Source organism: Pseudomonas sp. G3-39, assembly GCF_054790485.1.
In genome coordinates this window covers 62,672-119,289 of the sequence record NZ_CP186497.1, presented here as the reverse complement: position 1 = coordinate 119,289, position 56,618 = coordinate 62,672, and the positions used below count along the sequence as shown (strand labels likewise).

The 56,618-nt window shown below is 61.1% G+C and carries 49 protein-coding genes and 1 tRNA gene (2 of these 50 running past the window's edge); 14 read left to right on the top strand and 36 right to left on the bottom strand.

All coding sequences use genetic code 11. The annotated features are described in order from the left end of the window. The 7 genes from ACOYXG_RS00450 to ACOYXG_RS00420 all read right to left on the bottom strand — a co-directional run. Positions 1-724 carry the 5' portion of a MotA/TolQ/ExbB proton channel family protein gene (locus tag ACOYXG_RS00450; RefSeq protein ID WP_096797442.1) on the bottom strand. Its footprint begins 2 nt before the window's first position, so the window shows 724 of its 726 coding nt (coding positions 1-724); it begins with the start codon at positions 722-724; its stop codon straddles the left edge of the window (only 1 of its three bases is visible, at position 1). A 44-nt stretch (positions 725-768) separates the two neighbouring features. Then, entirely contained in the window at positions 769-1,584 is an 816-nt protein-coding gene (locus tag ACOYXG_RS00445) for an energy transducer TonB (protein ID WP_096797441.1), read from the bottom strand. A gap of 274 nt (positions 1,585-1,858) precedes the next feature. Then, positions 1,859-2,194, bottom strand: a complete 336-nt coding sequence (locus ACOYXG_RS00440) for a hypothetical protein (RefSeq protein WP_097086847.1) — start codon at positions 2,192-2,194, stop codon at positions 1,859-1,861. Between the two features lie 55 nt (positions 2,195-2,249). Beyond that, on the bottom strand, positions 2,250-2,573 hold the full coding sequence (locus ACOYXG_RS00435) for a hypothetical protein (protein WP_460355261.1): 324 nt from the start codon (positions 2,571-2,573) through the stop codon (positions 2,250-2,252). 162 nt (positions 2,574-2,735) lie between these two features. Then, positions 2,736-3,062, bottom strand: coding sequence for a hypothetical protein (locus tag ACOYXG_RS00430; RefSeq protein ID WP_096797777.1), 327 nt, complete (start codon positions 3,060-3,062; stop codon positions 2,736-2,738). A 189-nt stretch (positions 3,063-3,251) separates the two neighbouring features. Next, positions 3,252-4,595 (bottom strand): aryl-sulfate sulfotransferase, encoded by a 1,344-nt coding sequence (locus ACOYXG_RS00425; protein WP_097086845.1) that lies wholly within the window; start codon positions 4,593-4,595, stop codon positions 3,252-3,254. 23 nt (positions 4,596-4,618) lie between these two features. Continuing rightward, positions 4,619-6,979, bottom strand: a complete 2,361-nt coding sequence (locus ACOYXG_RS00420; protein ID WP_460355257.1) for a TonB-dependent receptor — start codon at positions 6,977-6,979, stop codon at positions 4,619-4,621. Positions 6,980-7,144: 165 nt separating this feature from the next. Between ACOYXG_RS00420 and ACOYXG_RS00415 the strand changes: the two genes are divergently transcribed. Further along, positions 7,145-8,089 carry a LysR family transcriptional regulator gene (locus ACOYXG_RS00415; RefSeq protein ID WP_027611164.1) on the top strand — a complete coding sequence of 315 codons (945 nt, stop codon included), beginning with the start codon at positions 7,145-7,147 and terminating at the stop codon, positions 8,087-8,089. A gap of 215 nt (positions 8,090-8,304) precedes the next feature. Continuing rightward, positions 8,305-9,921: an alkaline phosphatase family protein gene (locus ACOYXG_RS00410; protein WP_414888203.1), complete on the top strand. Its 1,617-nt coding sequence runs from the start codon at positions 8,305-8,307 to the stop codon at positions 9,919-9,921. 110 nt (positions 9,922-10,031) lie between these two features. Here ACOYXG_RS00410 and ACOYXG_RS00405 read toward each other — a convergent pair whose 3' ends face one another. Next, complete coding sequence (locus ACOYXG_RS00405; protein WP_027611162.1) at positions 10,032-10,952, bottom strand: TauD/TfdA dioxygenase family protein; 921 nt, start codon at positions 10,950-10,952, stop codon at positions 10,032-10,034. A gap of 181 nt (positions 10,953-11,133) precedes the next feature. Between ACOYXG_RS00405 and ACOYXG_RS00400 the strand changes: the two genes are divergently transcribed. Continuing rightward, entirely contained in the window at positions 11,134-12,054 is a 921-nt protein-coding gene (locus ACOYXG_RS00400) for a LysR family transcriptional regulator (protein ID WP_096797773.1), read from the top strand. Positions 12,055-12,176: 122 nt separating this feature from the next. On the opposite strand, the gene ACOYXG_RS00395 is transcribed toward ACOYXG_RS00400, so the two are convergent. Beyond that, positions 12,177-13,190: an ABC transporter substrate-binding protein gene (locus ACOYXG_RS00395; protein WP_096796899.1), complete on the bottom strand. Its 1,014-nt coding sequence runs from the start codon at positions 13,188-13,190 to the stop codon at positions 12,177-12,179. Positions 13,191-13,598: 408 nt separating this feature from the next. Between ACOYXG_RS00395 and ACOYXG_RS00390 the strand changes: the two genes are divergently transcribed. The 3 genes from ACOYXG_RS00390 to ACOYXG_RS00380 are packed head-to-tail and all read left to right on the top strand — an operon-like array spanning position 13,599 to position 17,633. Further along, entirely contained in the window at positions 13,599-15,197 is a 1,599-nt protein-coding gene (locus ACOYXG_RS00390) for an ABC transporter permease (protein ID WP_460355250.1), read from the top strand. Next, positions 15,194-16,009 carry an ABC transporter ATP-binding protein gene (locus ACOYXG_RS00385; protein ID WP_027611158.1) on the top strand — a complete coding sequence of 272 codons (816 nt, stop codon included), beginning with the start codon at positions 15,194-15,196 and terminating at the stop codon, positions 16,007-16,009. The genes ACOYXG_RS00390 and ACOYXG_RS00385 overlap by 4 nt, the downstream gene beginning before the upstream one ends. A gap of 13 nt (positions 16,010-16,022) precedes the next feature. Next, positions 16,023-17,633 carry an arylsulfatase gene (locus tag ACOYXG_RS00380; protein ID WP_460355247.1) on the top strand — a complete coding sequence of 537 codons (1,611 nt, stop codon included), beginning with the start codon at positions 16,023-16,025 and terminating at the stop codon, positions 17,631-17,633. Between the two features lie 103 nt (positions 17,634-17,736). Here the strand turns inward: ACOYXG_RS00380 and ACOYXG_RS00375 are convergent, their stop codons facing one another. Continuing rightward, positions 17,737-18,810 (bottom strand): fatty acid desaturase, encoded by a 1,074-nt coding sequence (locus ACOYXG_RS00375; RefSeq protein ID WP_460355244.1) that lies wholly within the window; start codon positions 18,808-18,810, stop codon positions 17,737-17,739. A 100-nt stretch (positions 18,811-18,910) separates the two neighbouring features. Here ACOYXG_RS00375 and ACOYXG_RS00370 point away from each other — a divergent pair, with 100 nt between their 5' ends. Continuing rightward, complete coding sequence (locus ACOYXG_RS00370; protein WP_027611155.1) at positions 18,911-19,915, top strand: AraC family transcriptional regulator; 1,005 nt, start codon at positions 18,911-18,913, stop codon at positions 19,913-19,915. A 108-nt stretch (positions 19,916-20,023) separates the two neighbouring features. Here ACOYXG_RS00370 and ACOYXG_RS00365 read toward each other — a convergent pair whose 3' ends face one another. Next, the gene (locus ACOYXG_RS00365; RefSeq protein ID WP_460355240.1) at positions 20,024-21,409 is read right to left on the bottom strand and encodes a heavy metal sensor histidine kinase; all 1,386 of its coding nucleotides are present in this window, start codon (positions 21,407-21,409) and stop codon (positions 20,024-20,026) included. Then, a complete protein-coding gene (locus tag ACOYXG_RS00360; protein ID WP_027611153.1) occupies positions 21,399-22,079 on the bottom strand; it encodes a heavy metal response regulator transcription factor in 681 nt (226 codons plus the stop codon). The genes ACOYXG_RS00365 and ACOYXG_RS00360 overlap by 11 nt, the downstream gene beginning before the upstream one ends. A 136-nt stretch (positions 22,080-22,215) precedes the next feature. Between ACOYXG_RS00360 and ACOYXG_RS00355 the strand changes: the two genes are divergently transcribed. Beyond that, positions 22,216-22,701 (top strand): GlcG/HbpS family heme-binding protein, encoded by a 486-nt coding sequence (locus tag ACOYXG_RS00355; protein ID WP_150369373.1) that lies wholly within the window; start codon positions 22,216-22,218, stop codon positions 22,699-22,701. Positions 22,702-22,712: 11 nt separating this feature from the next. Continuing rightward, positions 22,713-23,123, top strand: coding sequence for a hydroxyisourate hydrolase (gene uraH / locus ACOYXG_RS00350; RefSeq protein WP_097086822.1), 411 nt, complete (start codon positions 22,713-22,715; stop codon positions 23,121-23,123). Between the two features lie 56 nt (positions 23,124-23,179). Here the strand turns inward: uraH and ACOYXG_RS00345 are convergent, their stop codons facing one another. Next, positions 23,180-24,115, bottom strand: a complete 936-nt coding sequence (locus tag ACOYXG_RS00345; protein WP_103369841.1) for an IS110 family transposase — start codon at positions 24,113-24,115, stop codon at positions 23,180-23,182. A gap of 302 nt (positions 24,116-24,417) precedes the next feature. Beyond that, positions 24,418-25,095, bottom strand: coding sequence for a Crp/Fnr family transcriptional regulator (locus ACOYXG_RS00340; protein ID WP_150369371.1), 678 nt, complete (start codon positions 25,093-25,095; stop codon positions 24,418-24,420). A gap of 82 nt (positions 25,096-25,177) precedes the next feature. Here ACOYXG_RS00340 and ACOYXG_RS00335 point away from each other — a divergent pair, with 82 nt between their 5' ends. Then, a complete protein-coding gene (locus ACOYXG_RS00335) occupies positions 25,178-25,702 on the top strand; it encodes an Mpo1 family 2-hydroxy fatty acid dioxygenase (RefSeq protein ID WP_115988478.1) in 525 nt (174 codons plus the stop codon). Positions 25,703-25,783: 81 nt separating this feature from the next. Here ACOYXG_RS00335 and ACOYXG_RS00330 read toward each other — a convergent pair whose 3' ends face one another. The 6 genes from ACOYXG_RS00330 to dibA all read right to left on the bottom strand — a co-directional run bounded on the left by ACOYXG_RS00330 (position 25,784) and on the right by dibA (position 32,199). Further along, positions 25,784-26,773: a sulfate/molybdate ABC transporter ATP-binding protein gene (locus ACOYXG_RS00330; protein ID WP_115988479.1), complete on the bottom strand. Its 990-nt coding sequence runs from the start codon at positions 26,771-26,773 to the stop codon at positions 25,784-25,786. 3 nt (positions 26,774-26,776) lie between these two features. Continuing rightward, positions 26,777-27,649 (bottom strand): sulfate ABC transporter permease subunit CysW, encoded by an 873-nt coding sequence (gene cysW / locus ACOYXG_RS00325; protein ID WP_003220512.1) that lies wholly within the window; start codon positions 27,647-27,649, stop codon positions 26,777-26,779. A gap of 13 nt (positions 27,650-27,662) precedes the next feature. Then, positions 27,663-28,481, bottom strand: a complete 819-nt coding sequence (gene cysT, locus ACOYXG_RS00320; protein ID WP_027611147.1) for a sulfate ABC transporter permease subunit CysT — start codon at positions 28,479-28,481, stop codon at positions 27,663-27,665. Between the two features lie 156 nt (positions 28,482-28,637). Beyond that, entirely contained in the window at positions 28,638-29,651 is a 1,014-nt protein-coding gene (locus ACOYXG_RS00315) for a sulfate ABC transporter substrate-binding protein (RefSeq protein ID WP_027611146.1), read from the bottom strand. 137 nt (positions 29,652-29,788) lie between these two features. Then, a complete protein-coding gene (oscA, locus tag ACOYXG_RS00310) occupies positions 29,789-29,971 on the bottom strand; it encodes a sulfur starvation response protein OscA (protein ID WP_003220508.1) in 183 nt (60 codons plus the stop codon). A 308-nt stretch (positions 29,972-30,279) separates the two neighbouring features. Then, positions 30,280-32,199 carry a phosphodiesterase DibA gene (dibA, locus tag ACOYXG_RS00305; protein ID WP_097086819.1) on the bottom strand — a complete coding sequence of 640 codons (1,920 nt, stop codon included), beginning with the start codon at positions 32,197-32,199 and terminating at the stop codon, positions 30,280-30,282. A 147-nt stretch (positions 32,200-32,346) separates the two neighbouring features. On the opposite strand from dibA, the gene desA reads away from it, so the two are divergent. Continuing rightward, positions 32,347-33,531 (top strand): delta-9 fatty acid desaturase DesA, encoded by a 1,185-nt coding sequence (desA, locus tag ACOYXG_RS00300; RefSeq protein WP_027611144.1) that lies wholly within the window; start codon positions 32,347-32,349, stop codon positions 33,529-33,531. Between the two features lie 247 nt (positions 33,532-33,778). Continuing rightward, positions 33,779-34,768: a GGDEF domain-containing protein gene (locus tag ACOYXG_RS00295; RefSeq protein ID WP_115988480.1), complete on the top strand. Its 990-nt coding sequence runs from the start codon at positions 33,779-33,781 to the stop codon at positions 34,766-34,768. Between the two features lie 139 nt (positions 34,769-34,907). On the opposite strand, the gene ACOYXG_RS00290 is transcribed toward ACOYXG_RS00295, so the two are convergent. The 3 genes from ACOYXG_RS00290 to gabD all read right to left on the bottom strand — a co-directional run bounded on the left by ACOYXG_RS00290 (position 34,908) and on the right by gabD (position 39,165). Then, complete coding sequence (locus ACOYXG_RS00290; RefSeq protein ID WP_247268435.1) at positions 34,908-36,119, bottom strand: response regulator; 1,212 nt, start codon at positions 36,117-36,119, stop codon at positions 34,908-34,910. 140 nt (positions 36,120-36,259) lie between these two features. Then, a complete protein-coding gene (gene gabT, locus ACOYXG_RS00285; protein ID WP_003220503.1) occupies positions 36,260-37,537 on the bottom strand; it encodes a 4-aminobutyrate--2-oxoglutarate transaminase in 1,278 nt (425 codons plus the stop codon). A gap of 185 nt (positions 37,538-37,722) precedes the next feature. Next, complete coding sequence (gene gabD, locus ACOYXG_RS00280) at positions 37,723-39,165, bottom strand: NADP-dependent succinate-semialdehyde dehydrogenase (protein WP_096796912.1); 1,443 nt, start codon at positions 39,163-39,165, stop codon at positions 37,723-37,725. A 443-nt stretch (positions 39,166-39,608) separates the two neighbouring features. Between gabD and ACOYXG_RS00275 the strand changes: the two genes are divergently transcribed. Then, positions 39,609-39,685 (top strand) — tRNA-Arg (locus ACOYXG_RS00275). Positions 39,686-39,761: 76 nt separating this feature from the next. On the opposite strand, the gene ACOYXG_RS00270 is transcribed toward ACOYXG_RS00275, so the two are convergent. The 5 genes from ACOYXG_RS00270 to ACOYXG_RS00250 form a co-directional block, all read right to left on the bottom strand. Beyond that, a complete protein-coding gene (locus tag ACOYXG_RS00270; protein ID WP_007963505.1) occupies positions 39,762-39,992 on the bottom strand; it encodes a hypothetical protein in 231 nt (76 codons plus the stop codon). A gap of 56 nt (positions 39,993-40,048) precedes the next feature. Further along, entirely contained in the window at positions 40,049-40,648 is a 600-nt protein-coding gene (locus ACOYXG_RS00265; RefSeq protein WP_097086813.1) for a hypothetical protein, read from the bottom strand. Next, entirely contained in the window at positions 40,645-41,226 is a 582-nt protein-coding gene (locus ACOYXG_RS00260; RefSeq protein WP_257012801.1) for an RNA polymerase sigma factor, read from the bottom strand. The genes ACOYXG_RS00265 and ACOYXG_RS00260 overlap by 4 nt, the downstream gene beginning before the upstream one ends. Positions 41,227-41,255: 29 nt before the next feature. Next, the gene (locus ACOYXG_RS00255; protein ID WP_460355227.1) at positions 41,256-42,941 is read right to left on the bottom strand and encodes a vWA domain-containing protein; all 1,686 of its coding nucleotides are present in this window, start codon (positions 42,939-42,941) and stop codon (positions 41,256-41,258) included. 88 nt (positions 42,942-43,029) lie between these two features. Then, a complete protein-coding gene (locus ACOYXG_RS00250; protein ID WP_097086808.1) occupies positions 43,030-43,590 on the bottom strand; it encodes a YbhB/YbcL family Raf kinase inhibitor-like protein in 561 nt (186 codons plus the stop codon). 139 nt (positions 43,591-43,729) lie between these two features. Here ACOYXG_RS00250 and ACOYXG_RS00245 point away from each other — a divergent pair, with 139 nt between their 5' ends. Next, positions 43,730-45,253, top strand: coding sequence for an FAD-dependent oxidoreductase (locus tag ACOYXG_RS00245; RefSeq protein ID WP_460355223.1), 1,524 nt, complete (start codon positions 43,730-43,732; stop codon positions 45,251-45,253). A gap of 20 nt (positions 45,254-45,273) precedes the next feature. Here the strand turns inward: ACOYXG_RS00245 and pgaD are convergent, their stop codons facing one another. The 8 genes from pgaD to ACOYXG_RS00205 form a co-directional block, all read right to left on the bottom strand. Further along, positions 45,274-45,807, bottom strand: a complete 534-nt coding sequence (gene pgaD / locus ACOYXG_RS00240) for a poly-beta-1,6-N-acetyl-D-glucosamine biosynthesis protein PgaD (RefSeq protein ID WP_027611135.1) — start codon at positions 45,805-45,807, stop codon at positions 45,274-45,276. Then, positions 45,804-47,159: a poly-beta-1,6-N-acetyl-D-glucosamine synthase gene (pgaC, locus tag ACOYXG_RS00235; RefSeq protein ID WP_007961454.1), complete on the bottom strand. Its 1,356-nt coding sequence runs from the start codon at positions 47,157-47,159 to the stop codon at positions 45,804-45,806. Before pgaC ends, pgaD begins: the two co-directional genes overlap by 4 nt. Position 47,160: 1 nt before the next feature. Beyond that, positions 47,161-49,158: a poly-beta-1,6-N-acetyl-D-glucosamine N-deacetylase PgaB gene (pgaB, locus tag ACOYXG_RS00230; RefSeq protein ID WP_460355219.1), complete on the bottom strand. Its 1,998-nt coding sequence runs from the start codon at positions 49,156-49,158 to the stop codon at positions 47,161-47,163. Between the two features lie 12 nt (positions 49,159-49,170). After that, a complete protein-coding gene (pgaA, locus tag ACOYXG_RS00225; RefSeq protein ID WP_460355216.1) occupies positions 49,171-51,654 on the bottom strand; it encodes a poly-beta-1,6 N-acetyl-D-glucosamine export porin PgaA in 2,484 nt (827 codons plus the stop codon). A 247-nt stretch (positions 51,655-51,901) separates the two neighbouring features. Continuing rightward, positions 51,902-53,407, bottom strand: a complete 1,506-nt coding sequence (locus ACOYXG_RS00220; RefSeq protein ID WP_027611132.1) for a YdgA family protein — start codon at positions 53,405-53,407, stop codon at positions 51,902-51,904. Positions 53,408-53,698: 291 nt separating this feature from the next. Then, positions 53,699-54,334, bottom strand: a complete 636-nt coding sequence (locus tag ACOYXG_RS00215; RefSeq protein WP_460355213.1) for an NADH:ubiquinone oxidoreductase subunit N — start codon at positions 54,332-54,334, stop codon at positions 53,699-53,701. A 93-nt stretch (positions 54,335-54,427) separates the two neighbouring features. Continuing rightward, complete coding sequence (locus tag ACOYXG_RS00210) at positions 54,428-55,870, bottom strand: efflux transporter outer membrane subunit (protein ID WP_096796922.1); 1,443 nt, start codon at positions 55,868-55,870, stop codon at positions 54,428-54,430. After that, a protein-coding gene (locus ACOYXG_RS00205; protein WP_460355209.1) for an efflux RND transporter periplasmic adaptor subunit crosses the window boundary here: on the bottom strand, positions 55,867-56,618 show its 3' portion. It continues 136 nt past the right edge of the window; only the last 752 of its 888 coding nucleotides appear in the window; its start codon lies off the right edge, out of view; the stop codon is at positions 55,867-55,869. The genes ACOYXG_RS00210 and ACOYXG_RS00205 overlap by 4 nt, the downstream gene beginning before the upstream one ends.

Sequence of the window (56,618 nt, the reverse complement as noted above, 5' to 3'; positions counted from 1 at the left end):
AGGACGCCTCCTTCACTTTTGTCGCGTTGCCCGGTGCCGCGACCTTGTTCGCCGTCGGATGGATCAGCACGCGGAACGAGCTCTTTTGCGCCAGGCTGTAAAAGTCGTGGGCGAAGTCATCCAGATCCGCCGCCGTCAGTTTCAGACGACGCAAAAAGTAGTTGTAAACCAGCACCGCCGGCACCGCGACGGCGATCCCCACACCAGTGGCGACCAGTGCCGCGCCAATCGGACCTGCGACGGTTTCCAGGCTCGCCGAGCCTGCCGCGCTGATGCCTTTCAACGCCTCCATGATTCCCCACACCGTGCCGAACAAACCAATGAACGGCGACGTACTACCAATACTCGCGACTACCGCCAGACCGGTTTCCAGCGAACGCCGTTCGCGGACGATCTGCTGGCGCAAGGCCCGTTCGAGACGATCCTGATGGTTGATCGCCTGGCTCAGGTCATTGGCCTGCGGCGCCTCACCCACCTGAATCGCCGCGTAACCGGCTTGTGCCACCCGGGCCGCAGCGCCGGGTTGGGTTTCGCTCAACTCGGCGGCGGAATCCAGACTCGAGGCCGCCCAGAAGCGTTTATGAAACTTGCGATCCTGCGCCTTCAGACGACCGAACTGCACAGCCTTGAGCAGCGCCAGTCCCCAGGTGGCAACGGAAAAAACCACCAGCAGCCAGATCACCGCGCTTTCGATGGATTCCAGTGGAGAGGCCAGTAACGTCATGATGTATTCCCTCGTGTAAACATTTAGCGCGAATAGGTTTCGGTTTAATGAATCTTGAAATCGATGGGCACGCTGACCCAGCCGTCCTGGGCGACATCACCCTGCTTGGCCGGCACGAAGCTCCACTGCTTGACGGCATTAAGTGCCGCATCGTCGAGCTGTTGCCGACCACTGCTTTTCTGAATCTGGATCTCGCCCGGTTTGCCATTGGCCAACACGTGCACCCTTAACATCACCGTGCCTTCCCAACCGCGACGCTGGGCCAGCGACGGATATTCCGGCGCCGGATTCTTCAAATACGCGGCGTTGGCCGAAGCCGGCGTCACGGGCGCCGGGGCCGGTGGTGCAGGTGGCGCCGGGGCGGCAACCGGAGCTGCCGGTTGTGGCGGCGCGGGTGGTTGTTCAACAGCTTTCGGTGCTGGTTTCGGAACCGGTTTGGCCACCGGTTTCGGCTTGGGCTTGGGAATCGGTTTGGGCGGCGGCGGCTTTACGGCCAACTCGTCTTCAACCGGTGGTGGTGGCTCCACGACCGGTGCCGGTGGCGGCGGTTCGACCACCGGCGGCGCGGGTGGCGCCGGCCGCGAAAACTCGATGGTCATCGGCGGAATTTCCGGCGGCACGATTGGCAACGCCGGCGTCGGATGCTGGTTGATCCAATAGATCACCGCGCCGTGCACCAGCAGCGCCAGCACGCCGAGCAGAATGGTTTCACGGCGGCTCAGAATGCCCTTGGGCGCACGCTGCAAACGCAGCTGCCCCAGCGGCACACGATGCGGCCGGCCGAGATCGACCAGTTCGCCACTCGGCGTCTGACGCCACAGCAATTCCTGTGCGCTGGCGGCGGTCTGGACATTGCCCATTGATTCACTCCCTGCGGTCTTTTTGCGAAGTACCCGACCGGTCGCCGCAAACATCCCCCGGGCGACCGGTCGTTGGGTGAATCATTGGAGCAATCGCTTATCTCCGAAAGTAACTTTTATCGATGTGTTTAGATTTTTTACGAATATAGGTTTTCGTAGATTGTCGCAAAGCCACGGCCTGCAAGGGCTGGCGCCGAGGGCTGAATTTACAATGCTTTTCAAGCATGAAAATTATTCGGCGAAGGCATGCGAAACCCGCTCATTTCGCGCTTCTTCAGCGGTTTTGCCGGATGAATTCCAGGCCATTCAACCCGATGTTGCCCATCATGTCCGCCGCGCTGCCCAGTGCCCGCAAGCGTGTGTAGGCCTGATCGGGCGAGAACATCACCCAGGCTTGCGCCGTGCCATCGGCCGTCAGCGTATTGAAAGAGATAGCAACCGGGCCTGTTGAAAAACCATGTCTGAAATGGAAATTGCCAAATGCGATCGGGTACTCGATGCCGGACAGCGACAGGGTTCCGGTGAAACTGCCGGTGCGGTCATCGCCTTCGGTCAGGGTCAAGGTTGTATCTGAAGGTTCATGACGATAAACGCCGTTGATCTTGGACATGTGCAGCATCCTTGCTGGGTGTTTTGAGAGAGAGAAACCTGGCGCGGGCTGCGCCTCATGCATGGCGAACGAAGTCGCCCGGCAGGCTGCTGACCACGCCGTCATAGGTAACGCGCACGCAGTGCCCCTGCAGTTCATGAGTGCCGCGACTTGGCGAGAACAGGGTCAGGGCGAAATAACCGTGATCCTGGTTATTGGCAATCAGCGTGACCACGGTTGGCGGCTGGTAGCCGTTGAGGCTGGCATAACTGCCACTGACAATGCCGTAGTTGATGCCTTGGTGATGCAACGTGCCGCCGAAGACCCCGGTGCGGTCATCGGAATCGACAATGGTCAGAGAGGGCCCATCGAAGGTGTTGGAATAAAGCGCATTTTGCATGTAAGCGTCCTGCTCGAATGATTGAGTTCACCTCGAGCTTAGAATCAGACGCCAGCAAACGCTGTCATCCATAGGAAGCGCAACCAACATGAAAATGACTTATTTCATGTAAGAAAAAAGCCGCCATGCTCAATAGCATGACGGCTTTTTTGTGACACAAAATTACTGTTTAACAAACTCTCCAGCCAGACTAACAACATCACCATCAAAGTTGGTGCGCGAACCCGCCGCACGAACTTTCGAATAGGTGTGATCCGGCGAGAACAGCGCCCAGGATTGATAACCCGTGCCGTCATTCAGAGCCGCGAAGGTGATGATCGTAGGCTGCCCGGTGCTGTTCTGGAAATGGTAATGCCCGTAAGCGATGTCGTAGTTCACGCCGTTCTGGTTCAACTTGCCGCTGAAGGTGCCGTTGGAGTCGTTGCCATCGGTAATCGTCAGTTTGGCGCCAGCGTTAGCGTTTACATAAGTTCCATTAATGCTCGACATAACGTGATTTCCTTTATCGTTGGATAAGTGTCTTCCGATGAGAGCAAGTTCCCTCCTGGAAACTCACGACACTCAGGATGGTTGGCCATTCACTTATTGTCCACGCGACTTTTCAACGAAATTGCAATAAGCAGTATTCAAACCGCACATAACTTATCGCCATTCATTCGAGCATTAATTCCTTTTCAACTAACGACTGGCACTGGTCTGCTGCACTGCCGATGTCGGGGCAATCACGGCGGTCTCGGAGCGCGGCGTACCCTTCGGCACCCAGTCGTAACTCACGGGCAACGCCCGATAGACCCAGTTGCTGATCGCGTCGCTGCCCGGTGCTTTACCCAGATAAGGACTGACGTATTCCCAGACGTTTTCGCCGCCGGCCGTGACCTGGAAAAAGCGCCCGTTCATGCCTTCGTCGATCAGCGTATTGCCGTTGGGCAAACGTCGCGCGCTGCTGATGAACGAGCTATAGAACGCCCACCCCGGCTGCTTCGAATTCGCCGCGCTGTACTGCCAGACGATTTCATTTTTCTGCGGGTCGATTTCCAGTACTCGCGAGCCGGAAATCAGCCCGAGGGTGACGTTCGGATACCCCGCCGAACCCTGGTTGTCGAACACCAGCAGGTTGCCCGCACCGGGCAGCCCGACAGGGATGATGTGCGCGTCGTGCTGGCCGACAAATTGATCCACCGGACGCGGCAGTTTCTGTGCGGTTTTCGGGTTGATCAGCGGCAGGTTCGGGCCGAGGCGCCAGACCACTTTGCCGCTGTGTTTGTCGATGATTGCGATGAAGTTGGCGTTGCGTGAATCGAGCAACAGGTTGTCTGGATTGAAGCGCTTGTCCCCGGCATCGAACCACTTGTTCGGCCCGACCACGCTGAGGTTGTTGATGTGCAGGTAATCCGGGTTGTCGCTGGCGCGCACCAGCTTCAGTTGCTCCTGGGTGAAGCCGAATTCGTTGAGGTGTTCCGAGGCCAGCCACTGCCATTTCACCTGCCCGTCGGGGCTGACTTCGTAGATCGCATCGTCGATCACCTCGGGCACTTTGAAGCCTTTGACCTTGTGCACCTTGTTCGCCAGCACCACGGTATTGCCGTTGCTCAGGCGTCGCTGATCATGGTGTTGCTGCGCGGAGCCACCGGGCGCCTTGTCGCCCCACTGCCAGACAACTTTGCCGTTCCAGTCCAGCTCGCCGACGCTCTGATTGCCCAGGCCGTTACCGGCGGAGCCGAGCTTGCCCGGATCCTTGTCGCTCAGTTGCAACAGCACATGCCCGCGCTCGCCGCCGACCAGTTGCGGGTCGATGATCGCCGACGGAAACCCCGCCTGCGGCCAGGTTTTCACCTCGTTGCCGTTCATGTCGATCAGGTGCGTCTGCTTGTCGGCACCACTGAAAATCACGTATTGGTTGAACGCCTTGTTCGGGTCGTAGCGGGTGACGCCGGTCGGGTACACGCTGGGTGCGGCGAACACCGAGGTACTCAACGCTGCGCCGGATAACAACAGCGCTAAAGCGGTTTTGCCTGGCAACATGATGCAGCTCCTTGAATGACAGATCAGAAGTCGTAGCGACCGGTAACGCCGAGGGTGCGCGGCGTACCGAGCAGGCCTTCATAACCGCCGTTGCCGCCGGTCCACAGGGTCGTGTAGTAGGTCTTGTCGAAGGCGTTTTTCAGCCACAGCGAAACGTCCCACTGGCCCTGATTGAAATCGCCGCGCAGACCGGTGGACAGGTTGACCACCGCGTAGCTCGGGATCTGCCCGTAGTCGGAATCTTCGACCGTGCCCACCGCTTTGGAGCGGAACGCGTAGCTGCCGGTGACGTAGGGTTGCAGACCGTTGGCCAGATTCCATTCGTATTTGCCGTTGGCGTTGCCGATCCATTTCGACGCGCCGACCACCTGGTGCCCGCTGAGGTCGCAGGACGCCGGTGCGCCCGGTGCCTGGCTGACTTCCGGTGGGCACGGCGCATCTTTGTACGAGAGGTAGCTGACGTCGTTGTACGAGCCGTTGAAGTTCAGGGTCAGGCCGCGCAACGGGATCACCGTGCTTTCGAATTCGACGCCGCGCGAGCGCACCGAGCCGGCGTTGGTCAGGTATTGCACGCGGTTGACGTCGTCGTAGGCGTTGGTCTGATAGGCGTTGACCTGAGTCCAGAAAACGTTGGCGTTGAGTTGCAGACGCCGGTCCCACAAGGTGCTTTTGAAACCGAGTTCGGCGTTGTTGGCGCGCTCGGTGCCGATCAGCAGCGAGTCGGCGCCGGCGGTTGGCGCCGAACCCACTGCGAGGTTCACCCCACCGGATTTTTCGCCGTGGGACAGCGTGGCGTAGCCGAGTAGATCATCGGTGATGCGATAGCTGAGGTTGAGCAATCCGGAGGGGCTTGAGCTGTACTGATTCAGATCGCCGGAATCGTATGCACCAGTGCGTCCGCGGCGTGCCGTGGCCGCTGCGCCGGTGACAGTGGCACCACCGACCGGCGCATCGCGGGTGACCCAGGCGTTCTTCTCTTCATAGGTGCCGCGCACCCCGGCGGTGAAGTCCAGGCGCTCAGTGAGGTGCCAGGTGCCTTGGGCGAACAGGGCGAAGCTGTCGGTCTTGATGTGGCCGTTGCCGACGCTGCCGACGTTGGCCAGCGCACCGCGTGGCGTGCCGTTCCAGATGTCGGCCTGCGGGCCGTAATAGGCGAAGGATTTGTTGTCCAGATCCGAGCCGAAGTAGTAAGCGCCCACCACGTAATCGAAGAACTCGCCCTTGGGCGAGGCCAGACGAAATTCCTGCGAGTACTGTTTGTCTTCGACCGAAACCCCGGCATTGTAGGTCGCCGCAACGTTGAGACCGTCGTCGTTGGCCGGGGTGAAATTCCAGAAGCGATAGGAGCTGATCGAGGTCAGGGTGAAATCGCTCGGCAGCGTCCAGTTGGCCTCCACCGACGTGCCGCCCTGATGCACGGTGACGTGCTGGTCGTTGTCCAGATTGACCTTGCGGTGCGAGCCGTTGACCAGCGTCGCGCCGGCGGCATTGGCCCGCGATTGGTAGAGGTTGACGCCGTTGATGGTCGGTCCGGTGTTGTACAGCACGCGCGTGCCGGCGCTGGAGTCCTCTTCGTTGTAATCGCCGATCCAGCGCAGATTGAAATCTTCGTTGGGCTTGAACAGCAATTGCGCACGGAAGCCATCGCGCGAGCCTCCGTTCAGCTCATGGCCGTTGTATTCGTTCTTTATATCGCCGTCGCTGCGGGTGCGATAGGCCGAAAAGCGCCCGGCCAGTTCATCGTTGATCGGCCCGGAAATGGTGCCCTTGGTCTGGAAGTAGCCGTCCTCGCCGAACGAGGTTTCGATGCTGCGCTCAGGGGTGAACGTCGGTGCGCGTGTGCTGATGTTGATCACCCCTGCGGTGGTGTTCTTGCCGAACAGCGTGCCCTGCGGCCCGCGCAGGACTTCGAGCTGTTCGATGTCCATCAGGTCGAACACCGCCATCCCCGGACGACCCAGATACACGTTATCGATGTACAGACCGACGCTGCCTTCCAGGCCGTCGCTCGCCGGGTTGTTGCCCAGGCCACGAATCGACACGCTGGACTGGCGCGCGTGCATGTAGGCGACGTTGACGCTCGGCACCAGTTGCTGCAAATCCTGAATCCGGTAGACCCGCTGCGTCTCCAGATTCTGCCCGCTGACCACGCTCATCGGCGTCGGCACGTCTTGCGAACTTTCTTCGCGCCGGCGCGTGGTGACGGTCACGGTTTCCAGCTGCGAGCTGTTGGCCGCCGGTTTGCCGGCCGGCGCCGGTGGCGGTGCTTCGGCCTCGGCGGCGTAGCTGTGAGTCCAGCTGGCGCTCCCCGCCAGCAACAGGGCCAGAGGCAGGCGTTTGAGCCGTCGTGGCGTTAAGGGTGACGCATGGTTCAACGGACTCATGGCGCGGCTCCTGGTCAAAAAACACACAGACATCTTCAGCGCTGCATATTCTTTTCGGTTATTTATTTATGGATTTACAAATATTTACTGCATAAGAGATTGCCTTTATAAGGAGTCGACCTAATGCATATCCAATGCATTTCCCGGATATTTTTTATGTGAAAAATGCATATCGACTTGCGCCAACTTCGTCACTTCATCGCCCTCGCCGAACAACGCAGCTTCGTCGCCGGCGCGCAGGCGGTGAACCTGTCGCAGTCGGCGTTCAGCCGCAGCATTCAGGCGCTGGAACACAGCGTCGGCTGTCAGTTGGTCGATCGCGGGCGCAAGGATCTGCCGCCGACCAAGCAGGGTCAGGTGCTGCTCGAACATGCACGGCGACTGGTCAGCGGCGCGCAGCAGATGGCCAACGAGATCAGTCAGTTCAATGGTCTGGAGGCGGGCGAGTTGCGCTTCGGTTGCGGCCCGGCGCCGGCGGCCGGATTGATCCCGCGCGCGATCGGCGCGTTCATCGGGCGCTACCCGAAAGCGCGGGTGCAATTTCAGGTCGATGACTGGCAGAGCCTGAGCAAACGCCTGCTCAGCGAGGAGTTTGAGTTCTTCGTCGCCGACACTCGACACTTCGAGGCCGATCCGGATTACCTGACGTACCGCTTGCGGCCGCGCAAATGGCATTTCTGTTGCCGTGCCGGGCATCCGTTAGCGGCATTTGAACGGGTTTCGGCCGAGCAATTGATGAGCTATCCACTGGCAGTGAGCATTCGTCCGCCGAACTTGCGCAAGGTCATCGTCGACCTCAGCGGCCGCCCGGATTTCACGCCGAATGTGGAATGCGAAAACAGCTCAAGCCTGCTCAGCGTGGTGCTGCGTTCGGATGCGATCGGCATTGTCGGGGCGTATTCAGATGCGCTGCATCAGGCCAAGGGTGAGCTGGTGTGTTTGCGGATCGACGGCCTGGCGGATGATCTGGAAGAGCTGTACACCCGCTATGGGATTGTCAGTCGGGCGGGGTATCGCTTGTCGCCGCTGGCCGAGGCGATGATTGAGCAGATCAAGGCGATTGATGCGGTGGATGAGGAGGTGTGTTCGCTGGAGAATTTTGCAGTCTGATCCACCGCCTTCGCGAGCAGGCTCGCTCCCACAGAGTTAGCGTCGATCACAAATTCTGCGCTCACCACAATCCACTGTGGGAGCGAGCCTGCTCGCGAAGAGGCCGTTACAGGCGCCAATGCAATCCCCGCATAAAACCCATTCCCCAAATGCACTTGCCGAACACCCCCGCCGAAAGCGACAACCCTCGCCTGTCTTTCTGACCGGTGAATCTCATGTCCAATCCGCAAAACCCTGTGCGCAATGTGCTGTACATCATGTGCGATCAGCTGCGCCGCGATTACCTGTCCTGTTACGGTCATCCGCATCTGCACACGCCGAACATCGATCGCCTGGCCGCCGCTGGCGTGCGCTTCAGCCGCGCTTACACCCAGGGCACGATCTGCGGCCCGTCGCGGATGTCGGCCTACACCGGGCGCTACGTCAGCAGCCATCAGGTCACGTGGAACGCCGTGCCGTTGCCGCTGGAAGAACTGACGATCGGTGATTACCTGCGCCCCCACGGCATCCGCACCGCGCTGGTCGGCAAGACCCACGCCACGGCCAATGTCGACGCCCTGCAGCGTCTGGCGATCAACCCGGACAGCGCGCAGGCCGAAGCGCTCAACGAGGTCGGTTTCGAGCCGTACTTCCGCCACGACGGAATCTTCCCCGACGACCCGCTGTTCGACGACAAACGCGAGTCCGCGCCCTACACCCATTACCTGCGCGAGCAGGGCTTCGCCGGGCGCAACCCCTGGCACGACTGGGCCAACGCCGCCGAAGGCGAGAACGGCGAAATCCTCAGCGGCTGGCACATGCGTCATGCGCATTTGCCAGCGCGAATTCCCGAGCAGTTCTCAGAGACTGTCTACACTACAAATCGAGCCATCGACTTCATCACCGAGCAAGGTGAGAAATCCTGGTGTTTACACCTCTCCTACATCAAACCGCACTGGCCCTACATCGTACCGGCGCCATACCACGCCCTGTACAGTACGAAATCGATTCTCGAACCGGTCCGCGCGACGCCCTCCGAAGCCAGCAAACACCCCGTATACACGGCGTTTCGCCAGCATGAGGAAAGCCTCAACTTCTCCCGTAACTCAGTACGATTGAATGTAATCCCCACCTACATGGGCCTGATCAAGCAAGTGGATGATCAGCTCGGGCGGCTGTTCGATTTTCTGCAGAGCAACGGACGTTGGCATGACACCTTGATCGTGTTCACCAGCGATCACGGCGACTTCCTCGGCGACCACTGGCTGGGCGAGAAGGAGTTTTTGCTGGAACAGGCAGTGGGCGTGCCCCTGATCGTGCGCGACCCGCGCGCCGCGGCGGACATCACTCGGGGCACGGTGGATGAGCGGCTGGCGGAAACCATTGATGCCTTGCCAACGTTTCTCCAGGCGCTGGGCCTTGCGGGCGCCGAGCATCGGCTGGAAGGACACTCGCTGATCCCGCTGTTGCACGGCGAAAATCCCGACTGGCGCCGCTACGCCATCAGCGAATACGACTACGCCTTTCAGGCCCCGGCACGCGAGCGACTTGGCCAGCCGATCGACCGTTGCCGCATGACCATGGTGCGCAGCGAGCGCTGGAAATACCTGGCGTACGACGGCTTCCGGCCGCAACTGTTTGATCTGCTGAATGATCCGCAGGAGTTGCGCGATCTGGGTGATGATCCGGCCTACGCGGCGGTGCGCGAAGAGCATGCGGGGTATCTGTTCGAGTGGGTGCGCGGGTTGAAGCGGCGGACCACGATCAGTCATCAGGAGATTGATTTGCGTGGACAGCGGTTTCGCTATGGCGAGCCGGAGACCGAGAAGGTCGTGAAGATTGGCGTTTGGTGAATTAAAAGCTTCACGAGCAGGCTCGCTCCCACAGGGCCATATGTTGTTCACATCCACTGTGTTCAACACATTTCCACTGTGGGAGCGAGCCTGCTCGCGAAAGGGCCCGATCAAACGCCGCCGATATCAAGCCCTTTGATGGTTTGACTACGCTGTCCCGAAGCCCCAACCGGCACTTCACCCTTGAGCGTCACCCGCCGCACGATACGATCCTGAGTGCCGTAATCATCAATCGCATAATGCTGAGTCGAACGGTTATCCCAGATCGCCACATCACCGGCCTTCCAGCGCCAGCGCACGGTGTTTTCCTGACGGATCACATGGCTCTGCAACAGGCCAAACAAATGTGCCGAATCGGCTTGCGAATAGCCCTTGATGCGTTTGACGAAGTGCCCCAGCAACAAACTTTTCTCGCCGCTGATCGGATGCACACGCACCACCGGATGCTCGGTCTCGTAGACAGTCGAGGTGAAGACCTTGCGATAGCGCTCCAACTTCTCCGCCGACACGTCCGGCTTGGCCCCGGCGTAGTCGTATTCATTGCTGTGCACGGCGACCAGTTTGTCCGCCAGCTCACGCAGCTCGCTCGGAAGTTCGTTGTAGGCGGTCGCGGTGTTGGCCCACAGCGTGTCGCCACCGAAGGCCGGCGCCACCACCGAGCGCAGGATCGAGGCTTTCGGGTAGGCGTCGACGAAGGTCACGTCAGTGTGCCAGGAGTTGGCGCGCTGGCCTTCGGCCCCGTCCAGCTCCAGCAGATAACGCGTGCCTTCACGCACCGGTACGGTCGGATGCGCCACCGGCTCGCCGAGCAGATGGGCGAAGGCTTCCTGGCGCTGATCGTCGAGCTGGGTCTGCTCGCGGAAGAACACCACCTTGTACTGGATCAGCGCTTGCTGAATGGCTTCGACCGTGGCGGCGTCCAGTTCACCGGACAGGTGCACGCCACGAATCTCGGCGCCGATACGGCCGGCCACCGGATGGATTTCCAACGCGTGGACAGCAGGTTTTACAGCGAGTGCGGCATTGCTCATGGGTAGACCCTCATCGACTGCTTGCGGTTAGGCGGCAGCGAAACATCGCTCTATCTATATTCCATTTACATCTAATAGATATTCACATGCTTCGTTGACGGAATAAGAGCTTGCATTTAAAACCTCAAGCAACCCTCGTCGCAAATGCCTTCGAGCTATTTTTAGGATGCCGGAAAAGCATATGGATCTTCGCCAGTTGCGCTACTTCATCGCCCTCAACGAACACCGCAGTTTTGTCCGTGCGGCGGACGCGATGGGCATCACTCAACCGGCGTTCAGCCGCAGCATTCAAGGGCTGGAGCAGGAGTTTGGCTGCGTGCTGGTGGATCGCGGCAACAAGGATCTGCGCCCGACACCCGAAGGCCAGGTGGTGCTGCAACACGCCCTGACCCTGGTGCAAGGCGCGGCGCTGCTCAGCGCGGAAGTGACGCAGATGACCAAGCTCGATGCCGGAGAACTGCACTTCGGCTGCGGCCCGGCCCCGGCGGTGAAACTGGTGCCGGACGCGGTGGCGCAATTCATCAACGCGCACCCGAAAGTGCGCACCTGTTTTCAGGTGGATAACTGGGAAAAACTCAGCCGTGCGCTGAGCCGTGAAGAGATCGAATTCTTCATCGCCGACATCCGCCACTTCGAAGCCGACCCGAACTTCCAGACCCAGGCCCTGACGCCCAAGCGCGGGGTGTTTTTCTGCCGACCCGGGCATCCGCTGCTGGCCAAGGAAAGCCTGTCGACCAACGACATGTTCGACTACCCGCTGGCGACCACGCTGATCCCGCCAGGGATTCGCAAACTGCTGGCGAACCTCAGCGGCCGGATCGATTTTTCCCCGACCATCGAGACCGAGCATTTCCCGGCGCTGGTGAAAGTGGTGCTGCAATCGAATGCCATCGGCATCGGTACGGAAGAAGCGTTTTACGAGGACATTGCCCAGGGTTCACTGGCGCTGCTGCACTGGCGCAATCTGCCGCAGAATCTGGAGAGCATGAACGCGCGCTGCGGGATTGTCAGTCGCACAGGATTTCGCTTGTCGCCGGCAGCAAGAGCGATGATCGAGACGTTGGTGGCGGTGGATAAACAGGCAATCAGTGTCGCGGTTTGAGGACGCCTTCGCGAGCAAGCCCGCTCCCACAGGGGATCGTTGTGAATGCAAAATCTGTGTTCACTGAAGATCCCTGTGGGAGCGGGCTTGCTCGCGAAGAGGCCCGTCCAGACACTGGAGATTCAGAGCTTGGCCGCCGCCAGTTCAGGCGCCACCCAATCACTGACCTTGAACGGCTTGCGAATCAGCTTCTGCTGCGCCGCCAGATCCACCGAGTCCTGTAACTTGCCGAGGAACACCGGGTCCAGCGTCGACGGGAACACCTCGCTGAGTTTCTGATCCGCCAGATCCTGGGTCAGGATCACCGGTGGATAACTCGCCAGCCCCGACACCAGTTGCACATAAGCGTCCTTGTTGCTGTCCTGGGTCAGCCACTCCACCGCCTGCTGCTGCGCCTTCAGCAGTTTGGCCACGACCTCCGGGTGCCCGTCGACAAACTTGCCGGTGCCGACCAGCACTGACTGCACACTGCCGGCGCCACCCAGATCCTTGGTATTGAGCGGCAATTCCGCCAGCCCCTTGGCTTGCAGCGCCGTCAGCCCTGAACTGCCCCACGACGCGTCAATCTGTTTCGCCGCCAATGCCGCGACCGCCCCGCTGAAGTCGAGATTGATCACTTTCAGATCCTTCTCGCTCAAGCCCTGACTGGCCAGCGCCGCATCGAACGACAGCTGCGTGGCGGTGCCACGGAAGATCGCCACGCGCTTGCCTTTCAGATCCTGCAGGGTCTTGATCCCCGAGCCCGGCACCACGCCCAGATATTGCTTCACCCCACGCGCACTGGCGCTGAGTAGCCGCGTGTCGAGGCCATTGGATTTGCCGATGATCGCCGCGAGGTCGCCCAGATACGCCAGATCGACCTGACCATTGGCAAACGCTTCGTTGATCACCGGCCCGGCGCCCTTGAAGAAGCTCCACTGAATCTTGATGCCCTGATCGGCGAAGGCTTTTTCGAAGATCTGCTGATCACGCAGCACGTCTACCACACCGCCGCCGCTGTGCTGGGTGCCGGCGCTCAGGTCAGGCACGGCGATCCTGATTTCCTTGAGCTCGTCAGCCTGCGCGTTAAACGCCAGCAGGCCCGCCAGTGCCGGAATGGCAAACAGACTGAAGACTCGTTTGAAGGGAAGGTTCATGGGTACGGCTCCTTGATCACGACAGGCGTTGAGGAGCCGAAAGTAGGCCGAAGCAAGACCTTCGCTTAAATACTATAAATGCACATTTTTATAGCTTTTTGCGCTAAGCAAGCAATGACGAGGGCTGCAGCGGCGTATGCATTAACAGCATCGAAAATATTCTTCGAATGCATTGGATGCGCGTCGCGCTGCAAGCCTTAAATGGTCTGACTTATCTCTCAATAGAATTGATTTGAATTTTTATAGATCGATTTTGCATACACCGCTAGCCAATTGTGGGAGCGGGCTTGCTCGCGAAGAGGCCGTGTCATTCACCATCATCGGTGCCTGACACTCCGTCTTCGTGAGCAAGCCCACTCCCACACAGGCACAGCGGTTCGCCATGCAACCCGACAACGGAGGTCACCCATGGCCCGTGATTCCCTGCTCAGCCTGCCGCTTCCCGCGCCACCTCTGAAAAGCCGGCGCGCGTGGCCGAGCCTCAACCAACGTCTGTTGCCATGGCTGTTGCCGATCAGCCTGTTCGCTCTGTGGTGGCTGGCCGCACGCAATCAATGGATGAGCGAGCAGATCCTGCCGGCGCCATCGCTGGTGTGGAACAGCGCCATCGAGCTGTCCCAGGGCGAGTTGTGGAGTCATTTGTGGATCAGCCTGCAACGTCTGCTCTGGGGCTTGCTGGCAGGGATCTCAGCTGGTGCGCTGCTGGGTGCCGCGCTGGGCTTCAGCCGTCGCCTCGAACGCCTGGTCTTCCCGACGTTCGCCGGTCTGGCACAGGTACCGACGCTGGCGTGGATTCCGCTGTTCATGGTGTTTTTCGGCATCGGCGAAGTGCTGAAACTGGTGGTGCTCATCAAGGCCATCGTGGTGCCGGTGACCCTGCACACCCTGGTCGGCGTTCGTGATGCGCAACCGAAACTGCGCGAAGCCGCCGCCGTATTGCGCCTGCCGTCGTATTTGCTGATCCGGCGCCTGGTGCTGCCCGCTGCACTGCCGGCGTTCATGGCCGGCGTGCGTCTGGCCCTGGCCGCTGGCTGGACTTCATTGCTGGCGGTGGAGCTGTTGGCGTCCAGCGAAGGCATCGGCTACCTGATGGTCTGGGCACGGCAACTGTTCATGCTCGACATCGTGTTCGTGTGCATCGTGGTCATCGGTGTGCTCGGTGTCGCGATGGATCGCGGCATCGGTTTTCTCGACCGCAAACTGGTGCACTGGCCGCACCCGGCGACTGCGGAAATCCGCCGAGGCCCACGTTATCAAGGCTGGCAACGGCTGCAACCGTGGCTGTTGCCCCTGAGCCTGATCGGCGTCTGGCAAGTGGCGAGCGATCAGCAGTGGGTCGATGTGAATATTCTGGTCAGCCCGCTGGCGGTACTGGAAACGACCAGGAACGGTCTGCTCGACGGCACGCTGATCAGCGGCATGGCCTTGAGCCTCGGTCGTACCCTTGGCGGGTTGCTGCTCGGCGGCGGACTCGGTTTCGCCCTCGGCCTGTTGCTGGGTCTGTCGCGCACCAGCGAACGGCTGCTCGGCCCGACCCTCGCCGCCATTCGCCAGATCGCGATTTTTGCCTGGGTGCCGCTGCTCACCGCGTGGTTCGGTTTGGGTGAATTGGCGAAGTGGGTATTCGTCGCCCTCGCCGCGTTTTTCCCGCTGTTCATCGCCACCCAACGCAGCGTCGCCAACCTCTCGCCACAACTCAACGAAGCCGCGCAGGTGCTGCGCCTGAGCCTCGGTCAGCGCCTGCGCCGTCTAGTGCTGCCGGGGGCGGCGCCAGGGATTTTCGCCGGGCTGCGCCTGAGCCTGATCTACGCCTGGCTCGGCACCATCGGCGCCGAATATTTCATGCCGTCCAACGGCGGCATCGGCAGCCAGATGATCGGCGCCCAACAACTGCTGCGCATGGACCTGATCATGGCCGCGATGCTGCTGGTCGGCCTCACCGGCGCCCTGCTCAACCTCGTCGGCCAACGCCTGGAAATTCGCGCTACTCGCTGGAGACACGCATGAACGCACCGATTGTCAGCTTCACCCACGTAGGCAAATCCTTCGACGTCGACGGTTTCGAACTGGAGGCGATTCGCGAATTCAACCTCGACATCGCCGAGGGCGAATTCGTCGCCATCGTCGGCTCCAGCGGTTGCGGCAAATCCACCTTGCTGCGTTTACTGGTGGGTCTGGATACGCAGTTTCGCGGGCAGATCAGTGTCGATGGCAAAGCCGTCAGCGGCATCGGCGGCGAGCGCGGCATCGTGTTTCAGGAGCATCGGCTGTTCCCGTGGCTGACCGTGGCCGACAACATCGGTCTGGGCCTGGTCAACGAGCCGCTGAGCACCGCCGAAAAGCAGCAGCGCATCAACGATTTCATCGATCTGGTCGGCCTGCGCGATTTCACCCGCGCCTATCCGCACCAGCTCTCCGGCGGCATGGCCCAGCGCGTGGCGATTGCCCGTGGACTGGTCGCCAGCCCACGGATTCTACTGCTCGACGAACCCTTCGGCGCACTCGATGCGCTGACCCGCCAGCAGATGCAGGACGAGCTACTGGCGATCCGCGACCGGGCGAAAATCACCACGATCCTCGTCACCCACGACGTCGAAGAAGCGATCTTTCTCGCCGATCGCGTGGTGGTGATGGAGCCGCGTCCGGGACGGATCAAGCAAGTGGTCGACATCGCCTTGCCGCACCCGCGTCAGCGCAGCAGTTTCGACTTCCATCAGTTGCGCGAAGAGCTGCTGCACGAACTGACCAGTGACGACCATTACCAACCGAGCCTGCCGGTCCAGATCCGCGATCTGCCGCTGTCGTTCATTGCCTGCTGAGAGGAGCTTTTCGATGCCGCAACGCCCCAACTTTCTGGTGATTCTGGCCGACGATCTCGGCTTCTCCGACATCGGCGCCTTCGGTGGCGAAATCGCCACGCCGAACCTCGACGCTCTGGCCAACAATGGCCTGCGCCTGACCGATTTCCACACCGCTCCGACCTGCTCGCCAACGCGTTCGATGCTGCTGACCGGCACCGACCACCACATCGCCGGCATCGGCACCATGGCCGAAGCGCTGACCCCGGAGCTGATCGGCAAACCGGGTTACGAAGGCTACCTCAACGACCGCGTTGTGGCCCTGCCCGAGCTGCTGCGCGAGGCCGGTTATCAAACCTTGATGAGCGGCAAATGGCACCTCGGCCTGACCGCTGAACTGGCGCCGCAGGCCCGCGGTTTCGAGCGTTCGTTCTCGCTGCTGCCGGGTGCGGCCAACCACTATGGTTTCGAGCCGACCTACGATGAACACACCCCTGGCCTGCTGAAATCGACTCCGGCGCTGTACATCGAAGACGACACCTTTGTCGACAAATTACCCAAGGATTTCTACTCGTCGGACGCCTTCGGCGACAAGCTGCTGCAGTACCTCAAGGAGCGCGATCAGAGCCGGCCATTCTTCGCCTACCTGCCCTTCTCCGCACCACACTGGCCATTGCAGGCACCGGCCGAGGTAGTCGAAAAATACCGTGGCCGTTACGACGCCGGGCCCGAAGTCTTGCGTCTGGAACGCCTGGAAAAACTCAAGGCGCTGGGGCTGATCGAGCCGGATGTCGAGCCGCATCCGCTGATTCAACTGAACACGCAATGGGCTGCGCTGAGCGCTGAGCAGCGACAGATTTCTGCGCGGGCCATGGAGGTCTACGCGGCCATGGTCGAGCGCATGGACTGGAACATCGGCCGGGTGGTCGATTACCTGCGCCAGCAGGGCCAACTCGATAACACCTTCATCCTGTTCATGTCCGATAACGGTGCCGAAGGCGCGCTGCTGGAAGCGTTCCCCAAGTTCGGCCCGGAACTGCTGACTTACCTCAATCAGCATTACGACAACAGCCTCGACAACATCGGCCGCGCCAATTCCTACGTCTGGTACGGGCCGAGCTGGGCACAGGTGGCGACGGCGCCGTCACGGCTGTTCAAGGCGTTCACCACCGAAGGCGGGATTCGCGTACCGGCGCTGCTGCACTATCCGCAACTGCCGATCAAAGGGCAGATCAGCCACGGCTTTGGCACGGTGATGGACATCACTCCGACGATTCTCGATCTGGCCGGCGTGCGCCATCCGGGCAAGCAATGGCACGGCAAACCGGTGGCGCCGCTGCGCGGTAAATCATGGCTGGGCTTTTTGTCCGGCGAGACGGCGCAGGTGCATGACGAGCACACCGTAACTGGCTGGGAATTGTTTGGTCGCCGGGCAATTCGTCAGGGCTCGTGGAAAGCGGTGTGGATCCCCGGGCCGGTGGGGCCGGCGACCTGGCAGCTTTACGACCTGAGCAGCGATCCGGGGGAGATTCATGATCTGGCGTCGAGTCAGCCGGACAAGCTCAACAGCTTGATCGGGCATTGGCAGCAGTATGTGGAGGAGACTGGTGTGATTCTCAGTGCTTCGCCGTTTCAGCCGGATTGAGGTTGTCTGACAAACCGCTATCGCGAGCAGGCTCACTCCTACAGTTGGAATGCGTTCCCCTGTGGGAGCGGGCTTGCTCGCGAAGAGGCCCGCAAATTCACCATCAAGCCTGAGCCGTACGCGCCTCCTCCGCTACCACTTCATCCCGACGAACAAACCGGTTCGCCCGCCCAAACGTGCCGAAATCATTGAACCGCACGCCCATCTCACGCATCACCTTATGCGCCACCGGCACGGTCAGCTGCCGGATGTAAAACGGTTCCTTCACCACAAAATGGTGAATCCCGTGGCTGCTGCCAAAGTTGAAGCAGAACGCCTGCAACGGCCACAGCCACCATGGGTTCAACACCTGGCATTGCTGCAGCACGTTGCCCGCCTCGATGTCGCCGTAGTAATGCATGTTCGAGCTGATGAAGTGCAGGCAAAAGGTGCGAAGCACGTTCGGGCCGATGATCACCACCGCCGCGATATCGATCACCTGCATTACCGACAGCGTGGTCGCCGACCATTCAATCGGCGAACCCATGAGGTAGGCAATGCCATTCGCCGCATGGAAGCCGAGAAACACATACCACGCGCCCCAATGCACCAGCGCCAGCGGCGCGTAGACCTTCAGGCTGCGTTTGATGATGCTGAATTTGTGCGCCCAGGTCTTGGCCCGCAGCATGCGGATGAACGCCGACATCACGTTGTCGCCGACCATCAGCAAGCGCGCAAGACCCCAAGGCTCGCCATTGGTGATCGCCCGCTCCTCCATGTCGGTTTCAGTGCCGGAGACCTTGTGGTGGTTGAGGTGCAGATGGCGGCGGATCCACGGATTGATCGTGCTCGGCCGCGCCAGCCACACCAAGCCCATCATCAGGTTGTGCGGCACGCGCTGCTTGCGGAAATACATGCTGTGGATCAGGTCGTGCTCCAGCTCGTGGGTCAGGGAGGCGAAAAACGCGTTGAACAACAGGCATACCCACCACGCCATGTGGCCAGTGATGTACAGCGTCGCCGAACCGATCATCCCGGCCAGAGCAAAGGCCAGAATCCCCGCACCGAGGGCGTCCTGGTGCTGCAGGATCGGGTAACGCTCGCGCAACTCGACGCCCTTGGCCAGCACCACTTCGCGAATATGCGCTGATCGCTGAGCAGCATTGTGTCGCTGGGGACTTGCAGAAGTACGGTCCATGCTTCCATTCTCTGGTTATTGATGTTCGCATCCTGCCCTGCGAACGCTTTATTGATGGTAGCCCTGAACGCCAACCTGTTGACCGGAAGCGCCAATCAGCATGAAGGAACCGACCTCGCTCGCCAGCTGGACCCGTGCCTTGCGCAAGCAACTCGATGCGCTGGGGCTGGACAGTCTCGGCCTGTGCCAACAGGCCGGACTCGATCCGCAGTTGATGGACGACCCGAACGCGCGCTATCCGTTGTCCGGCACCACGCGCCTGTGGCAACTGGCAGTGCAGTTCAGCGGGGATCCGGCGATCGGCCTGCGAGTGTCGCGCTTCGTTAGCCCGACCACGTTCCATGCGCTGGGTTATGCGCTGGTGGCCAGCGGCAGTCTGCGCGAAGTGTTCGAACGCATCGTGCGTTATCACCCGGTGGTCAGCGATGCGCTGGAACTGGAGTTGAGCCGCAGCGATGACCGCTATCTGTTTCGTCTGAAAATTCCGTCAGGCAATCCGGCGCCGGCCTTCGAAGCCATCGACGCGTTTGCCGCGATCTACGTACGCACCTGTCGTAATCGCCTCGGTCGCGATTACGCGCCGCTGGCGGTGTACCTGCGCCGACCGGAACCGTCCGATGCGCATCAATGGCACAAGGTGTTCCGCGCTCCGGTGCATTTCTCCTGCGCCGAAGATCGCCTGGAGTTTGCCCTCGCCGACTTCGACAGCCACCTCGACGACGCCAACCCGGAACTGGCCGAACACAACGAAGCGGTGCTCAAGCGCACCCTGGCCCAGCTCCAGCCGCTGACCTGGGAGCGCAAGGTGCGCGACGCTATCGAAGAGCAACTGCCTGAAGGCGAACCTAGCGCCGAACGCATCGCCCAGGCCTTGCACCTGAGCTTGCGCAGCCTGCAACGGCATCTGGCGGATGAGGGCTGTCGCTTCGACACGCTGCTCAACGAGAGCCGCGAAAACCTCGCGCTGCTGCACCTGCGCGATCCGCAGTGTTCGTTGAGTGAAGTCAGTTACCTGCTGGGGTTTGCCGACACCAGCAGCTTCAGCCGCGCGTTCAAGCGCTGGACGGGAATGACGCCGGGGCAGTTTCGCGACGGGTTGCGCTGACTGACCCCAGGGTTGGGTGGTCAGTTCCGACGTCTTCGCGAGCAGGCTCGCTCCCACATTTGGAATGCGTTTCACATGTGGGAGCGAGCCTGCTCGCGAAGGCGTCCTTCAATTCACCACAAAACCCAGCCCAAATACCGTGCCCTCCGCATCACTGCTCACCCGCACCCGCCCACCATGCAACAGCATGATCGACTGCACAATCGCCAGCCCCAGCCCACCGGAATCCCCAGGTTGCGCCCGTGAAGGGTCGACGCGATAGAAGCGGTCGAACAGTTTGCCCAGATGTTCTGGCGCAATCGCCGGGCCGTGGTTGTGTACCTGCAACCAGCACACACCCGGCTCATCGCGGCGGCGCAGGCTGATCAGCGTGCCTTCATCGGCGTGACGCACCGCGTTGGCCAGCAGATTACCGAGGGCGCGTTGCAGCAGTTGCTGGTCGGCCAGCAGTTCGCCGTGCAACCGGTTTTCCAGTCGCAACTGGCGGTCATCGGCCAGGGCCTCGAAGTAATCGCACAGCTCGCTGCCGACGCTGTGCAGATTCAGTGTTTGCAAGTCGAGCGCGCGCTCCGCCTGTTCGGCGCGGGCGAGGAACATCAGGTTCTCGGCCATGCGTTTGAGGCGTTCGAACTCTTCCATGTTCGACGCCAGCAGCTCCTGATACTCCGCCGTGCTGCGCGGGTGGTTCAGCGCCTGGCCGTTGCTGGCGAGCAAGGTGTGCAGCGGGGTGCGGATCTCGTGAGCCAGATCGGCAGAAAACTGCGACAGCCGCTGCACGCTGTCGTCCAGCCGCGCGAGCATGCCGTTGAGCGCCTGCACCGGTTCGAGCAGTTCGGCGGGGGTGCCACTGGCGGGCAGACGCTGATCGAGGCTGCGCAGATCAATGCCGCGCACCGCCGCGCTTAACTGGCGCAACGGTTGCAGACCACGGCGCAGCAAAACCAGGCCCAGCGCGAACGCCAGCAACGCGCCAAGCCCGACGGCCAGGTACAGGCGCAAGCGATAACTGGCGAGCATCTGTTCACGTTCGGTCAGTACCTTGCCCGCGATCACCGTCAGCGGTTCGCCGTTCGGCCCTTGGGCTTCACCGGACAACAGCGCCAGCTCAGCGCCGTCCGGCGCTTGCCAGGTCAGCACATCGCGACGCTGCGGCGTTTGCTCGCGTGCGATTGCGTTCAATGGCGGTAGGTCGCGCTGGCGCGGGTTGATCGCAATCACGTTCGAGCCATCGGCGCGCCGCACCAACAGCAGGCTGTCGAGGTTACCGAGCATGTTCTGATAGAGACGTGGCCGCGCCTGCAAGGCGCCGAGGCTGTCACTGTCGGCGAGCAAGGCGCGCACCTGCTCCAGACGGCCGAGCAACGCGAGGTCGTCGCGGTAGGCGATTTCCGAGTCGAGCGAGCGGTAGAGAAACACACCGATCGCACTCAACACCAACGCGCAAACCACGGCGAACGCCAGCGCCAGACGCCAGGCGATCGACCTAGACCGCATCGTCGGGCGCCTCCAGCTGATAGCCGACCCCGCGCACGGTGTGGATCAGTTTCGGCATGTACGGGTCATCGACCTTGGCCCGCAAGCGGCGCACTGCAACTTCGACCATGTTGGTGTCGCTGTCGAAATTCAGGTTCCACACCTGCGAGGCGATCAGCGTGCGCGACAGCACTTCGCCCTGACGGCTGGCGAGCAATTGCAGCAGAGCAAATTCCTTGTTGGTCAGGGCAATGCGCTGACCGCCGCGACTGACCCGACGCCGTAGCACGTCGATTTCCAGGTCGGCGATGCTGTAGGACTCGGCCTCGCGCAGCGGCCCACGCCGCAGCAGGGTGCGCACCCGCGCGAGCAATTCGGCGAAGGCGAAGGGTTTGAGCAGGTAATCATCGGCGCCGAGTTCGAGGCCGCGCACGCGGTCTTCGATGGCGTCCTTGGCGGTGAGGAACAGCACCGGCGTGGCGCCGCGCTGGCGGATCAGTTGCAGCAGCTGCCAGCCATTGAGGCCCGGCAGCATCACGTCGAGGATGATCAGGTCATATTCCTGCTGCTCGATGAAATAGCGCCCATCGAGACCATTGAGCGCCACGTCCACGGCAAAACCCGACTCGCCCAGGCCCTTGGCCAGGAAATTCGCGGTTTTGGCTTCATCTTCTACGACCAGCAAACGCATGGCACACCTCGATTGATCAGGCACACAGGCTAGGCGCCTTCGGCCCGATTGCCCATTACAAACTTGTAATCCGACTGACGGGGTTCTGACGAAGAGCGGCGGCTAAGGTGATGTCCTTCGCTTTCGGAGCCTGTTCATGACCGTCAAATACCTTGCAGCCAGCCTTGCCCTCGGCCTCAGCGTCAGTGTTTTCGCCGCCCCTGAACTGCCGCGCCACGCTGACCTCGATCTGAAAACCGCACGCCTGCTGGCCGACACCGCGTTGAGCAATTGCACCGCCACGGTGTCGGTACTCGACCGTGGCGGCAACTTGCTGGTAACCCTGCGCGGCGACGGCATCGGCCCGCACAACACCGCTGCCAGCCAGCGCAAGGCCTACACCGCGCTGTCGACGAAAACCCCGACCCGGCTGTTCGCCGAACGCGCCCGCAGCAATCCGGAAACCGCCAACCTCAACACCCTCGATGAGCTGCTGTTGCTCGGCGGCGGAATCCCGTTGTTCGCCGCGGATGAACTGGTCGGCGCCATGGGCGTGGCCGGTTCCGGCGGCGGCGAGCAGGACGAAAACTGTGCGATCAAGGCCGCCGAAAACGCCGGCCTGACCTTCACCCGTTCCCAATAAGGAGACTGACCATGACTACCCTGCGCATGACCTTCGCCGCACTCGGCCTGAGTGCCTTCTCCAGCCTGGCGCTGGCCGCCGGCAACCCGCTGAGCGTGCACGTGCTCAACCTGGAAAACGGCCTGCCCTCGCCGGGCGTCAACGTGACCCTGGAAAAACACGTCGGCCAGAACTGGCAGCCACTGGCCCAGGGCACCACCAACGAACAGGGGCGCATCGCCGAACTGTTCCCGGCCAAACAGCCTTTCGAGGCAGGCGAATACCGGGTGGTGTTCAAGACCGGCGAGTATTTCGAGAAGAACAAGCGCGAGACGTTTTTCCCGGAGATTCCGGTGATTTTCCAAGTGAAGCAGACTGACCAGCACTACCACATCCCGTTGCTGCTCAGCCCTTACGGCTTCTCGACCTATCGCGGCTCCTGAATCAACACAGATCAAAAAATGTGGGAGATTCTATGTTGCTCAGCAACCCTAGAATCTCAAACTGATCGGTATTCGCCCTGATTCTTCATCAGGGTGAATGCCACTCGGCAGAGCTTGCGAGCAAGAGCTACCAATGCCTGTGTTTTCGAGAAGCCTCTGGCCAAGTATGACTCGTAAAAAGGCTTCCACTTGGTTGAGCGACACGCCGCCATTGCGGCGTTGTAGGCTAATCGACGGATCTCCGGATCTCCTTTTTTGCTCAGGAACCTCGGGCCGTTCTTTTTCCCCGAATCGTCCACCGTCAGATCCATACCCAAAAACGCGATGAACGCGTCGCTGTTGGCAAAGTCACCGCGCATATAGGTCGTTGCCAACCCAGTCGCAGTCAGCTCTCCCACGCCCTCGATTGCTTTGCAGCGGTCAATATTGTCATCAATACCGGCCTCTTTGCTGACTTTGCGCAGCAGTTTTTGAATGACCTTGTCGGATCGCTCGAATGCCTTTTGCTGAGCCGTACGTTCTTTCTTCAGCAAGGGTTCGTCGGCCCAGCTCAACATCAGACCCGTATGGTTCTGAATCAGCGTCGCGCGTCTGTGCAGCAAGCTTTTCAGTACGGTGTAGGCTTTAGGAGGCGGGTTCCAAAGCCGCAGTTTGCTTTGTTCATTCGTCAGATAGCGTGCGAGCACGCGTGCATCGCAGGGATCATTTTTGGCTCGCTGACCGACACCGCGACGATAGTGGCTGACTCGATAAGCATCCACCACATAGACCTGATGTCCCATCGCATGAGCCAGATCAACAGTCTCCAAATGGTAGATATTGGTGGCTTCGACAGCGATAGCGCTTTGCGCGGGCAGAGTTTTGAGCCAACGTTTGAGGGCGGCACGATCATTCTTGACCGCTTCAATGGTTTCCAAGTCGGCGCGATAGACAACGATTTCGGCCTTGGCGATATCGATACCAACAACCGTCTGCGAAGTAAGGATTGTCATGACGAATCCTCGGAGCTAGGGTTTAAGAGCTTGTTGGGGTCTACCGTTGCGCTGGCTTGTCTCTATCGTCGGTTTACCGATGAATTCCTTATTGGCGCTTTGGGTAGAAGGGGCGGGACGAGAAGTCTCCCACGGTCTGTACTGGTCAGAGTCAGAATCGAGTCTGTAGTCCCGCCCACCCCTTCAAGTCTAAACATACAAGCGAGCCTGCTCGCGAAGGCGTCGGTTCACTCGACATCACCGTTGAATGACCCACCGCTTTCGCGAGCAGGCTCGCTCCCACAGGGGATCTCAGGTGCCCGTCAAATTGTGGCCAGCGCGCGCAATCGCTCGGCATCGAGAATCTCGATCTCGCCATACCCCAACCCGATAATCCCCTGCCCCTGCAGATCCTTGAGGATCTGGTTAGTGGTCTGCCGTGACAACGACAACATCGACGCCAGCTGTTCCTGCGGCAGTTGCAGGACCCGGCGTGGCGCATCGATTTCGCCGTAGCCCTCGGCGATCATCAGCAAGCGATGGGCCAGGCGTGCCGGGGCCGGCAGCAGGCTCAACTGTTCGAGATTGATAAAGGTCAGGCGCAGTTTGTGGCTCATCAGCAATGCCAGATGGCGCCAGTACACCGGCTGTTCGTCGAGGATTTTCAGCAGCGTGGCCTGCGGGATATTCAGCAGGCTGCACGGCCCGACCGCATACGCATCATGAGTGCGTGGCTGGCCGTCGAACAGGCAGATTTCGCCGAACCAGTGCGGCGCCTCCACCAGGCTCAGCAACGCCTCCTTGCCCTGCTCGCTCACCGCCCCGATCCGGATCGCCCCGTCGAGCACCGCATACAACCCGCACGGCGCATCGCCGCGCTGGAATAAACGCTGCCCCGCCGTCAGCCGCCGCTCCCGAGCCGCCGCCAGCAGACTATCCTGAAAGGATGCCGGCAGATGACTGAACCATTGCCCGGTCAGCAGCCGTGAACGCTTATCCATGATCACTCCCAATTGTCGCCTGCCTGACAGAGCGAACGCCGAACCCGAGGCATGCTGCACGCACCCTACAGGAGGAACAACAATGAAAAGCCTCGTCGACCATCTCAGTCAATATGCCGCCTACCACCGCGACCCGCGCAACATCGCCAGCCACTTTATCGGCATTCCGCTGATCGTGGTGGCGGTGGCGGTGTTGTTGTCGCGACCAGAATGGTCACTGGGCGGCTTGTGGATCTCTCCGGCGGTGCTGCTGGCGCTGGCGTCGGCATGGTTTTACCTGCGCCTGGAATTGAAGCTGGGCGTGCTGATGAACCTGTTGATGGGCCTTTCGGTCTGGGCCGGACATGCACTGGCGCAGCAGAGCACGATGGTCTGGCTCAGCAGCGGCTTGGCGATGTTTGTGATTGGCTGGGTGATCCAGTTTGTCGGGCACCATTACGAGGGGCGCAAACCGGCGTTTGTCGATGATGTCAGCGGGTTGATTGTCGGGCCGCTGTTTGTCGTGGCCGAAGTGGCGTTCCTGCTCGGCATGCGGCATGAGTTGAAAGAGCAGATCGAGGCGCGGGTGGGGGCGGTGCGGGTCAATCCGAATCGCGCGGCTGTGTAGAGCGCTTTCGCGAGCAGGCTCGCTCCCACATTTGGAATGTATTTCCCTGTGGGAGCGAGCCTGCTCGCGAAGCTTTTGATGTTAAAGACTGGCGACTTTCTGCCAGACCTTCGGCTTGAAGAACAGCGTTTCACCCTTGGCCAGACCAATCAGGCTGTCGTGGTCCTTCACCACTTCGGCCTCGATCAGATCCGTCTGCCCCTCCACCTTCAACGTCACTCGCGTGGTTGCGCCCAGCGGCCGGATATCGCGCACTTCAGCGGCGTGGTGATCTTCCAGCTCATGTCTGGACAACGACACTTCGTGCGGACGGAACAGCACATGGTTGTCGTCGCTGAGCAGCAAGCGGTTGGAGTCGCCGAGGAAGTGATAAACGAAATCGCTGGCCGGGTTTTCGTAGACGTCGCCCGGTGAGCCGATCTGCTCGATCACGCCCTTGTTCATCACCACGATGCGGTCGGCGACTTCCATCGCTTCTTCCTGGTCGTGGGTCACGAACACCGAAGTCAGGTTGATGTCTTCGTGCAGCCGCGCGAGCCAGCGACGCAGCTCTTTACGCACCTTGGCGTCGAGAGCGCCGAACGGCTCGTCGAGCAGCAGCACTTTCGGTTCAACCGCCAAGGCACGGGCCAGGGCGATACGCTGACGCTGACCGCCGGAGAGTTGCTCCGGGTAGCGATCCGACAGCCAGTCCAGCTGCACCATGTTCAGCAGTTCGTGGACCTTGGTCGCGATCTGGCTTTCGCTCGGGCGCTGGTTTTTCGGTTTCATGCGCAGGCCGAACGCGACGTTGTCGAATACCGTCATGTGGCGGAACAGCGCGTAGTGCTGGAACACGAAACCGACGTTGCGATCACGTACGTCGTGGCCGGAGACGTCTTCGCCGTGAAACACGATGTTGCCCTGATCCGGGGTTTCCAGGCCGGCGATGATCCGCAGCAGCGTGGTCTTGCCGCAGCCGGACGGGCCGAGCAGCGCCACCAGTTCACCGCTGTGGATGTCCAGGCTGATGTTGTCCAGCGCCTTGAACGCATTGAAATTCTTGCTGACGTTACGCACTTCGATCGACATGAATTATTCCTCCGCGGCGCTGGCGCGCAGGCGGTTGATACGGTTTTCGCTCCACTGCTTGAGCAGCAGGATGAAGAGCGCCAGGATCAGCAACAGGCTCGCCACGGCGAACGCGGCCACGTGGTTGTATTCGTTGTAGAGGATCTCGACGTGCAGCGGCAAGGTGTTGGTCACCCCGCGAATGTGCCCGGAAACCACCGACACCGCACCGAACTCACCCATGGCCCGCGCGGTACACAGCACCACGCCATAGATCAGACCCCACTTTATGTTGGGGACGGTGACATGCCAGAACATCTGCCAGCCATTAGCGCCGAGCAGGCGCGCGGCTTCTTCTTCCTGCGTGCCTTGTTCCTGCATCAGCGGGATCAGTTCGCGGGCCACGAACGGCACGGTGACGAAGATCGTCGCCAGCACGATGCCCGGCAGGGCGAAGACGATCTGGATGTCATGATCCTGCAGCCAAGGCCCGAACAGGCCCTGAGCGCCGAACATCAGCACGTAGACCAGACCTGCGATCACCGGCGACACCGAGAACGGCAGGTCGATCAGCGTCACCAGCATGCTCTTGCCACGGAACGAATACTTGCTCACGCACCACGCGGCGCTGACGCCGAACACCAGGTTCAGCGGCACCGAAATCAGCACGGCGATCACCGTGAGTTTCAGTGCCGACAAGGCGTCCGGTTCAAAGATCGCGGTGAAGAACGCGCCGAGGCCGTTCTTCAAACCTTGCGACACCACGATGAACAGCGGCAGTACCAGAAACAGGAAAAAAATCAGCCAGCCGAGACCGATCAGCACGCGCCGTGAAGTAGCACTGCCACGGCGTGCAGCGTTGGCCGAGGACGCGGCCGCAATAGACGATTGGGACATGGTTCGCGCCTCCTTATGGGGTTTCGATGCGCCGCTGCAGCAAGTTGATCAGCAGCAACAGGACGAAGGAAACCACCAGCATCAGCACGCCGATGGAAGTGGCGCCGGTGTAATCGTATTGATCGAGCTTGACCATGATCAGCAGCGGCAGGATCTCGGTTTTCATCGGCATGTTGCCGGCGATGAAAATCACCGAGCCGTACTCACCGACACCGCGGGCAAAGGCCAGGGCAAATCCGGTCAGCCAGGCGGGCAACAGCGCTGGCAGGAGGATATGGCGGAACACCTGCAAAGGTTTCGCGCCAAGGCAGGCAGCGGCCTCTTCGACTTCACGGGGAATGTCAGCCAGTACCGGCTGCACCGTGCGCACCACGAACGGCAGGGTGACGAAAGTCAGCGCGAGGGTGATGCCCAGCGGGGTGTAGGCGATCTTGAAACCGAGGTCGGCAGCAAACTGGCCGACCAGACCGGTCGGGGTGTACAGCGCGGTCAGGGCGATACCGGCCACCGCCGTCGGCAGGGCGAACGGCAGGTCGATCATCGCGTCGATCACCTTGCGCCCGGGGAAGGTGTAGCGCACCAGCACCCAGGCCAATAGCGTACCGATGATGCCGTTGATGATCGCCGCACACAGCGCGGTGCCAAAGCTCAGCTTCAAGGCTGCCAGTACGCGTGGCGCGGTGATGATCGTCCAGAACTGATCCCAGGTGAGTTGGGCGGCGTGGACGAACATCGCCGCCAGCGGGATAAGCACAATCAGGCTGAGGTACACCAAGGTGTAGCCCAGCGTCAGCCCGAAGCCGGGTATGACGGGGGAGATACGACGCGACATAAAAGTCCTTGGTTGAAAACGCATCAATGTGGGAGCGGGCTTGCTCGCGAAGAGGCCCTATCATTCAACATTCAAGTCGTCTGACACACCGTCTTCGCGAGCAAGCCCGCTCCCACATGGTTTAGTGCCCGAGCATCAGGCTCATTGTGGGTCAGATTACTGCGCCTGATAGATCTGGTCGAACACGCCACCGTCGTTGAAGAATTTCGGCTGGGCGGATTTCCAGCCGCCGAAGTCCTTGTCGATGGTCACCAGTTCCAGTTTCGGGAACTGCTGGGCGTACTTCGCCGCCACGTCCTTGTCGCGTGGACGGTAGAAGTTCTTCGCGGCGATCTCCTGACCGGCCGGGCTGTACAGGTGCTTCAAGTAAGCTTCGGCAATCTGTTCGTTGCCCTTTTTCTCGGCGTTCTTGTCGACCACCGCCACCGGTGGCTCGGCCAGAATCGACAGCGACGGCACGACGATGTCGAACTTGTCAGCGCCGCCGTCTTCTTTCAACGCCAGGAACGCTTCGTTTTCCCAGGCCAGCAACACGTCACCCTGACCGTTGTTGACGAAGGTGATGGTCGAGCCACGAGCGCCGGTGTCCAGCACAGGCACGTGCTTGAACAGGGTCTGTACGTATTCTTTGGCTTTTTCTTCGCTGCCGCCGTTGGCTTTCAGGCCATAGGCCCACGCGGCGAGAAAGTTCCAGCGTGCACCACCGGAGGTTTTCGGGTTCGGGGTGATCACCGAGACGTCGTTCTTGACCAGGTCGCCCCAGTCCTTGATGCCTTTCGGGTTGCCCTTGCGCACCAGGAACACGATGGTTGAGGTGTACGGGGTGCTGGCGTCCGGCAGACGCTTCTGCCAGTCGGCCGGCAGGGTCTTGCCGAGCTTGGCGATTTCGTCGATGTCGCCGGCCAGTGCCAGGGTCACGACGTCGGCGCGCAGACCGTCGATCACCGCGCGGCCCTGCTTGCCCGAACCGCCGTGAGATTGCTGGATTTTCACGGTGTCGCCGGCATGATCCTTCTGCCAGAACTTGATGAATTCGGCGTTGTAGTCCTGATACAGCTCGCGCGTCGGGTCATACGACACGTTGAGTAGTTCGTAATCCTTGGCAACCGCGGAACCGGCAAACACAGCGCTGGCCAGGGCGGCCAAAGCGTAACGGCGAATCGACGACATGGTGAAAGCTCCTGGAATTCTTGGTGGTGGCTTTTTCTTATGTGTTGCTGGAATCGGGTTGCTCATTCAAAGATCGCCGCCTGCGCCAGCGCTTGCGCACAGCCCCCTGCAAAAGCTGGCGCAGGCTGCGATCTTTTTCAGCTCGGCTTGTTACCCGGCTGCTGCAAACGGAATTTCTCTTTGCGTTCGATCTGCACGACCTGGGCGTTGTGCACAGTGATCTCCACCGCGCCAAACCGCAGATCGCGCAGGGCGCTCTGGATTTCACGCAAGATGGTGGTTTCGTCCTGACCGTCAACGCTGCGAAGGGATGCGCTCATGGTGCTGCTCCTTTGAATGGGATGTGCCTGGCAGTGGGCGGCACTGCGTTCGGCGTGGGAGCAATATAAGAGAGGCGCAGATATTCTTAAAAAGACTATTTAAGAATGTTTATATAACTAGAAAACATTATCTGACGGGGCAAGGGTTTGCGCGGTGTTCAACGAGTTTGAAGCCTGTATGAAACCTTGTAGTGAGGGATTCATCCCCGATGGACTGCGTAGCAGTCCCTGTTTTTCAGGGCCGCTGCGCGACCCATCGGGGATGAATCCCCTCACCACAGGTTTTTGTGTCAGCCATGACAGGACTGTTAACCGATAACAGGGGCTTTCGCCCAATCAATCTCCCCCGCCGACACCGGCCGCCCAAACCAGTACCCCTGCCCCAGATCACATTCCTGCTCCAGCAGAAACGCCGCCTGCTCGGCCTGCTCGATGCCTTCGGCATGCACCTGCATGCCCATGCTGCGAGCCAGGGCGACGATCACGCGAACGATGGCTGCGTCGTCCTCGTCCCACGGCAGACCGGCGACAAAACCCTGATCGATCTTGAGCTTCTGCACCGGCAAGCGCTTGAGCCGCAACAACGACGAGTACCCAGTGCCAAAGTCATCGATGGCCAAGCGAATGCCCAATTCACGCAAGCGATGCATCTGCTCCAGCGCCACTTCCGGGTCATCCATCACCGCGCTTTCGGTGACTTCCAGCTCCAGATACGCCGGATCCAGCCCGGTCTCGTGCAGCACCTGCGCCACCTGCTGATACAGCTCACGCCGGGCAAACAGGCGCGACGACACATTCACCGCGACAAACGACAACACAATCCCGGCCTGCTGCCATTGACACATCTGCGAACACGCCTGGCGCATCACCCAGGCGTCGATCTCGGCAATCAGCCCGGTGCGTTCGGCAATCGGAATGAATTCCGCCGGCGACACCAACCCCCGCTGTGGGTGCTGCCAGCGCACCAGCGCTTCGACGCCGATCAGGCGACTGCTGCGCAAATCGTGAACCGGTTGGTAATAGACCCGCAGCTCCTGTTGCTCCAGCGCGCGACGCAGCTCGAAGGCAATCTCGACCCGTTGCTGCGCATGGGCGGTCAACTCTTCGGTGTACAGCGCGTAGCCGTTGCGGCCGCTGCTCTTGGCCTTGAACAGCGCGGCGTCGGCGTTGCGCAGCAATTGATCGGCACTCAACGCGTCGCTGGGGAACAGGCTGATACCGATACTGGCGTTGATGAACAGCTGGTGCCGCTCGATGCTGAACGGTTCCTTCAGTGCATCGAGAATGCGCTGGGCCAGCGCCGCTGCCTGAACCAGTTGTGGACAACTTTCCGCCAGCACCGCGAATTCGTCACCGCCGAGCCGTGCCAGGGTGATTCCGGGGCCGAACAGGTCCTGCAGGCGCGCCGCCACCGCTTTGAGCAGGCGATCGCCGACGTTGTGCCCGAGGCTGTCGTTGATCATCTTGAAGTGATCCAGATCGATCATCAGCAGGGCGCAGCCACGCTTGTGGATCTGCGCCGAGGCCAGCGCCTGCTCGGCGCGGTCGCTGAACAACAGGCGATTCGGCAGGTCGGTCAGCGGATCGTGGTGGGCAAGGTGCTTGAGTTCGTGTTCGGAGTCCTTGATCGCACTGATGTCGGAAAACACCGCCACGTAGTGGCTGAGCCGGCCCTGATCATCGTGAATCACGCGGATGGTCTGCCACTGTGGATAAATCTCGCCGCTCTTGCGTCGGTTCCAGATCTCACCGCTCCATTCGCCCTCGCTCTCCAGCGTGGCGAACATCGCCTGGTAAAAGCCCGGCGGATGGTGGCCGGACTTGAACAGGCTTGGCTGATGGCCGAGAACTTCGTCGTACTGGTAGCCGGTGATTTCCATGAACGCACGGTTGACGTGCACGATCAGGCCCTGACGGTTGGTGACCAGCACCCCTTCGCGGGTGCAATCGAACACGGCTGCCGCCTGACGCAAGCGTTCACGGTCAGACTGACGCTCGCGTAGCCGCGCACCAATGCCGAGAAATTCGCACAATCTGGCCCGTGCCAGGAAAATCAGGCCAGCGCTGACGGCAGCCCAGACGTAACCGTTGATCAGTTGCCATCGCTGCAGATCGACAGACTCATCAAAGAAACTGTTCAATAAGTAACCAGTTCCCTGCAGCCAGACCACGGCAAGCAACAGGTAAAGCAGCGCTGCACGCAAGGCATCGCGGTAAGTGGCAGGCATTCGGCTGTCCATGTCCCTACAAAAAAGGTTGGAATTATAGGTCAAGAAACATCCAGCGACTCTTATCTGAAAGGGCGACTGGTTTTATCTGTGTGCTTGGTGATAATGCAACGGCTGTTTTTATCTTTATCGAGGGCCCTATAGCCTATGTGGTACGAAGGTTTTCTTGGCTTGTCGGCCTGGTCTCTGGTCGCGGTCACCCTGCTGATGACCCACGTGACAATTGTCGCCGTCACGGTCTATCTGCACCGTTACTCGGCCCATCGCTCGCTCGAGCTGAATGCCGGCCTGAAACACTTTTTCCGTTTCTGGCTGTGGCTGACCACGGCGCAGAACACCCGCGAGTGGACTGCCATCCACCGCAAACACCACGCCAAATGCGAAACCGAAGATGACCCGCACAGCCCGGTCATCAAGGGTCTGTCCACCGTGCTGCGCAAAGGCGCCGAGCTGTATCGCGCCGAAGCCGAGAACCCGGAGACCCTGCGCATCTACGGCAAGAACTGCCCCGAAGACTGGATCGAACGCAACCTCTACAGCCGCTACCCGTTGCTGGGTGTGGCGATCATGGGCGTCATCGACCTGCTGCTGTTCGGCACCATCGGCATCACCATCTGGGCGATCCAGATGATGTGGATCCCGGTCTGGGCCGCCGGCGTGGTCAACGGTCTGGGTCACGCCATCGGCTACCGCAACTTCGAATGCCGCGACGCGGCGACCAATCTGGTGCCGTGGGGCATCCTGATCGGCGGCGAAGAACTGCACAACAACCATCACACCTACCCCAACTCGGCCAAGCTGTCGGTGAAGAAGTGGGAGTTCGACCTCGGCTGGGCGTGGATCAAGGTCTTCAGCTTCTTCGGTCTGGCCAAGGTGCAGCGTGTGGCACCGATCGCCCACCGCGTCGAAGGCAAGGGCCATCTGGACATGGATACCGCCATGGCGATCCTCAACAACCGCTTCCAGATCATGGCCCAGTACCGCAAATTGGTGATCGGCCCGCTGGTCAAGCAGGAGCTGGACAAGGTCGATCATTCGGTACGCCATCAATTCCATCGGGCCAAACGCCTGCTGTCGCGGGAAACCAGCCTGCTGGAAGATCGTCATCACTTGCGCATCCAGAACATGCTCGAGCACAGCCAGGCGCTGAAGGTCATTTACGAAAAACGCCTGGCCCTGCAGCAGATCTGGGTCAAGACCAGCGCCAATGGCCACGACATGCTCGCCGCCATCAAGGAATGGGTGCACGAGGCCGAAGCCAGCGGCATCCAGTCCCTGCGTGAATTCGCCGACCAGCTGAAAACCTACTCGCTGCGCCCCGCCGCAGCCTGACCGCCATGAACGAATCCCCTGTGGCGAGGGGATTCATCCCCGATCGGTAGCGCAGCTACCGCAAATTTGTCGACGCGTTCTCATTGCTGAAACGCGTCATCTCTACCGCCCGGCGGGAGCAGGCTCCCTCTCTACAAAAGCGCGGAACTTAGCACCGAAAGCCCTATCTCAAAGACACTTCGCCACCCCGGCGGGCTGTACTGTGGCCGTTGTCGAAATTGCGGCACACCTTTTGAGAAATGTGCCGATGGTCAACAACAATCAAAAAGACTCATCCCTTGCGCAGTGGCCCGAGGCCGCGCAAACCCTGATGGCGCTGATGCACGCTCAAGGCGAAGTCGCCCGGCTGAGCGAGCGCGAACAACTGTTCAGTTCATTACTGGTGAGCGTCAACGCGGTGCTCTGGGCGTTCAATTGGGAAACCCGTCAGGTGCTGTATGTCAGCCCTGCCTACGAGCGGATTTTCGGTCGCTCCGCAGGCCTGTTGCTGGCCGACTACAACCAGTGGCGCGACAGCATCTACCCCGACGACCTCGACTATGCCGAACGCAGCCTTGCCGAAGTGCTGCAAAAAGGTGCTGTGGAAGACCGCGAGTACCGGATCATCGCCGCCGACGGTCAGGTGCGCTGGCTCAGCGACAAGTGCTTCATCAACCGTCAGGACGAACCCGGGCAACCGGTGATCATCGTCGGCATCGCCGAAGACATCACCGACAAGAAGCACATGGAAACCGAGCTGCATCGCCTGGCGACCACCGACGTGCTGACCCAGAGCAGCAACCGCCGACACTTCTTCGAATGCGCCAACCGCGAGTTCGAAGAGGCGCGCCTGCAAGGTGCACCACTGGCCTTCCTGCTGCTGGACATCGATGATTTCAAGCTGATCAACGACAGCTACGGCCACCCGGCGGGTGACAACGTGCTGCAACGGATCGCCGAATGCGGACGTGGGTCGTTACGCCGGGGCGATCTGTTCGGGCGCATTGGCGGCGAGGAGTTCGCTGCGGTGTTTCCCGGTTGCGCACCGGACATGGCGCTGCAAGTGGCCGAGCGGCTGCAGCAGGAGATTCAGCGCCTGAGTTTCAACCACGAGGGGCAGACATTCGGCATCACCGTCAGCCAGGGCCTGACCAGCCTCAGGGATGGCGACGACAGTCTCGAGAGCCTGTTCGCCAGAGCGGATGCGGCCATGTACGAGGCAAAACGGCAGGGCAAGAACCGGATCATTTCTGCCTGATCCAGAATTTAAGCCACCCCAATATCCAATGTGGGAGCGGGCTTGCTCGCGAAGGCGGTAGGTCATTCAGCATTTATGTTGGCTGACACACCTCCTTCGCGAGCAAGCCCGCTCCCACAGGGTTTTGTGAAAAGTCAGGTTATTTACGCATCCGCATCAATTCCGGCAGCCCGATCTTCAGCAGCCGCGCCGTACGACTCCTGGCCAGCTCCTCAATGCCCTCATGCTCGGTCAGACGGGCCATCTGCGCCGCCATGTTCATCACCAACGCTTCCCGGGAATAGACCCCGCCACCGAGCTGGTAGACCGACGCAATCAACTCGCGCAGCTCCAGCGGCAGGCGCCAGCGTGTCCGCAGCGCCGAACCGTAGGCCGCGCCAAACTCCGCCAGCGCGTCACCGACCTCCTCCCACTCATCCAGCTCGCCGCCAGCCTGCTTCCACTCCTGCAAACAACGCAGCAACGCCAGGTCACCGAGACGATGCAGCATGCCCGCGCAGTAGCAGCGCTCCTGATCCAGATCGAGCAGGCGCGCCAGGGTGCGGGCGTATTCCGCCGTGTGCAGCGACAGCCCCCAGTAGCGCTCGGCGTAGTCCGCCAGGCACGGGTCACTGAGTCTGGCGCTGCGTTTGAGCGCCAGGCCGAGGATCAGGTTCATGCTCTGTCCGGTGCCGAGGCGATGCAACGCCTGCGCCAGGGTCTGCACCGCCGCGCCATGATGCTGTGCCGCGCTGTTGGCGGCCGCGATCAGCACGGCGGTGATCTGCGGATCGGTGCGGATCTCTTCTTCCAGAAGCTTCAGGTCGAGGCCATTGGGGTTGAGGCTGCGTTTGACCGCCACTTGCACATCGGTCATCAATGGCGCGCCGTCGGCCTGCTCGCGACGCCGCTCAAGGAACACCGACAAGGTCATGCCCGGCGCCAGCGTCGGCACTTCGCAGAACACCTCTTCACCCGCATTCAGCAGCAAACCCTGCAGCCGCTCGGTCAGACTTTCCATGTTCAGCGGTTTGGTCAGATAGGCCGTCGGGGCCAACGGGATGGCTTCGCGCACGCTGGCGCTGTCGTTGCGACTGCTCATCAGAATGAACGGCAGCGGCGGATTGCGTTTGCGCTGGCGCACGCTGCGCAGCACGCTCAAGCCATCGATACCGGGCAACTCCCAATCGACAATGGCCAGGTCATAAGGCACTTCGCTGAGTAACGACATGGCTTGCTGGCCATCGGCACACAAGTCCAGCCGCGCATCACAGCGCACGTTGAGCAACACTTGTTTAAGCAGGTCACGAGACCACGGATCGGCCTCGGCAATCAGCACTCGGGGTACGGCGGGTAAATCAACGGCGGTCATGCGCGCTCTCCCTTGCAATGCCTGAACCTTAGCCAATGCCGGCCTATCGATACAGCGCAAAAGCGTTTGATGTGTATCAGGGGCATAAAAAAACCCGCCGAAGCGGGTTTTTTGTCGAACGGATCACACAGCGCCGGAGCTTACAGCTCCGAGAAGCACTCTTCGATGATCGCCAGGCCTTTGTCCAGTTGCTCGTCCGGCGAGGTCAGCGGTACGAGAACGCGCAGCACGTTGCCGTAGGTGCCGCAGGACAGCAGGATCAGGCCCTTGTCGCGCGCCTTGGCCACCACAGCCGCAACGGCGGTCGGGTTTGGCTTGTGGCTGTCGCCGTTTTCGAACAGCTCGACCGCGATCATCGCGCCCAGCGCACGCACTTCACCGATCACCGGGTACTTGGCCTGGATGGCCTTCAGACCGGTTACCAGACGCTCGCCGACAGCCTTGCAGCGATCCAGCAGTTGCTCTTCTTCGAACACTTCCATCACGGCCAGCGCCGCAGCGCAAGCGATCGGGCTACCGGCGTAGGTGCCACCCAGGCCGCCCGGAGCGATGGCGTCCATGTATTCGGCTTTGCCGCAGACACCGGCCAGCGGGAAGCCGCCAGCGATGGATTTGGCGAAGGTGGTCAGATCGGCAGCAACGCCCATCTGTTCCATGGCGAAGAAGGTGCCGGTACGGCCAGCGCCGGTCTGCACTTCGTCAGCGATCAGCAGGATGCCGTGCTGGTCGCACAGGGCACGCAGACGCTTCATGAATTCTTTCGGCGCGACGTAGAAACCACCTTCACCCTGCACAGGCTCGATGATGATCGCGGCGATGTCTTTCGGCTCGGCGTCGTTCTTGAAGATGCGTTCGATGGAAGCGATCGAGTCGTCGATGCTCACACCGTGCAGTTCGTTCGGGTACAGCGCGCGGAAGATGCCGCCTGGCATCAGGCCCATGCCGGCCGAGTAAGGCACGACCTTACCGGTCAGGCCCAGGGTCATCATGGTGCGACCGTGGTAAGCACCGGTGAAGGCGATCACGCCGGCACGGCCAGTGGCGGCACGGGCGATTTTCACGGCGTTTTCCACGGCTTCGGAACCGGTGGTCACCAGCAGGGTTTTCTTGGCGAAATCACCTGGCACCTTGGCGTTGATCTTTTCGCACAGCTCTACGTACGGTTCGTAGGCCAGTACCTGGAAGCATGTGTGGGTCAGCTTGTTCAGCTGTTCGGTCACGGCGGCGATGATTTTCGGGTGCACGTGGCCGGTGTTCAGCACAGCGATACCGCCGGCGAAGTCGATGAACTCACGACCTTCAACGTCAGTCACGGTAGCGTTTTTCGCCGATTCAGCGAAGATCGGGTGAATCTGGCCAACACCACGTGGAACAGCTGCGGTACGACGGGCCATCAGTTCAGCGTTAGTCTTGCTCATTACAGTCCTCATTCACCGCTCATCGGGCGGCGTGGCTCAAGGATTAAGCGGGAGGAATCGGCGGTGGCAGCATGCGATGATCGACTGCCACGGCGTTCCCGGCCGCAGAGAAAATTCCGGTTTGAAACGACGCAAAGGGACAGCGCTCTCGTGCCCTTTGCGTTTGCAGCGATCCCTTTCCCGGCTTAGATGCCCAGGCAGAGGTATTTGATTTCCAGGTAATCCTCGATGCCGTACTTGGAGCCCTCACGGCCCAGGCCCGAGGCCTTGATGCCGCCAAACGGCGCGACTTCGTTGGAGATCAGCCCGGTGTTGACGCCGACCATGCCGTATTCCAGGGCTTCCGCTACACGGAACACACGACCGAGGTCACGAGCGTAGAAGTAGGACGCCAGACCGAACTCGGTGTCGTTGGACATGGCGATCACTTCGGCTTCGTCTTTGAAGCGGAACAGCGGCGCCAGCGGGCCGAAGGTTTCTTCCTTGGCGACAGCCGCGTTTTTCGGCACGTTGGTCAGGATGGTCGGCTCGAAGAAGTTGCCTTCCATCGGCTTGCCACCGGCCAGCACGGTGGCGCCTTTGGCCACGGCGTCAGCGATATGCTCTTGCACCTTGGCCACGGCTTTTTCGTCGATCAGCGGGCCAGTGGTGGTGCCTTCTTCCAGACCGTTGCCGATCTTCAGCTTGGCCACCGCCACTTTCAGCTTCTCGGCGAACGCGTCGTAGACCGAATCCTGAATGTACAGACGGTTGGCGCAGACGCAGGTCTGGCCGTTGTTGCGGTACTTGGAAATGATCGCGCCTTCGACGGCCTTATCCAGATCCGCGTCGTCGAACACGATGAACGGCGCGTTGCCGCCCAGTTCCAGCGAGACTTTCTTGATGTCCTTGGCGCATTCCGACATCAGCTGACGGCCGATTTCGGTCGAGCCGGTGAAGGACAGCTTGCGCACGATCGGGTTGCTGGTCAGCTCGCTGCCGATGTCGCCGGCGCTGCCGGAGACCACGCTGAACACACCTTTAGGGATGCCGGCACGCTGGGCCAGTTCAGCCAGAGCGAAGGCGGAGAATGGGGTTTGCGAAGCCGGCTTGAGCACCATGGTGCAACCGGCGGCCAGCGCAGGGCCGGCTTTACGGGTGATCATCGCCGCCGGGAAGTTCCACGGGGTGATGGCAGCAGTAACGCCGATCGGCTGCTTGATCACGATCAGACGCTTGTCCGGCTGGTGGCCCGGAATCACGTCGCCGTAGATACGCTTGGCTTCTTCGGCGAACCACTCGATGAACGAAGCCGCGTAAACGATTTCGCCCTTGGCTTCGGCCAGCGGCTTGCCTTGCTCGAGGGTCATCAGGCGCGCGAGGTCGTCCTGGTTCTCGATCATCAGTTCGAACCAGCGACGCAGCTTGCCTGCACGCTCCTTGGCGGTCAGTGCACGCCAGGCCGGCAGCGCTTTGTCAGCGGCTTCGATGGCGCGGCGGGTTTCGGCGGCGCCCATTTTCGGGACGGTACCGAGAATTTCGCCGGTGGCCGGGTTGTTGACCTTGATCGTCTGACCGTTGTCCGCATCGACCCAAGCGCCATCAATGAAGGCTTGCTGGCGGAACAACTGGGTATCTTTAAGCTGCATGTCGGCTTTCCTTAACAGCACCGCGGCCTGCGCGGAGCAAAATTATGATTGTAGAAAGGCGCCTCGCAAGGCTGCCGTCAGGGAAATCATCTACCGGGTGAGGCGCAGCGATCGTGCGTTATTCACAGCATCTGCGCATCCACACCCCGTCAAAGAGCGTTTGAAATCTCAAACGGATCGTAGGAGCAAAGGGGGTAAAGGACAATAGGTCGTTCGAAAAAAAGAACAAAAACCCAGCGTTTGCTGGTTTTTTCAGATCAACGAGCAAAAAGCCCCGGCCGCAGCCAAACCATAGAACAGCCAGGAAAAAGCGCCAAGCGAGGGTTTTGCAGGACGTTACAGCTTTAAGGAATGCAGCGTTTCACACCGACACGCGCACTGACAAAACCCGCCAAAACCCGGCATGGACGCCCCGAGCCGACCTAGGTATGATGTCGCCCGCTGCACCAGTAGCTCAGCTGGATAGAGTACTGCCCTCCGAAGGCAGGGGTCGTGGGTTCGAATCCCGCCTGGTGCGCCATGAATTGAAACGAGAAAGCCCCGGACTGTGATGGTCCGGGGCTTTTTTGTGGGCGCGGTGTTTCATGCAACGACGGTCACTCCGTCGTCCAGTCAAACTCATCGTAATCGTCGTCTTCCTCTTCTTCCCCAACCTCCTCAAAAACCTCGTCTTCTTCCACGACGTCTTCTTCCGACTGGTTCAGCAGAAACTCCTTGCGCGCCTCGGTAATCGCGCGCCGCATCTCCTCGCCCTTCTGCGGGCAGTTGAGGAGTTGGGCGATGCGGTCGATTTTTGCTGCCACTTTGTTCTCCAGCGCTTCAGCCATGGCCCGATAGTGCGCGTTTTTGCCGGGCAATGCCAAATGGCTGGGTGAACAAGCGGTCAGTTCTGGCGGATTTTTTCGAGTCGCCGGTCGAGGTCCACGCCGGGGTAGCGTTTGTGCAGGTTGTTGTATAGCGCGTCAGCGGCTTGCGACTGGCCGGAGTCGCGCAGGCGCAGGACTTCGCGCAGTTGCTCATCCAGGCCGTTGGCCGGGGGGGCGGCGCGTTTGCTGAGTCTGGCTTCGTCGGCGCTGATCGCGTCGCTTTGCATCGGCTCGGCCATTTCCATCATCGGTGCCGGCGCGGACATGGCCGCAGCGGGCGGAGCGGCCAGTGATTGCGCTTCCGGGGCTTGTTTGCGCGCCAATGGCGCGGCCGGTTTGGCCGCCGGGGCGAAGTCGAATTGCGGTTGTGGTTCCGGCGTGTGTGGCACCAGCGACAGCATCAGTGCCACACCGACCAGGCTGGCGAAGGCGACCTGCCAGCGCAGTTTCTGACAGGCCTTCAGCCAGCGTTGCCACAGGCTTGGCTTGGGCACCGGGGTTTCGCGGTTAGCAGCATTGAGGATGAACGCATCAAGGTGCGCCGGCGGTTCAACGTTGTGCTGTTGGCGCACATGTTTGATCACGGGATCTTCGGGTGTCTGGCGGGCGTCAGTCATGTCAGTACCTCCTCGGCCAGCAGCCGACGCAGTTTTTGCTGGGCGTAGCGCAAGCGGCTCTTGACGGTTTCCAGCGGTGTTTCGGTGAGGCTGGCGATTTGTGCCAGGTCGAGGTCGCCGTGGGCACGCAGCAGGAACACTTCGCGCTGATCGGCAGGCAAGGTTTGCAGAGCGCTTTCCAGGCGCTGGCTGTCGCGGCTGAGGTTCAGTAATTGTTCGGGATCATTGGTCTCGTCGCCAATCGCATGCAGCTGTTCGTCGTAGCTGTCGTGCAGCGGCTGATGTGCGCCGTGTTTGCGCCAGTGATCGATCAGCCGATTGCGCGCAATCTGGAACAGCCATGTACGAAACGTCGCCCGTCCCTGTGGCTGACTGGTGCTGCGGATCAGGCTCAGCCAGGTGTCCTGAAAGACTTCGTCAGCCAGTTCCGGTTTGCCGCTCAATCCGAGCAGAAACCGATACAAACCCTGACGATGGCGCGCGTACAGAATCTCGAACGCCGCGCCGTCGCCCTCGCGATAACGCGCCAGCAGCGTTTCATCGCTGCTGGCGGCCGCGCTGTCTGGCGTAGCAAACAGCTGACTGATGAAGCCTTTCAATCGGCTCACTATTCAATCCGTCGCTCAGTGGGCATCGCATTCGATGCGGTTGAGGCGCGCAGGCTTTGCGCCAGTTCCACCAGTTGCACGAACTCGTTGCGCAAGCCGAAGCGGTCGTCGCCGCGAGCGCCACGGGCCAGTGCTTCGGTGTCTTTCAGGCCGAAGTCGCCAGCGTAGCGAGCGTCCTTGAGCTGCTGGGAAAACGCCGCCACCGCCGCCGCGAAACGCAGGTCCTCGCTGGCCGGTGCGACCTTATTGGCAATCGGCCGCTCGATCAGCAGACTTTTCCCACCTTCAGGCTGTTGATAACGCACACGCAGCATCGCCAATTCTCCATCCTTCGCAGCAACCACCTTCTCCGATTTACCGTAGCGCAGCGGTTCCAGCCAGCCCTGCTCACCTGCCGGAACAATTTCATACAGCGCGGTCACGGTGTGTCCTGCGCCTACTTCACCGGCATCGACTTTGTCATTGCTGAAATCCTCACGCTTCAAGGTGCGGTTTTCGTAGCCAAGCAGGCGATATTCACTGACCTGCGCCGGGTTGAATTCCACCTGCAATTTGACGTTTTTTGCCACCACCGCCAGGGTCGAACCGAGTTGATCCACCAGCACTTTGCGCGCCTCGCGCAGGTTGTCGATGTAGGCGTAGTTGCCGTCGCCGGCGTCGGCCAGTTGCTCCATCACGTGTTCATTGTAGTTATCCACACCGAAACCCAGGGTGGTCAGGGATATCCCGGTTTTGCGTTTATCCACAGCCATTTGCTTGAGGCTGTCGAAGTCGCTGACGCCGACGTTGAAGTCACCGTCGGTGGCCAACAGGATGCGGTTGATGCCTTTGGGAATGAACGCCTGCTGCGCCATTTGATAGGCCAGTTCGATGCCCGACGCGCCAGCGGTTGAACCGCTTGCGGTCAATTGCTCGATGGCTGTGCGAATTTTCGCCTTGTCGCGTCCGGAAGTCGGCTGCAGCACCACGCGGGATTCGCCGGCATACACCACCAGCGACACCCGATCCTCCTCGCGCAACTGATCGACCAGCAGTTTCAATGTGCTTTTGACCAGTGGCAGCCCTTCGCGGCGATCCATCGAGCCGGACACATCCACCAGAAACACCAGATTCGCCGGAGCCAGTTCCGCCACAGCCCGGTCAGAGGCCTTGATGCCGATGCGCAGCAGGCGGGTGTGCGGATTCCATGGCGTGGCGGCCAGTTCGGTGGTTACGCCGAAGGGCGAACCATCGCTGGGCAGAGCATAGTTGTAGGGAAAGTAATTGACCATCTCTTCCAGTCGCACCGCGCCTTCAGGTGGTAAACGCCCTTGATTGAGCAAACGCCGGACATTGGCGTAGGCGCCCGTATCGACGTCAGCGCTGAAGGTCGAGACCGGAGCCTCGTCCACGCTGTGGATCGGGTTGTCGGCCAGCGCCTGATACTGCTCGCGCTGCTCGTCGCGATAGCCTTGTGGATAACTTTCCTGGGCGGGCATCGCCGCGAAACTGGCAATCGACATCGCACGTGCGCTGCGTTTGGGCAGCACACTGTCGGCAGCGAGCGCTTCATGCTCAATCGATGCCTGTGGCTGGGCTGGCGCCGGAACGGCAGCCGATTCGGGATTGGAAGACACGCCGCAACCGGCGACGGTCAACAATACACCGACGGCAACGGGTCGCAGAAAAGGCAGGGAGCGGGACATGGGGGCTGACCTCGGGATGAAAGTGATCCATTCATCCACTGAGACGGGCAGCCCTTTCAGATCGGGTTAAACGCCGCTGAAAATTTTTTCAGCGGTGATAACGCCGTACCACGCTGCTGTTTCGCAGTACGTGGCCTTTGATTTTGTCCATCAGTTCGGCGCGGGTCAGGCCGGCGGGCAAGGCGTCCGGGGCCAGATCCAGGGCGTAAATCTGAATGATGTAGTGGTGGGCGCTGTCGCCAACCGGTGGGCACGGCCCGATGTAATGGGTGGTGCCTTTACTGTTGGTACCTCCCAAGCCTTCGAGAGCGGATTTGGCGCCGACACCGGCCGGGATCTGCCGGGTGGTGGCCTTGATGCCGTAGTGAATCCAGTGATCGACGCCAGCACCTTTCTGACCGTCCGGGTCGTGCATGACGATCGCGTAGCTCAGAGTGCCGGCAGGCCCGGCGTTCCAGGCCAGTGCCGGGGACTGGTTCTTGCCACCGCAACCGGCCGCATCGCTCGCGGCGGCCGAGGTGAACAGGCGATTGTCCGAGACACCGGGGATGTCGAGGGTAAAGCGCTCGGCCGCCTGCGCCGGAAACTGCACGCAAAGGGCGACGGCGACAGCCGCCAGCCAAGGGTTGAGAGAGGTCAATCGGGTCATTCCGGGAGCACCTTGTGCAGTTGGGCCTTCGTCGGCCTGCAAACTATAGCTGTACCGTTCGTACCTTGGCAGTGGCAATTGGCTGAACCTCGCACTGCGGCGCAAACTCGTAAGAGAAATGCCTGTCAGGAGCACGAACATGAGCCTGCACCGTGTCGCCCGTGTCGCCGATGTCCCCGAAGACCGTGGCCTGCAAGTCGAAATCGGCGACCGCAAGATTGTCCTGCTCCACGCCAATGGCCAACTGCGCGCATTTCAGGGCGAATGCCCACATGCCGGGGCGCCACTGGCTGACGGCGCGCTGTGCAACGGACGCCTGATCTGTCCTTGGCACAAAGCCGCATTTCGCGTCGAAGACGGCGCGTTGTGCGAGCCACCGGCCCTCGACAGCCTCAAGCGTTATCCGCTGGAGTTACGTGGCGATGAGGTCTGGGTCGATGATCAACCGCTGCCGGATGCGCACACGCCTCCGGCCGATGATTCACGCACCTTTGTGATTGTCGGCGCAGGTGCAGCGGGCACGGCATGTGCGGCAGCTCTGCGGGAAAAAGGTTTCGGCGGCCGGATCGTCATGATCGACCGCGAAGCGGACGCCGGTTACGACCGCACGGTGCTGAGCAAATTCGTCCTCGCCGGCGAGATGTCGGCGCAGGAAAACCCGCCGCTGCGCGATGAAAGCTTTTATAAGGAGCAGCGCATCGAACGCCGGCAAGGCGAAATTTCGGCCCTCGACGCAACAACGAAAACCCTGCATTTGAAGGATGGCCAGACCCTTGGTTACGACGCCGCGGTGCTCGCCACCGGCGGCGAGCCTAATCCGTTGCAACTGCCCGGCGCCGACCTGCCGCAGGTGTTCGTCCTGCGCTCGAAAGCCCAGGCCGAACAGATCATGCGCACCGCCAAACCCGAGCAGCGGGCGCTGATCATCGGCGACAGCTTTATCGCCCTCGAATGCGCCTCGGCCCTGCGTCAGTTCGGCCTCGACGTCACGGTCATCGCCCGCCACGCCATCCCGTTTACCGCGCAGTTCGGCGAAGCGGTGGGCAAGGCGATCCGCGCGCTCCACGAACAACACGGGGTGAAATTCATCACCGATCACGAAGCCCGGGAAATCACCGGTGATGGCAAAGTCGAGGCGGTTCTGCTGGACAACGGTTTGCGCGTTTCGGCGGATCTGGTGCTGGCGGGGGTTGGTGTGCATCCGGCCACAGAAGCGTTCGCTTCGCTGCCAAGGGAGAAAGACCAGTCACTGCGCGTCGATGCCGGCCTGCGGGTCTGCGAAGGTCTATGGGCGATTGGCGATATCGCCACGTTCACCCTGAGCGGCCAGCCGCAACGCATCGAACATTGGCGCCTGGCCCAGCAGCACGCACGCATCGCTGCCGCCAACATGTTGGGCGCCGATGAGCATTATCTGGATGTGCCGTTTTTCTGGACCTGGCACTTCGGCAGGAACTACGACTACCTGGGCCACGCCAGCCAGTGGGATGAAATCGAGTTCAAAGGCGAGCCCGAGCATCCGCCCTTTATTGGCCTGTTCGGCCACAACGGCGTGGTGGTTGCCGCCGTGGCTTGCGAGGAAGAACGGGCCATGGCGATGTTGGCCGAACGGATGAAGCAGCCGCTCACCATGGAGGAGGCTTGGCGGCTGATTCGCAGTTGAACGCTCGACGATGTGGAAACTCAGGTGGGCCGATTTATCGGATCACGGTTTGCGTCATCCTCGGCGTGCAGAAAGATCACCCGTGGATGTTCCAGCGGCGCCAGCGGTGGCGGCAATTCCGTCGGTGCCAGTGGACGAAAGTTCAGCACCACATGGCTGATATCACCTTCCTGGTCGTTGTGGATGGTCATCACCCCGGGTGTGCGCAGCTTCTCCAGGCGGTCATCGCACAGGCGGAAGCTCTTGCTCAGCCCTTCATCATCGACCACCGGTGCCGGCAAGCGACGCTGGGCGAAGCTTCTGCTTTTGCGCTGTTGATAACGCGCCCAACCAATCAGGATCACTGCGTTGACCAGCGCCACCCACAGGTAGATCTGCAACGTACCCAGAGCCTCGAATGCCGAATTATCGATGCGCGGCCCACCGGCGTGGGTCTCGATCAACGGCCACAGTCCGCGAATCAGCAGAAACAGCAGGCCGACCCAGGCCAGTACGGTGAGGACCACATCGACCACCACCAGGAAGGGCCGCTGCCGGGTCCGGATGATTTTCATTTGATGACCTCCTCTTCGTCGTCGCCGACCGGTTTGATACCCCGGTCAGGGCTGACCCAACGCGCACGCTTCTGGTGTTGACCAAACAGCACTTTGGGGAAACTGACCAAGGTGGTGAGCAGGCTGACCAGCCAGAACGCGATCGGATACCAGACCACCCAGAACATGGTTCGGCCCAGACCCGGTTCATAGCGCCGGTCGATGATGATGCTGACCGCGAATTGCACCAGGCAGACGAACGCCAGCAACAGGCCGGTGAACGCCGGGGGCATCAGGTGATGCACGGCAATCGATTCCGGCATGACCACGAACTTGCCCACGCCCCAAAAGATCACCGATAGCAGGAAGGTGAAGGCCCACCCGGTCGACAGGCAGTACTCGAACAGCAGTGGCCACAAATAACGATGACGGTACTGCCAGATCCCGCGAATGTTCTTGAACAGCACCTCGGCACCGCCCTGGGCCCAGCGCAGGCGCTGCTTCCACAGACCGCGCAGGGTTTCCGGCATGAGGATCCAGCACAGCGCGCGCGGCTCGTAGAAGATGCTCCAGTGATCGAGTTGCAGCTTCCAGCTGATGTCGATGTCTTCGGTGATCATGTCCGGGCTCCAGTAGCCGACCCGGTTCAACGCGGTACGACGAAACGCGACGATCACCCCGGACACGGTGAAGATCCGCCCGAACACCCGTTGCGTACGCTTGATCAGACCGATGATCGACGAGAACTCGCCGACCTGCACCCGCCCGACCAGCGTCGAACGTGTGCGAATCCGTGGGTTGCCGGTCACTGCGCCAAGCCGCGCGTTGTCGAGCATCGGCGCCACCAGATAGGCCGCCGTGTTCGGCGCCAGCAGCGCGTCACCGTCGATGCACACCAGATATTCGCTGCGCGCAGCAATCGCACCCATGCGCAGGGCCACAGCCTTGCCCTGGTTTTCTGCCAGATGCAGCACCCGCAGGCGTGGGTCTTCCTGGGCGAGCCGGTCGAGCACTTCGGCGGTGTTGTCCTTGGAGCCGTCGTTGATCGCGATGACTTCGATGTTCGGGTAGTGCTGGGCCAACGCCGCGTGAATCGTGTCGGCAGCGTTTTCGCCTTCGTTGTAGCAAGGGATCAGGATCGAGATCAGCGGCTCGCCTTCCAGTGGCGGCGGCAAAGTGTCGTCCTTCCATGGCCAGTGGCGTTCCCAGTGCAGCCAGAAATACAGGCCGCCGGCAATCCACAGGCCGGACATGAACAACGGGTAGAAGAACACGAAGTCCATCAGGAATTGCCCGGTGACCAGGAAGATCAACCCCAGCGGCACGCCGAGGACGAGCGCCAGAACAAGCAGGGCTAACAGTCTATCCAGCATGTCATGGGTTCCATTTGTTGGAGAGCGCAGGCCTTACGGTTTTCAGGTCCGGCAGGTTGTCGAGGAAGTTGTCCGGGTAGTAACCGAAACTGGTCGCACCCTGACGCTTGAGCCGGCCCATCCAGTCGGCCAATTGGGCGCCGTCGATGTCGGCCTGATCCTTTTTCGTCCAGTCGCGGGCCTGCAGTTCGAAGACTGTGCGATCCAGTGCACCGGGGCGCTGTTTGATCTTCGCCACCAGTTCTTCAAGCCACGGGCCGGATTGCGCCTGGGTCTGTTTTTCCATCAGCGGCATGGCCATCGGCGCCGTCCAGTCGTAGGTCACGAGGAAGTCGTCGAGGTTCTGCGCAAACCAGGCTTCGCTCTCGGGATTGAGCACCGGCTCGGCGAAGATGTTGCGTGCGGTCAGCACTTGCGGGCCACGGATCGCACGCACCTTGGCGGTCAGCTCATTGGTGAAGTCGATCAGGTATTTGCTCTTGAACCGCGTCCAGCGCTGCATCGCAGCCGGATCATCGCGAAGCGCCGCAATGGACCCCGGCAAGCCGTGCGCGGCATACGCCTTCAGGGCCTCGGGGCTGGCGTCTTCGAAGTCCGAGAGCACCGCGTCGTCGTGATAGAGAATGCCGTCGACCGAGGTCAGGCGCGCCACGTCTTCGTAGATTTCACCGATGATCCGCCGTACTTGCGGATCGAATGGCGACAGGCGTTGATACTGGCCCGGATCGACCGAGGTGCTGCCGGTCTTCGGATCCCAGCGCGTAACACGCGGCAGCTTCGAATCGAGGCCGAAACTCAGCACCGGCATCCACGCGAACACTTTCACGTGCGCCCGAGTCCGCAGTTGCCAGGCAACGCGGTCAAAGATGTCGGCGCGCACCGGCAGGTGACGGTTGGGAAAGTACAGCGAGTGCACCAGTCCGTCGCCCTTCGGATCGGCGAAGGCCTGCAGGAACACGGTGTTGGCGCCCATGTCGGCCATGCGCTGGATCAGCTTGCCGAGGTTGATTTCCTGTTGCGCCGGATCCGGATCGTAGACGTTATCCAGATCGACATGCACCACACGCATGGTGAAATCCGACTGCGCCGCGACGATGCTGTTGGCGAAATGCTCGCCATCAGGATCGGAGGCGACCAAAAAGCGCGGGCTGCTCATCAGGTTGTCGAGGGCGTCGAGACCGTCGTCCAGGGTCAGGGCCATTTCGTAGCCCTGCTCGCCGACTACGGTCAGCGAAGTGCCGTCCGCCGTGCCGTACGGCCAGACCCAGATGCGCGGTTTTTTGCCGGTGACCTTGCGGATTTTTTCCGAGATGGCCACGACGTCATTGCGTATCCGGGCACGGAACTCCTCTTCGGATTCGTAGCGTTTGGTGAGCGGATCGTAGCGACGCGTCGCCGCCGCCGGCTGCAGGTTGCCCTGCGGGTTGGCAAGAACGCCTTTGTGGTTGGCGTCGGTGTGCGCGGCGATTTCCACCAGACCCGACCGCGAGATTTCCCGCACCTGATCCCAGGTCAGGAAGTCAGAGCGTGCGCGGGGTGCACCGGCAAAATCCACTGGTTGATTGAGCGGGGTGTCGATCCACACGCCGACCGGCGCCAGCAAGGCGTGCCAGTTGTAGGCCCGCAGCACCGGCAGCACGCGGGTATAGAAGCTTGAGTAACCGTCGTCGAAGCTGAGCAGGATCGCTTTGGCTGGCAGTTCCGGGCCGCCCTTGCGCGCGGCCATGATCTGGTCGACGGTGACCGGTTGGTAGCCATTCTCGCGCAGCCAGGCCAGTTGCTCGATCATACGCTCGGTGCGCACGGCCACCACGGCCTGATCGGGGTCGCGATCTTCGACGTCGTGATAGGCGATGCCCAGCACATGGTTTTTCGGCCAGGGTTTTTCACTGGCCGCCAGCGGACGTTGCGACGGCGGCGCGAAAGCCGGGGCTTGCTGGGCGCAGGCGCTGATCAGCAGCACTCCCAGCAGAAGGATGAAACGCGTCATCAAAGGCATCTTCAAACTCTTCTAGAAGCGGAAAGTGAGGTCGACAAGCAGACGCAGATCGGTCTCCCGATCACCGTCGTAGGGCCGGTTGATCACACTGAACAAGCCGCCCACCTCGAACACATCGTTCCAGGCATAACGCTGACCGTAGCCGAGCATCGCCATGCCGCCGGTGCCGTGATCACGTTGGCTGTAGGTGCCCGCACCCGCCTGGAATTGCTGGCTCCAGGATGTTTCGTAGCGGTGGTAAAGCACATGGTTGACGTTGACCGTCGGCATCACGCTGAAGTCCGACTTCGGGTTGAAGTACGGCACGTCATCGGATTTCGAGTTGTGGCTGGTGCCGACTTCCAGACCGGCATCGACCTGCACGTTCGGCGCGCTGTAGACACCCTCGCGCCCGGTGAGCAAGGCCTCGAGGCGGTTGTTGCCATCACTGAAGTGCGACGGGCTGACCGACAGCCGCCACTCGCGGCTCTCGTTGGCGCGCCAGCGGATGAACGCGTTGCCGCCGTTGGCCTTGATGTCGCTGTTGAGCGCACGCAACGGCGTCTCGGCCGACAGATAGGCGAAGCTGCCGCCGTACTGCCAGTTATCGTTGATGTCGCGGGCAATCGCGATGCGCGCGCCCTGCTTGGCGCCATAACCGTAATTGTGGTTGGAGACCTCGGCTTCCAGGCTCATGTCGCGGGTACGACGTTCCAGGCCCACGCGCTGGAAACGGTCGGTACCGGTGCCTTCGGCGAAGTCGCCGGTGGCATAACCGGCGCCAACGAACACCCGCCAGTCTTCATCGATCGGCGGGCTGTACAGGGTGCTCTGGATGCCGAAATCGCGGCTGCCACTGACCGCGCCCGCACCGCCGCTGCCGCCGCCCCCATTGGCCTTGCCACCGTAGGCTTCGACGCGCAATTCGGACATGTCGTGCACTTCGCGCTCGCGGGCCGCGCGTTGCACCTGGCGGTTGTCGGGAAAACGCGCGACCACGTCATCGGTCAGCGCATCCATTTGCCGCCATTCCTGCAGGGTCATCGCGGTGCGCGCCTGAGCCAGTTCCAGGCCCATGTCGCGCGGGGCCATGCTTTCGGTTTCCTTGAGCTGGTTTTCAGCGCGGCGTGGCCACTGTCGGGCCAGGTACAGATCGGCCTGGGCCAGACGCAAACCGAGGTTGCCCGGGGCCTGATCGACCAATGTCTGCAGGCGCTCCTCGCCGTGCGGCAGGTCAGAGCCGTAGGTACCGGCCTGCGCCGCGAGCTGCTGGGCGTCCATCCATTCGTCGTTGGGGTTGCCGATCGGCAAGCCCTTGAGTTCGACGCGCGGCTTCTGGGTCTTGGCCAGATCCTCGGCGACTTTGCGCGCTTCATCGGCGCGGTCGCTTTCCAGCAGCGAGTAGTACAACGCGGTGGTGTCTTCGAGACGATCACCGACATCAGCGTCGGGGGCCGACAGCACCTGGCGATACAGGTCAGTGGAGACTTCCGGCTGGCGCTGATCCAGATACGACGCCGCCACCCAGCGCAAGGCGTAGGTCGGAATCTTCACGCCTTCGCTTTGCAGCTTCTGATATTCATTGATCACGTCGGCGGTGCGCGCCCGCGCCTTGAGTGCGCCCATGCGGTCGATGCGCCAGCGAATCACGTCATCGTGGGCGCTGGCGTCCGGGGTCCAGGTGGCGAGCAATTTGTCGTAATCGGCCAAGGCGCGGTCGGCGATCACATAGCGTTCTTTTTCGCTGCGGGTGGCGAGTTCGGCCAGACGCACGCGTTCGGCAGCCAGATCACCTTCGAGGCGGCGCAGGGTGACCGGGTCGATCAGCCCCGGACGTTGATTGGCCAGGCGCAGCGCCGGTTCCGGCAGCCGCGCCTTTTGCAGGGCGACCACGTATTCACGGGCGACTTCCGGCTTGCTGCCGGCACGCATGAACGCCTGATCGTATTCAAACAGTGCGTCGTACTGCTTGCCGGCGCGGGTCAGGGCATAGCCCAGTGCGAGACGGCGTGAGGGATCGTCGGGTTTGGCGGCAACCAGAGCCTTGGCGCGGGTCACGGCTTCGTCGGGTTTACCCGAGTCAGCCTGAGTCAGCGCCAGCCCCAGTTGCAGGTCAGCGTTGTCCGGCTCCAGCGCCAGCGCCTTGTTGTAAACCTGGGTCGCCTGCTCCCAACGCTTGAGGTTGCGATAGGCGCGTGCGGTGGCGGTCAGTGCCTGCACCGGCAGCACCCGGTCACGGCCCTGGGTCTCATAGACCTGCACCACCTCGGCATCGAGGCCGGCCCAACTGGCGATTTGCAGGTGATCGCTGATCTGGCCGGTGGTCGATTGCCCCGGTGGCACCTGGCGCAGCACGTTCAGCGCAGGCGTGGTCTGCCCGGCACGGGCATCACGCACCATCTGATCATAGGGCGTATCGGCAAACGCCAGTGCCGGCCAGAGCAACTGGCTGCACAGCGCAACGCGAAACAACGGGCGTAAACCACGATGTAAAACAGGAACATCAATACGCGGCATTCGTCAGCATCCTTACATGGCCAGCCGGGTCGCAATGCCCCCCTTGCCCATTCGTAACGGAGACCGAGTCAAAAGAGACCCAGCCAAGCTTAGTCAGGCAGTCTTGCATGCAAGCGTAGTCGAATATCCAGAACGCAATAATTGTTCAGAATCGCGGTGCCGGCTCAGACAAAAACCCGCACACCAGACAGCAAAACGCCCGGCGTCTGTGGATCAGAGGCCGGGCGTTGTTATTTAGAACGCAGGATTACTGCACTTGCGTGACGCCAGCGAACTTGCTCATCAGGAAGCCGACGAACTGCTCGACGGTCATCTTCTGGCCGTTGAACTCCACCTGATTGGCGGCGTAATGCAGCTTGGTCACGACATTGGTGCCATCGACCGTCGCCAACTGCGAACCGACTGCCATGCCGGAGAACATGTCGGCACCGGCGCTGGCCTGGTCGACGATGGCTTTGGCGTCAGTCTGACCGTCGAGCTGCGCTTGCACGCTGAGCAGATCGATCAGCATCGGCTTGGACACTTGAATGTTCAGGTCCAGCAGCGCGACCAACTGTTTACCCAGTTGATCCGGCGGCAGATCCATCGACTGTGGCTTGGTCAGATCAATCACCAGGCTGGCGCGGCTTTCACCGTTGGCGGTTTTCAGCGACAGGTTTTCCAGCGCGATCTGTGGACTGGCGGCCAGCAGTTTCTGCAGGTCAGCCTTGACCTGTGCCGACTCGGCTTCGGTCAGGTTCAGCTCCGGTGCCGGCAGGCCGGCTTCGGCAGCGGCCGCCGCTTCCTTCTCGTACGGCTGCAATTTGGTCTGGTAGATCTGCATCAGCGACATGGTCGACGGGATGTCGAGGTTCTTCAGGCTCATGGCCATGTTGGCCGAACCGATTTTCTTGTCGTTGAGGGTGACTTCACCCACCTTGTAGTCAGCGCGGCCCGAGGCATTGCTGCCGCTCTCTTCGGTGAGGTTCTTCATTTCGAAGTTCTTCACGCCGAGCACCGACTGCTTGGGACCGAAGGTGGTTTTGCTGCTGGTCAGCTCCAGGGTGTTTTCCCCGGTGTAGTAGCCGTAGCTGCTCTTGGTAAGGTTGCTGGCCAGGGTCAGACCGTTGAGTTCGACCTGCACCGGTGCTTGATCCTGCGACACGGTGACCAGTTTCAGGCTGTCCATGTAGCCGTCAGCCTTGACCTTCTGCGCCTGGGCACTGGCGGAGATGTTCATGGTCAGGCCGGAGAATTTCAGGCTCGACTGCTCGTCCAGCGCGGTTTCCAGCGGCAGCAATTCAAGGCTGCTGGTGGTGGATTCGTCGTAGCCGATGTTGGTCACGCCCTTGAGCGGCGCGGCGCCCTTGGCGGCGGCGAACCATTTTTCGGTGGCCGGGCTCTTTTCCAGCTCGTAATTGCTGGTGGCCATGACCGGCAGCCACTTCAGCGACACCAGGCGCGAGAACGGCAGCGGGCCGTGCTCGATGTGGTCGACGAACAGCAATTCGACCGGCTGGTCGCCGAACATCTCGCCTTCGCCCTTGAGACGGTAGTGCGCGGTGCTGGTGAAGGTGTGACGCTCCAGCGACACCAGCTCCAGCGACGCGGTGCCATTGGAGCCGGCCATCGCGGTCTGCAGCTCTTTGTTGGCGTTGCTGACGGCGTTGTTCAACACGCCTTCTATCTTGGTCCCGGTATACCAGGCCCCACCGGCGCTGATCGCACCGATGGCAACAACAATCCCGAGAAGCACGCCTGCTGATTTATTCATGAATGACCTGATCAATGTCCGTGGCTGTAAGTGTGGTCGTCTTCCCTGAACCCGTGACCGGGTCGCGGCTCGACTCCGCTGAAATTAGCGGTGGAGATTAGCACTGGCAGCGCGAGGCGGCCCAATGTTTAAAGGTTAAAGAGTGTCTATGGGGAGTGTGGACAGCTGACAGGCGGGGAGAGTTTCGGCGTTTTTCAGGTCGTCTTCGCGAGCAGGCTCGCTCCCACAGGTGCAGTGTTACCCTTGTGGGAGCGAGCCTGCTCGCGAAGAGGCCAGTGAAATGAATGCAGATCAGGAATACTGAACCTCGATCTCATCGAGTTGATGATCGAAGCTCTTCAACCGCGCCGTCCAGGTATACACCAGCACTTCAAAGTCGCGATCGATCACCGCCCCGCCCGGCCCGTCAGCGCGCGGGTCACAGAAATCCAGTTGATAGCGCTCACGAGCCATGGCCGTCGCGACGTCGGACAGTTCACGGGCATTGTTCAGCCAATGCCAGCCCTCGCTGTCGATTTGCTTGTCGAGCTCCAGACACTGCTTTTTCAGGGCTTCGAGGCTTTTTTCCAGCGGCGTGCCGGTGAGTTCGCCCATGACTTCGGCGAAGGTGCGTCCCGGTTGCCAGTAACTGCCCCAGAAGTAGCGATCGAACACGGTTTCGACCCGACGCAGGGCGACTTTGGTGTCCCAGATCAACACCAGGGTCTTGCCTTGTTCAAGCTGTCTTTTCTTGACTCGCTGCACCTGGATCGACGCCCAGGCCACCACGACAATTGCCATCACCGCGATCAACGCCGTGGCGCTGTCGAGGAAGACCATGGCCTTGTCGATTTGATGGGCCAGCATGATGCCGTAGAAATAAGTGGCCGATAGCAGCACCAGCGCTACCAGGGCGCACCAGAAGCCGAGAGCGTAAGGGTTTTTCATTATTGGTTTCCCCTAGACCAGCGCTAGCAATGTGCGCTGAAAGGGTGCGTTGCACGTGGCACCCTTTCAACACTTCAAAGCATAGCAACGGCTTCAGGGTTTGCTGGCGCTTGAGGCTTGCGTTCGTCCGCTTTCCCAACCGCCACCGAGGGCGAGGAACAAATCGATCTGGCTCATGGCGACCTGGGTGTTGGCGGCGGCCAGTTGCGCGGTGACATCGGTGTAGGTGCGGGTCGCTTGCAGGTCCGCTAGGAACGACTCGCGCCCAGCCTGGAAGAAGCGGTGGGTCTGGTCCGCCGCCAGTTTCGCCGACTGCTCGGCATCGGCCAGGGCGTCGCGGCGTTGCAGCAGCGCGCTGTATTGGGCCAGACCGGTCTGGGTTTCGCGGATGGCGTTGAGCACCACGCCGTCGAAATGCGCCAGTGCGGCCTGGGTGTTGGCCTCGGCTTCACGGATCCGCGCACGGGCGCCGTTGGTCGGCACCTTCCAGCTCAACGACGGGCCGAAGCCCCAGCGGTTGGTCGACGGATCGCCCAAGTCGTCAATAAGACCGACGGTGCCGATGGTCGCGCCGATGCTGATGTCCGGATACAGCTCGCCCGTGGCGACGCCGATGCCCGCTGTCGAGGCCGCCAAGCGACGTTCCGCCTGACGGATATCGGGACGACGCTTGAGCAGTGCCGCACCGTCGCCCACCGGCACCAGTTGGGCAATTTTCGGCAGTTCGGCACAAGTGGCGGTACCGGCCGGCAATTGCTCGACCGGTTTGGCCAGCAGCATCGACAGGCGGAACAACCCGGCCTGACGCGCTGCCTCATAGCGCGGCAGGTCGGCGCGCAACGACTTGAATTGGGTTTGCGAACGGGTGACCTGGGTTTCATCACCACGCCCGGCATCGCGCAGGCGCTGGATCAGCGTAGTGCTCTGCGATTGCAGGTCGAGAGAATGCTGGGCAATTTCCCGCTCTTCGTTGGCCGCACAGACCTGGGTGTAGGCGCGAACCACGTCGGCCACCAAAGTGATGCGTGCGGTGTCAGCCGCTGCTTGAGTCGCATCGGCGTTAGCCTTCGCGCCTTCGATACCGCGTTGCAGGGTGCCCCATAGATCGAACTGATAAGACGCGCTGATGCCAATATCGCCGACGTTGTCGACCGGGACTTTTTCCGGCAGCAAGAACGCCTGCCCGGATTCCTGCAAACGCTGCGCGCCCATCTTCACGCCTGCGCTCCAGCCACCCGCCGCTTCAGCCTCATCGACTTGCGCGCGAGCCCGTTGAAGGTTCGCCGCCGCTACGCGCAAATCGGTGTTGGACGCCATGGCCTGCTGCACCAGTTGATCCAGACGTGGATCCTTATAAAGCCGCCACCAATCCGCCGGCACCGGCGCCGACACCACCGGTTTGCCCTCCACCGCCAGTTCGCCCTGAAAGTCCTTGCGCTGCACCGCGGCGTCAGCGGGCAGCTGATAGTCCGGCCCGACCATCTGACAGGCCGAGAGCATCATGCCCAACCCGGCGATCATCAGGGCCCTGTTCATTGCGCGGGCTCCTGCGTTTTATCGTCGATGATCGACACGGTGGCGGTCCGCCCGGCGATCATGCGGAAATCTTCCGGCACCTCGTCAAAGGCGATGCGCACCGGAATCCGCTGCGCCAGGCGCACCCAGCTGAACGCCGGGTTGACGTTCGGCAGCAGGTTGTTGCCGCTGGTGCGGTCGCGGTCTTCGATACCGGCGACGATACTTTCGACATGCCCACGCAGCCTGGCCTTGTCGCCGATCACGCGGATATCCACCGACTGCCCGATATGAATGCCATCGAGTTTGGTTTCTTCGAAATAGCCGTCGATGTGGAACGAGTTGCTGTCGACCACCGACAACACCGGCCGCCCGGCGGTGACGAATTCCTGCACTCGCGGCGCGCGGTCGTTGACGTAGCCGTCCACCGGGCTGCGGATCACCGAACGATCCAGGTTGAGCTGCGCGCTGTCCACCGTCACCAGCGCTTCGGCCAGCGCCGATTGCGCCCGGGCGACTTTCGACTGGCTTTCTTCCAGTTGCTCGGCCGGCACCAGGTTGCCCAGGCCACGGTTACGCTTGGCTTCGCGCTGGGCTTGAGCCAGGGTTTCTTCGCGATCGGCGACCGCCGCTTTAGCCTGACGCAGGGCCAGTTTGAAGCGGTCCTGATCGATGCTGAACAGCACCTGGCCACGTTTGATCAACTGGTTGTCCTTGACCTCGACCTGCTGGATCAGCCCGGACACGTCCGGGGCGATCTGAATAATGT

Excerpts from the sequence above, each read along its gene's own strand:
- ACOYXG_RS00445 (WP_096797441.1), bottom strand. The coding sequence starts at position 1,584 with ATGGGCAATGTCCAGACCGCCGCCAGCGCACAGGAATTGCTGTGGCGT.
- ACOYXG_RS00440 (WP_097086847.1), bottom strand. The coding sequence starts at position 2,194 with ATGTCCAAGATCAACGGCGTTTATCGTCATGAACCTTCAGATACAACC.
- ACOYXG_RS00435 (WP_460355261.1), bottom strand. The coding sequence starts at position 2,573 with ATGCAAAATGCGCTTTATTCCAACACCTTCGATGGGCCCTCTCTGACC.
- ACOYXG_RS00430 (WP_096797777.1), bottom strand. The coding sequence starts at position 3,062 with ATGTCGAGCATTAATGGAACTTATGTAAACGCTAACGCTGGCGCCAAA.
- ACOYXG_RS00425 (WP_097086845.1), bottom strand. The coding sequence starts at position 4,595 with ATGTTGCCAGGCAAAACCGCTTTAGCGCTGTTGTTATCCGGCGCAGCG.
- ACOYXG_RS00420 (WP_460355257.1), bottom strand. The coding sequence starts at position 6,979 with ATGAGTCCGTTGAACCATGCGTCACCCTTAACGCCACGACGGCTCAAA.
- ACOYXG_RS00415 (WP_027611164.1), top strand. The coding sequence starts at position 7,145 with ATGCATATCGACTTGCGCCAACTTCGTCACTTCATCGCCCTCGCCGAA.
- ACOYXG_RS00410 (WP_414888203.1), top strand. The coding sequence starts at position 8,305 with ATGTCCAATCCGCAAAACCCTGTGCGCAATGTGCTGTACATCATGTGC.
- ACOYXG_RS00405 (WP_027611162.1), bottom strand. The coding sequence starts at position 10,952 with ATGAGCAATGCCGCACTCGCTGTAAAACCTGCTGTCCACGCGTTGGAA.
- ACOYXG_RS00400 (WP_096797773.1), top strand. The coding sequence starts at position 11,134 with ATGGATCTTCGCCAGTTGCGCTACTTCATCGCCCTCAACGAACACCGC.
- ACOYXG_RS00395 (WP_096796899.1), bottom strand. The coding sequence starts at position 13,190 with ATGAACCTTCCCTTCAAACGAGTCTTCAGTCTGTTTGCCATTCCGGCA.
- ACOYXG_RS00390 (WP_460355250.1), top strand. The coding sequence starts at position 13,599 with ATGGCCCGTGATTCCCTGCTCAGCCTGCCGCTTCCCGCGCCACCTCTG.
- ACOYXG_RS00385 (WP_027611158.1), top strand. The coding sequence starts at position 15,194 with ATGAACGCACCGATTGTCAGCTTCACCCACGTAGGCAAATCCTTCGAC.
- ACOYXG_RS00380 (WP_460355247.1), top strand. The coding sequence starts at position 16,023 with ATGCCGCAACGCCCCAACTTTCTGGTGATTCTGGCCGACGATCTCGGC.
- ACOYXG_RS00375 (WP_460355244.1), bottom strand. The coding sequence starts at position 18,810 with ATGGACCGTACTTCTGCAAGTCCCCAGCGACACAATGCTGCTCAGCGA.
- ACOYXG_RS00370 (WP_027611155.1), top strand. The coding sequence starts at position 18,911 with ATGAAGGAACCGACCTCGCTCGCCAGCTGGACCCGTGCCTTGCGCAAG.
- ACOYXG_RS00365 (WP_460355240.1), bottom strand. The coding sequence starts at position 21,409 with ATGCGGTCTAGGTCGATCGCCTGGCGTCTGGCGCTGGCGTTCGCCGTG.
- ACOYXG_RS00360 (WP_027611153.1), bottom strand. The coding sequence starts at position 22,079 with ATGCGTTTGCTGGTCGTAGAAGATGAAGCCAAAACCGCGAATTTCCTG.
- ACOYXG_RS00355 (WP_150369373.1), top strand. The coding sequence starts at position 22,216 with ATGACCGTCAAATACCTTGCAGCCAGCCTTGCCCTCGGCCTCAGCGTC.
- uraH (WP_097086822.1), top strand. The coding sequence starts at position 22,713 with ATGACTACCCTGCGCATGACCTTCGCCGCACTCGGCCTGAGTGCCTTC.
- ACOYXG_RS00345 (WP_103369841.1), bottom strand. The coding sequence starts at position 24,115 with ATGACAATCCTTACTTCGCAGACGGTTGTTGGTATCGATATCGCCAAG.
- ACOYXG_RS00340 (WP_150369371.1), bottom strand. The coding sequence starts at position 25,095 with ATGGATAAGCGTTCACGGCTGCTGACCGGGCAATGGTTCAGTCATCTG.
- ACOYXG_RS00335 (WP_115988478.1), top strand. The coding sequence starts at position 25,178 with ATGAAAAGCCTCGTCGACCATCTCAGTCAATATGCCGCCTACCACCGC.
- ACOYXG_RS00330 (WP_115988479.1), bottom strand. The coding sequence starts at position 26,773 with ATGTCGATCGAAGTGCGTAACGTCAGCAAGAATTTCAATGCGTTCAAG.
- cysW (WP_003220512.1), bottom strand. The coding sequence starts at position 27,649 with ATGTCCCAATCGTCTATTGCGGCCGCGTCCTCGGCCAACGCTGCACGC.
- cysT (WP_027611147.1), bottom strand. The coding sequence starts at position 28,481 with ATGTCGCGTCGTATCTCCCCCGTCATACCCGGCTTCGGGCTGACGCTG.
- ACOYXG_RS00315 (WP_027611146.1), bottom strand. The coding sequence starts at position 29,651 with ATGTCGTCGATTCGCCGTTACGCTTTGGCCGCCCTGGCCAGCGCTGTG.
- oscA (WP_003220508.1), bottom strand. The coding sequence starts at position 29,971 with ATGAGCGCATCCCTTCGCAGCGTTGACGGTCAGGACGAAACCACCATC.
- dibA (WP_097086819.1), bottom strand. The coding sequence starts at position 32,199 with ATGCCTGCCACTTACCGCGATGCCTTGCGTGCAGCGCTGCTTTACCTG.
- desA (WP_027611144.1), top strand. The coding sequence starts at position 32,347 with ATGTGGTACGAAGGTTTTCTTGGCTTGTCGGCCTGGTCTCTGGTCGCG.
- ACOYXG_RS00295 (WP_115988480.1), top strand. The coding sequence starts at position 33,779 with ATGGTCAACAACAATCAAAAAGACTCATCCCTTGCGCAGTGGCCCGAG.
- ACOYXG_RS00290 (WP_247268435.1), bottom strand. The coding sequence starts at position 36,119 with ATGACCGCCGTTGATTTACCCGCCGTACCCCGAGTGCTGATTGCCGAG.
- gabT (WP_003220503.1), bottom strand. The coding sequence starts at position 37,537 with ATGAGCAAGACTAACGCTGAACTGATGGCCCGTCGTACCGCAGCTGTT.
- gabD (WP_096796912.1), bottom strand. The coding sequence starts at position 39,165 with ATGCAGCTTAAAGATACCCAGTTGTTCCGCCAGCAAGCCTTCATTGAT.
- ACOYXG_RS00270 (WP_007963505.1), bottom strand. The coding sequence starts at position 39,992 with ATGGCTGAAGCGCTGGAGAACAAAGTGGCAGCAAAAATCGACCGCATC.
- ACOYXG_RS00265 (WP_097086813.1), bottom strand. The coding sequence starts at position 40,648 with ATGACTGACGCCCGCCAGACACCCGAAGATCCCGTGATCAAACATGTG.
- ACOYXG_RS00255 (WP_460355227.1), bottom strand. The coding sequence starts at position 42,941 with ATGTCCCGCTCCCTGCCTTTTCTGCGACCCGTTGCCGTCGGTGTATTG.
- ACOYXG_RS00250 (WP_097086808.1), bottom strand. The coding sequence starts at position 43,590 with ATGACCCGATTGACCTCTCTCAACCCTTGGCTGGCGGCTGTCGCCGTC.
- ACOYXG_RS00245 (WP_460355223.1), top strand. The coding sequence starts at position 43,730 with ATGAGCCTGCACCGTGTCGCCCGTGTCGCCGATGTCCCCGAAGACCGT.
- pgaD (WP_027611135.1), bottom strand. The coding sequence starts at position 45,807 with ATGAAAATCATCCGGACCCGGCAGCGGCCCTTCCTGGTGGTGGTCGAT.
- pgaC (WP_007961454.1), bottom strand. The coding sequence starts at position 47,159 with ATGCTGGATAGACTGTTAGCCCTGCTTGTTCTGGCGCTCGTCCTCGGC.
- pgaB (WP_460355219.1), bottom strand. The coding sequence starts at position 49,158 with ATGCCTTTGATGACGCGTTTCATCCTTCTGCTGGGAGTGCTGCTGATC.
- pgaA (WP_460355216.1), bottom strand. The coding sequence starts at position 51,654 with ATGCCGCGTATTGATGTTCCTGTTTTACATCGTGGTTTACGCCCGTTG.
- ACOYXG_RS00220 (WP_027611132.1), bottom strand. The coding sequence starts at position 53,407 with ATGAATAAATCAGCAGGCGTGCTTCTCGGGATTGTTGTTGCCATCGGT.
- ACOYXG_RS00215 (WP_460355213.1), bottom strand. The coding sequence starts at position 54,334 with ATGAAAAACCCTTACGCTCTCGGCTTCTGGTGCGCCCTGGTAGCGCTG.
- ACOYXG_RS00210 (WP_096796922.1), bottom strand. The coding sequence starts at position 55,870 with ATGAACAGGGCCCTGATGATCGCCGGGTTGGGCATGATGCTCTCGGCC.